The 57,671-nt window shown below is 48.0% G+C and carries 53 protein-coding genes and 2 pseudogenes (1 of these 55 running past the window's edge); 36 read left to right on the forward strand and 19 right to left on the reverse strand.

Annotated features, from left to right (window positions below):
• The 4 genes and pseudogenes from B5D35_RS02930 to B5D35_RS02945 form a co-directional block, all read left to right on the forward strand.
• Positions 1-280: pseudogene (locus B5D35_RS02930) on the forward strand (IS5/IS1182 family transposase); the annotation flags it as partial.
• A gap of 62 nt (positions 281-342) precedes the next feature.
• Positions 343-1,185 (forward strand): YjiH family protein, encoded by an 843-nt coding sequence (locus B5D35_RS02935; RefSeq protein WP_332870292.1) that lies wholly within the window; start codon positions 343-345, stop codon positions 1,183-1,185.
• A 585-nt stretch (positions 1,186-1,770) separates the two neighbouring features.
• Entirely contained in the window at positions 1,771-3,330 is a 1,560-nt protein-coding gene (locus B5D35_RS02940; RefSeq protein ID WP_078751117.1) for an AbgT family transporter, read from the forward strand.
• 439 nt (positions 3,331-3,769) lie between these two features.
• Complete coding sequence (locus B5D35_RS02945) at positions 3,770-5,326, forward strand: AbgT family transporter (protein WP_078751118.1); 1,557 nt, start codon at positions 3,770-3,772, stop codon at positions 5,324-5,326.
• Between the two features lie 75 nt (positions 5,327-5,401).
• Here the strand turns inward: B5D35_RS02945 and fghA are convergent, their stop codons facing one another.
• A complete protein-coding gene (gene fghA, locus B5D35_RS02950; RefSeq protein WP_078751119.1) occupies positions 5,402-6,247 on the reverse strand; it encodes an S-formylglutathione hydrolase in 846 nt (281 codons plus the stop codon).
• A gap of 62 nt (positions 6,248-6,309) precedes the next feature.
• Positions 6,310-7,440, reverse strand: coding sequence for an S-(hydroxymethyl)glutathione dehydrogenase/class III alcohol dehydrogenase (locus tag B5D35_RS02955; protein WP_078751120.1), 1,131 nt, complete (start codon positions 7,438-7,440; stop codon positions 6,310-6,312).
• A 181-nt stretch (positions 7,441-7,621) separates the two neighbouring features.
• Here B5D35_RS02955 and B5D35_RS02960 point away from each other — a divergent pair, with 181 nt between their 5' ends.
• Both B5D35_RS02960 and tadA read left to right on the forward strand, forming a co-directional pair.
• Positions 7,622-8,527: a LysR family transcriptional regulator gene (locus B5D35_RS02960; protein ID WP_078751121.1), complete on the forward strand. Its 906-nt coding sequence runs from the start codon at positions 7,622-7,624 to the stop codon at positions 8,525-8,527.
• Positions 8,528-8,578: 51 nt separating this feature from the next.
• A complete protein-coding gene (gene tadA, locus B5D35_RS02965; protein WP_078751122.1) occupies positions 8,579-9,103 on the forward strand; it encodes a tRNA adenosine(34) deaminase TadA in 525 nt (174 codons plus the stop codon).
• Here tadA and B5D35_RS24260 read toward each other — a convergent pair.
• Entirely contained in the window at positions 9,100-9,261 is a 162-nt protein-coding gene (locus tag B5D35_RS24260) for a hypothetical protein (RefSeq protein ID WP_170915118.1), read from the reverse strand. The genes tadA and B5D35_RS24260 overlap by 4 nt on opposite strands.
• Positions 9,262-9,365: 104 nt before the next feature.
• Positions 9,366-10,931, reverse strand: a complete 1,566-nt coding sequence (gene mltF / locus B5D35_RS02970; protein WP_078751123.1) for a membrane-bound lytic murein transglycosylase MltF — start codon at positions 10,929-10,931, stop codon at positions 9,366-9,368.
• Between the two features lie 301 nt (positions 10,932-11,232).
• Between mltF and purL the strand changes: the two genes are divergently transcribed.
• The 4 genes from purL to glnB all read left to right on the forward strand — a co-directional run bounded on the left by purL (position 11,233) and on the right by glnB (position 16,208).
• Positions 11,233-15,141 (forward strand): phosphoribosylformylglycinamidine synthase, encoded by a 3,909-nt coding sequence (gene purL / locus B5D35_RS02975; protein WP_078751124.1) that lies wholly within the window; start codon positions 11,233-11,235, stop codon positions 15,139-15,141.
• 197 nt (positions 15,142-15,338) lie between these two features.
• Positions 15,339-15,527, forward strand: a complete 189-nt coding sequence (locus B5D35_RS24745) for a hypothetical protein (RefSeq protein WP_244556491.1) — start codon at positions 15,339-15,341, stop codon at positions 15,525-15,527.
• Positions 15,494-15,772 carry a hypothetical protein gene (locus B5D35_RS24750; protein ID WP_244556492.1) on the forward strand — a complete coding sequence of 93 codons (279 nt, stop codon included), beginning with the start codon at positions 15,494-15,496 and terminating at the stop codon, positions 15,770-15,772. Before B5D35_RS24745 ends, B5D35_RS24750 begins: the two co-directional genes overlap by 34 nt.
• A gap of 97 nt (positions 15,773-15,869) precedes the next feature.
• Entirely contained in the window at positions 15,870-16,208 is a 339-nt protein-coding gene (gene glnB, locus B5D35_RS02985) for a nitrogen regulatory protein P-II (protein ID WP_078751125.1), read from the forward strand.
• A gap of 65 nt (positions 16,209-16,273) precedes the next feature.
• Here glnB and cra read toward each other — a convergent pair whose 3' ends face one another.
• On the reverse strand, positions 16,274-17,254 hold the full coding sequence (gene cra, locus B5D35_RS02990; RefSeq protein WP_078751126.1) for a catabolite repressor/activator: 981 nt from the start codon (positions 17,252-17,254) through the stop codon (positions 16,274-16,276).
• Positions 17,255-17,525: 271 nt separating this feature from the next.
• Between cra and fruB the strand changes: the two genes are divergently transcribed.
• The 3 genes from fruB to fruA are packed head-to-tail and all read left to right on the forward strand — an operon-like array spanning position 17,526 to position 21,340.
• On the forward strand, positions 17,526-18,644 hold the full coding sequence (gene fruB, locus B5D35_RS02995; protein WP_078751127.1) for a fused PTS fructose transporter subunit IIA/HPr protein: 1,119 nt from the start codon (positions 17,526-17,528) through the stop codon (positions 18,642-18,644).
• A complete protein-coding gene (pfkB, locus tag B5D35_RS03000) occupies positions 18,645-19,592 on the forward strand; it encodes a 1-phosphofructokinase (protein ID WP_078751128.1) in 948 nt (315 codons plus the stop codon).
• A 17-nt stretch (positions 19,593-19,609) separates the two neighbouring features.
• Complete coding sequence (gene fruA / locus B5D35_RS03005) at positions 19,610-21,340, forward strand: PTS fructose transporter subunit IIBC (protein ID WP_078751129.1); 1,731 nt, start codon at positions 19,610-19,612, stop codon at positions 21,338-21,340.
• Between the two features lie 114 nt (positions 21,341-21,454).
• Here the strand turns inward: fruA and B5D35_RS03010 are convergent, their stop codons facing one another.
• Entirely contained in the window at positions 21,455-22,060 is a 606-nt protein-coding gene (locus B5D35_RS03010) for a DUF6198 family protein (RefSeq protein ID WP_078751130.1), read from the reverse strand.
• A gap of 514 nt (positions 22,061-22,574) precedes the next feature.
• On the opposite strand from B5D35_RS03010, the gene glyA reads away from it, so the two are divergent.
• From glyA to pgpA, 10 genes are all read left to right on the forward strand, one after another.
• A complete protein-coding gene (gene glyA, locus B5D35_RS03015; RefSeq protein WP_078751131.1) occupies positions 22,575-23,825 on the forward strand; it encodes a serine hydroxymethyltransferase in 1,251 nt (416 codons plus the stop codon).
• Between the two features lie 120 nt (positions 23,826-23,945).
• Positions 23,946-24,395 carry a transcriptional regulator NrdR gene (gene nrdR / locus B5D35_RS03020; RefSeq protein WP_067420038.1) on the forward strand — a complete coding sequence of 150 codons (450 nt, stop codon included), beginning with the start codon at positions 23,946-23,948 and terminating at the stop codon, positions 24,393-24,395.
• A gap of 8 nt (positions 24,396-24,403) precedes the next feature.
• Positions 24,404-25,516, forward strand: coding sequence for a bifunctional diaminohydroxyphosphoribosylaminopyrimidine deaminase/5-amino-6-(5-phosphoribosylamino)uracil reductase RibD (ribD, locus tag B5D35_RS03025; protein ID WP_078751132.1), 1,113 nt, complete (start codon positions 24,404-24,406; stop codon positions 25,514-25,516).
• A gap of 16 nt (positions 25,517-25,532) precedes the next feature.
• Positions 25,533-26,204 carry a riboflavin synthase gene (locus B5D35_RS03030; protein WP_078751133.1) on the forward strand — a complete coding sequence of 224 codons (672 nt, stop codon included), beginning with the start codon at positions 25,533-25,535 and terminating at the stop codon, positions 26,202-26,204.
• Positions 26,205-26,419: 215 nt separating this feature from the next.
• Positions 26,420-27,928 (forward strand): Na+/H+ antiporter NhaC family protein, encoded by a 1,509-nt coding sequence (locus B5D35_RS03035; RefSeq protein WP_078751134.1) that lies wholly within the window; start codon positions 26,420-26,422, stop codon positions 27,926-27,928.
• A gap of 197 nt (positions 27,929-28,125) precedes the next feature.
• A complete protein-coding gene (ribBA, locus tag B5D35_RS03040) occupies positions 28,126-29,235 on the forward strand; it encodes a bifunctional 3,4-dihydroxy-2-butanone-4-phosphate synthase/GTP cyclohydrolase II (protein ID WP_078751135.1) in 1,110 nt (369 codons plus the stop codon).
• A gap of 163 nt (positions 29,236-29,398) precedes the next feature.
• Positions 29,399-29,869 (forward strand): 6,7-dimethyl-8-ribityllumazine synthase, encoded by a 471-nt coding sequence (gene ribH, locus B5D35_RS03045; protein WP_078751136.1) that lies wholly within the window; start codon positions 29,399-29,401, stop codon positions 29,867-29,869.
• Positions 29,863-30,336 (forward strand): transcription antitermination factor NusB, encoded by a 474-nt coding sequence (gene nusB, locus B5D35_RS03050; RefSeq protein ID WP_170915120.1) that lies wholly within the window; start codon positions 29,863-29,865, stop codon positions 30,334-30,336. The genes ribH and nusB overlap by 7 nt, the downstream gene beginning before the upstream one ends.
• Before the next feature lie 72 nt (positions 30,337-30,408).
• Positions 30,409-31,380, forward strand: a complete 972-nt coding sequence (gene thiL, locus B5D35_RS03055) for a thiamine-phosphate kinase (protein ID WP_078751138.1) — start codon at positions 30,409-30,411, stop codon at positions 31,378-31,380.
• Between the two features lie 6 nt (positions 31,381-31,386).
• The gene (pgpA, locus tag B5D35_RS03060; RefSeq protein ID WP_078751139.1) at positions 31,387-31,875 is read left to right on the forward strand and encodes a phosphatidylglycerophosphatase A; all 489 of its coding nucleotides are present in this window, start codon (positions 31,387-31,389) and stop codon (positions 31,873-31,875) included.
• 75 nt (positions 31,876-31,950) lie between these two features.
• On the opposite strand, the gene dxs is transcribed toward pgpA, so the two are convergent.
• From dxs to xseB, 3 genes are read right to left on the reverse strand one after another with little or no spacing between them, the layout of a single operon-like run.
• Complete coding sequence (dxs, locus tag B5D35_RS03065; protein ID WP_078751140.1) at positions 31,951-33,816, reverse strand: 1-deoxy-D-xylulose-5-phosphate synthase; 1,866 nt, start codon at positions 33,814-33,816, stop codon at positions 31,951-31,953.
• Positions 33,817-33,847: 31 nt separating this feature from the next.
• Complete coding sequence (ispA, locus tag B5D35_RS03070) at positions 33,848-34,747, reverse strand: (2E,6E)-farnesyl diphosphate synthase (RefSeq protein WP_078751141.1); 900 nt, start codon at positions 34,745-34,747, stop codon at positions 33,848-33,850.
• The gene (gene xseB, locus B5D35_RS03075) at positions 34,740-34,985 is read right to left on the reverse strand and encodes an exodeoxyribonuclease VII small subunit (protein ID WP_078751142.1); all 246 of its coding nucleotides are present in this window, start codon (positions 34,983-34,985) and stop codon (positions 34,740-34,742) included. Before xseB ends, ispA begins: the two co-directional genes overlap by 8 nt.
• A 408-nt stretch (positions 34,986-35,393) precedes the next feature.
• Here xseB and pomA point away from each other — a divergent pair, with 408 nt between their 5' ends.
• The 3 genes from pomA (at position 35,394) to thiI (ending at position 38,738) form a co-directional block, all read left to right on the forward strand.
• The gene (pomA, locus tag B5D35_RS03080) at positions 35,394-36,155 is read left to right on the forward strand and encodes a flagellar motor protein PomA (protein ID WP_078751143.1); all 762 of its coding nucleotides are present in this window, start codon (positions 35,394-35,396) and stop codon (positions 36,153-36,155) included.
• Between the two features lie 10 nt (positions 36,156-36,165).
• Positions 36,166-37,095 (forward strand): flagellar motor protein MotB, encoded by a 930-nt coding sequence (locus tag B5D35_RS03085; RefSeq protein ID WP_078751144.1) that lies wholly within the window; start codon positions 36,166-36,168, stop codon positions 37,093-37,095.
• Positions 37,096-37,289: 194 nt separating this feature from the next.
• Positions 37,290-38,738: a tRNA uracil 4-sulfurtransferase ThiI gene (gene thiI, locus B5D35_RS03090; RefSeq protein WP_078751145.1), complete on the forward strand. Its 1,449-nt coding sequence runs from the start codon at positions 37,290-37,292 to the stop codon at positions 38,736-38,738.
• A gap of 68 nt (positions 38,739-38,806) precedes the next feature.
• Here thiI and B5D35_RS03095 read toward each other — a convergent pair whose 3' ends face one another.
• The 8 genes from B5D35_RS03095 to B5D35_RS03130 all read right to left on the reverse strand — a co-directional run bounded on the left by B5D35_RS03095 (position 38,807) and on the right by B5D35_RS03130 (position 45,529).
• Positions 38,807-39,406, reverse strand: coding sequence for a DJ-1 family glyoxalase III (locus B5D35_RS03095; protein ID WP_078751146.1), 600 nt, complete (start codon positions 39,404-39,406; stop codon positions 38,807-38,809).
• Complete coding sequence (locus B5D35_RS03100) at positions 39,393-40,283, reverse strand: 2-dehydropantoate 2-reductase (protein ID WP_078751147.1); 891 nt, start codon at positions 40,281-40,283, stop codon at positions 39,393-39,395. The genes B5D35_RS03095 and B5D35_RS03100 overlap by 14 nt, the downstream gene beginning before the upstream one ends.
• Before the next feature lie 112 nt (positions 40,284-40,395).
• Positions 40,396-41,142 (reverse strand): outer membrane protein OmpK, encoded by a 747-nt coding sequence (locus B5D35_RS03105; RefSeq protein WP_078751148.1) that lies wholly within the window; start codon positions 41,140-41,142, stop codon positions 40,396-40,398.
• Between the two features lie 256 nt (positions 41,143-41,398).
• Positions 41,399-42,793, reverse strand: a complete 1,395-nt coding sequence (locus tag B5D35_RS03110; protein ID WP_078751149.1) for an AmpG family muropeptide MFS transporter — start codon at positions 42,791-42,793, stop codon at positions 41,399-41,401.
• Between the two features lie 49 nt (positions 42,794-42,842).
• On the reverse strand, positions 42,843-43,208 hold the full coding sequence (locus tag B5D35_RS03115; RefSeq protein ID WP_078751150.1) for a hypothetical protein: 366 nt from the start codon (positions 43,206-43,208) through the stop codon (positions 42,843-42,845).
• 14 nt (positions 43,209-43,222) lie between these two features.
• A complete protein-coding gene (locus B5D35_RS03120) occupies positions 43,223-43,795 on the reverse strand; it encodes a peptidylprolyl isomerase (protein ID WP_078751151.1) in 573 nt (190 codons plus the stop codon).
• Positions 43,796-44,368 (reverse strand): YajG family lipoprotein, encoded by a 573-nt coding sequence (locus B5D35_RS03125; protein ID WP_078751152.1) that lies wholly within the window; start codon positions 44,366-44,368, stop codon positions 43,796-43,798.
• A gap of 27 nt (positions 44,369-44,395) precedes the next feature.
• Entirely contained in the window at positions 44,396-45,529 is a 1,134-nt protein-coding gene (locus B5D35_RS03130) for a methyltransferase (protein ID WP_078751153.1), read from the reverse strand.
• A gap of 124 nt (positions 45,530-45,653) precedes the next feature.
• Here B5D35_RS03130 and bolA point away from each other — a divergent pair, with 124 nt between their 5' ends.
• From bolA to nqrM, 9 genes are all read left to right on the forward strand, one after another.
• A complete protein-coding gene (gene bolA / locus B5D35_RS03135; RefSeq protein ID WP_078751154.1) occupies positions 45,654-45,980 on the forward strand; it encodes a transcriptional regulator BolA in 327 nt (108 codons plus the stop codon).
• Between the two features lie 488 nt (positions 45,981-46,468).
• Positions 46,469-47,809 carry a Na(+)-translocating NADH-quinone reductase subunit A gene (locus B5D35_RS03140; protein ID WP_078751230.1) on the forward strand — a complete coding sequence of 447 codons (1,341 nt, stop codon included), beginning with the start codon at positions 46,469-46,471 and terminating at the stop codon, positions 47,807-47,809.
• A gap of 3 nt (positions 47,810-47,812) precedes the next feature.
• Positions 47,813-49,057, forward strand: coding sequence for an NADH:ubiquinone reductase (Na(+)-transporting) subunit B (locus B5D35_RS03145; RefSeq protein ID WP_078751155.1), 1,245 nt, complete (start codon positions 47,813-47,815; stop codon positions 49,055-49,057).
• Positions 49,044-49,826 carry a Na(+)-translocating NADH-quinone reductase subunit C gene (locus tag B5D35_RS03150; RefSeq protein ID WP_078751156.1) on the forward strand — a complete coding sequence of 261 codons (783 nt, stop codon included), beginning with the start codon at positions 49,044-49,046 and terminating at the stop codon, positions 49,824-49,826. Before B5D35_RS03145 ends, B5D35_RS03150 begins: the two co-directional genes overlap by 14 nt.
• The gene (locus B5D35_RS03155) at positions 49,819-50,451 is read left to right on the forward strand and encodes an NADH:ubiquinone reductase (Na(+)-transporting) subunit D (protein ID WP_078751157.1); all 633 of its coding nucleotides are present in this window, start codon (positions 49,819-49,821) and stop codon (positions 50,449-50,451) included. The genes B5D35_RS03150 and B5D35_RS03155 overlap by 8 nt, the downstream gene beginning before the upstream one ends.
• A gap of 7 nt (positions 50,452-50,458) precedes the next feature.
• Positions 50,459-51,055, forward strand: a complete 597-nt coding sequence (gene nqrE, locus B5D35_RS03160; protein WP_078751158.1) for an NADH:ubiquinone reductase (Na(+)-transporting) subunit E — start codon at positions 50,459-50,461, stop codon at positions 51,053-51,055.
• A gap of 31 nt (positions 51,056-51,086) precedes the next feature.
• The gene (gene nqrF, locus B5D35_RS03165; RefSeq protein ID WP_078751159.1) at positions 51,087-52,310 is read left to right on the forward strand and encodes an NADH:ubiquinone reductase (Na(+)-transporting) subunit F; all 1,224 of its coding nucleotides are present in this window, start codon (positions 51,087-51,089) and stop codon (positions 52,308-52,310) included.
• Positions 52,311-52,492: 182 nt separating this feature from the next.
• Entirely contained in the window at positions 52,493-53,512 is a 1,020-nt protein-coding gene (locus tag B5D35_RS03170; RefSeq protein ID WP_078751160.1) for an FAD:protein FMN transferase, read from the forward strand.
• A gap of 4 nt (positions 53,513-53,516) precedes the next feature.
• On the forward strand, positions 53,517-53,738 hold the full coding sequence (nqrM, locus tag B5D35_RS03175; protein ID WP_078751161.1) for a (Na+)-NQR maturation NqrM: 222 nt from the start codon (positions 53,517-53,519) through the stop codon (positions 53,736-53,738).
• Positions 53,739-53,782: 44 nt separating this feature from the next.
• Here the strand turns inward: nqrM and B5D35_RS03180 are convergent, their stop codons facing one another.
• Positions 53,783-55,003, reverse strand: coding sequence for a GGDEF domain-containing response regulator (locus B5D35_RS03180; RefSeq protein WP_078751162.1), 1,221 nt, complete (start codon positions 55,001-55,003; stop codon positions 53,783-53,785).
• A 130-nt stretch (positions 55,004-55,133) separates the two neighbouring features.
• Between B5D35_RS03180 and dinB the strand changes: the two genes are divergently transcribed.
• The gene (gene dinB / locus B5D35_RS03185) at positions 55,134-56,192 is read left to right on the forward strand and encodes a DNA polymerase IV (RefSeq protein WP_078751163.1); all 1,059 of its coding nucleotides are present in this window, start codon (positions 55,134-55,136) and stop codon (positions 56,190-56,192) included.
• Between the two features lie 62 nt (positions 56,193-56,254).
• Here the strand turns inward: dinB and B5D35_RS03190 are convergent.
• Positions 56,255-57,671, reverse strand: a pseudogene (locus B5D35_RS03190) (aminoacyl-histidine dipeptidase); it runs 48 nt beyond the window's last position.

Consider the following 57,671-nt stretch of genomic DNA (forward strand, 5'->3'; position numbering starts at 1 on the left):
CCCACCACGAGAAGGGGCTGCATTCTGGGAACAAGGACACCCTCGCAATTTAGCAGTAGGTTGTCAAAAGCTCTACGGCTCCAACAAGAAGTGGAAAAAGCGGTATGGCTATCACAAGCGCTCACTATCAGAGACAGCAATGTACCGAGTAAAACAGCTGCTAGGTGGGAAATTAAGCCTAAGAAATTACAATGCTCAGGTTGGCGAGACTTACGCTATGATCAAAGCGCTGAACAAGCTTACAGGACTGGGTATGCCTGAAACTCAGTATATTGCTTAAGAACCGAACAACTTTAGGCTGCCATGTCTTCCAACCGAATTAAGCAACAAAGCCGTGTTTTGATGCAACCAATCATGCAACCTATATGGAAGACCCCGGGTAGATCTGCAATTGATGCTGTCGCTTCGTTTGTTGGAAGTTACTCCTTAGGGATACTGATAACGAATCGTATGTTTGTTGCTGGGCATTACTCTCAAAGGGATGCGGCTATTATTGCGACGGGTTTCTCAACGGTATCCGTGACTTTTATGATTATCGTCGCTCGCACACTTGGCCTGATGGATATTTGGAATGTTTACTTTTTAACAACTATTTCTGTGACGTTTATTGTTACCGCTATCACTGTACGCCTTCCCCCATTAAGCAAGTTAAACCCTGGTGCTGATTTGCCTGAGCCTAAGATTGAGAATGGAAAACGCTTGGAAACAGCTTGTAAAGCAGGATTGACTACCGCCCGAGAAGCCCCAGGATTGATAAAGAACATACACTCTACCTTTGTCGATGGGCTGAAGATGGCAATGTCAATCCTACCTTCTATCATGTCCATTGGTGTAGCAGGTCTGCTGTTGGCTAAGTATACGCCAGTGTTTGAATGGATCGGCTGGGTCTTCTATCCGTTTATTGCTGTCTGGGGTATGGAAGATGCGTTAGCGTTGTCTCAAGCTTCTGCTGCAGGTTTGGCGGAGATGTTTCTGCCGGCATTACTTATGAAAGATGCACTGTTGGAAGCACGATTTGTTACTGGGATAATTTGCGTTTCTTCGATTTTGTTTTTCTCCGCATCAATTCCTTGTATTTTGTCTACAAAGATTCCTATTTCGATTGTTCAGATTGTCTCTATCTGGTTTGTACGCACAGCTCTGAGCCTGTTTATCTCTGTTCCTATCGTCAAACTCATACTTTGAAAATAGACTCGATTTTTGGGCATGACGACGGAGTGCTTCGTCCTAAAAAGCGAATGATCCTTCACGACGACATGAGGGAGCAAGTACCTTTGCTGCCAACAGGCAACGACCTTCGTTGAGGCCACTGCCATAAGTCTGCTGAGCGGAGGGAAAGGCATCCTGTGAAGAAATAGTAGTGAAGCAGTCCATTCGCTCATTTCTATATCTAAAGAGAATAATATCCAACTGATTGAATTAGAAAGGCACGCTTAGCGTGCTTTTTTCTTACCTGAATTAAATTCATCGCTTCTCTCAATAGCGTGACGCGGTTGTGGATAATCTTGGCGAATACTGTCCGGAAGCTTGAGGCGTGACAAAAATGTGCCTCATGTTATTTTCGTGAAATCATCTTGTTTGTTCCATGTTTTTATTGTGTGTTGATTTTGAATTTTTGCGCTGCTATACGTGTTTTGAATGTTATTTGTGACTACCAAATAAATTAAATCCGTGTATTTTGTTCTGCTGAATAATTATTACGTCGTTGTGACTTTTGTTCCTAAAAAGACATAAACGATGCAAACACACTTTAACCATGGAGCTTTTTTTATGAGTAACCATGCTATGGATAACATTCCAGACGCGCCAAAAAGCGCAATGGATAAATTTCTCAATGGGATTGAGAAAGCAGGGAACAAGATCCCTGATCCTGCGCTTCTGTTCTTTTACGGATTATTGATTGTTTGGGGCCTGTCCGCCGTTCTTTCTCAAGTCGATTTTGGCTTGATCCACCCTGTTACTGGCCAGGCTGTAGAAATCAATAACCTTCTGACGGGTGAAGCTCTTGCTCACTTTTTGGCGAACATGGTAACCACGTTTACCAGCTTTGCGCCAATGGGTATCGTACTGGTTGCGATGCTGGGTGTGGGTGTTGCTGATGCTTCAGGCTTCATCACCACTGGTCTGAAGAAAATGCTAAACGTGACGCCAAAGAAACTGCTGACACCAGCATTGATTCTTGTCGCGATCGTTTCTCACACTGCGGCTGACGCAGGCTACGTTCTGGTTATCCCTCTTGGTGGTATCATCTTCCACGCGGCAGGTCGTCATCCTCTAGTAGGTATTGCGGCGGCGTTTGCGGGCGTATCAGGTGGTTTCTCAGCAAACTTCATCCCTGCGGGTATTGACCCACTGTTGGCGGGCTTCACGCAGTCAGCTGCACAGGTTCTGGACAAAGACTACGTGGTTAACCCACTGGCGAACCTGTACTTCACAGGCCTGTCTTCATTCCTGATTGTGGCAATCGGCTGGTATGTTACCGAGAAAATCATCGAACCTCGTTTGAGCAAACTGCCAATCGACGAAGATGCAGAGAAAGCACCAGATTTAGGTAGCTTTACGGCGACTGAAAGTAAGGCATTTAGCCGCGCAAGTCTGGCTATGCTGGCGGGTATTGCGGTTCTGATTGTTGCACTGATCCCTGAGTCGTCTGCTCTGCGTTCTCCTGAAGGTGAACTGACCGCATTCTCTGCACCACTGATGAAGTCTATCGTTCCGTTGATTTTCATCCTGTTCGTGATTCCAGGTGTGGTATACGGCCGCGTAGCGGGCACGTTTGCAAGCCAAAGCGACATCATTAAAGCGATGAGCACCACCATGTCTACCATGGGTAGCTACTTGGTGATGTCTTTCTTCTGTGCGCAGTTCCTTGTGGCATTCAGCCAGTCGAACATCGGTACACTGCTGGCACTGGAAGGCGCGGCGTTCCTGAAAGCACTGAACATGCCGGGTCAGCTGACCATCATCGGTATGATTCTGCTGACAGCGTGTGTGAACCTGTTGATCGGTTCTGCATCTGCGAAGTGGGCACTGATTGGTCCTATCCTTGTACCAATGCTGATGGCTCTGGGTATTTCTCCAGAACTGTCTCAAGCGGCTTACCGTGTAGGTGACTCTGTTTCTAACATCATTTCACCTCTGATGGTGTTCTTCCCACTGGTTGTTGTTTACTGTCAACGCTACGTGAAGAGCACGGGTATCGGTACTCTGGCGTCTATGATGATGCCGTACTCGATTGCGATGTTGATCGGCTGGAGCTTGTTCCTGCTGGCGTACTGGGCATTGGGCATTCCACTAGGTATCCAAGCACCGTACACTTACGGCATGTAATTTCAGCACTGTATATTCTCAAGCCCTGCCATGTGCAGGGCTTTTTTTTGCCTGTCTATCCATCGCCCCCACGAGATCTCTCTAGCTTAGTTGTACATCTGTGCCCAGAGAGGTGGATTTGCCGTGCTACATATTCATAACACTAATAAAACGAAGTTATATACAATAAAATATCGCCAAAAAATATTACTAAGTTTTATCATCTGCTTTATTTGTAATCAGTCGTATATAACGCTGAAAACCTCACCATTCATGAATATTCCACTATTTTCATGGTTGTTTGTTGATATTTAATGCCGCCAGCTGCGTTTTTTAGTGTTTTACACTGGATTAATCATTTGCTACTTTCGAGTCGAAAAATTACGGATACACCCGAAAACACACGTGATTTAACACCGTGTGGTGATTTCGGAAACACTCATCGAATAGGTGGTACGAAATGAGTCAAGTTTCACAAGGAGCGCCTCAACAGAGCGGCGCGATTGCGTTCATTGAACGTGTAGGTAAAAAGATCCCCGATCCCGTTATCATTTTTATGTTCCTTTTTGTTGGTGCACTGGCACTAACGGGTTTGATCGGTGGCATGGAATTCCAAACAACAGGTGCAGATGGTCAACCTGTTAGTCATACCGTTAAGAGCATGCTGGCAACTGAAAACGTTCGCTGGATGTTCGACAATGCGATTCTGGAAAACTGGTTGAAGTTCGGCCACGGTGTTCTGGGCGTTATCCTAGTTGTTATGCTGGGTGTGGGTATCGCAGAAAACTCAGGTCTACTGGGTGCAGTGATTAAGCGTGTTGGTTTGAAGCTGAACGAAAAATGGCTGCCAATGCTGCTGATTTTCCTCGGTATCATGAGCTCTATCGCGACGGATGCAGGCTACCTCGTACTGATCCCATTGGCGGGTATGCTTTATGCGGGCGTGGGTAAAAACCCATTGATCGGTATGGCAGCAGCATTCGCAGGTGTATCAGCGGGCTTTAGTGCAAACCTTATCCCTGCAACGCCAATCGACGTTATCGTTGGTTTGAATGCGCGTGTATTCGCTGAAGCGCAGGGCGTACCGTTCACTACCGCAGACGGTGTTGAGCTGAACCCAGCGACCATGCACTACTTCTTCATCGCTGTTTCAACCTTTATGCTGGCGATTCTGGGTGCATGGGTGACCAAGCGTTTCGTTGCGCCGCGCCTTGAGAAAATGTCTTACGTGATTCCAGAAGATCTGGAGCAAAAAGACTTTGCAGTGAGCAATGAAGAACAAAAAGGTCTGCGTGCTGCAGGTCTAGGTTTGGTGGCATCACTGGCAGCGATTGTTGCGTTGGCGATGGGTCCATTAGCACCGTATACCGATGCGGCTGGCCGCACTGTTACACCATACATGAACAACGTGATTCTGCTGATCGCCATGGTGTTTGCGGTAACGGGTATTTGTTTTGGTTACAGCACCGGTAAATTCAAATCACTGCAAGACGTGGTTAACGCCATGGTTAAGCAGATGAACACCTTCGGTTACGTTCTGGTTCTGACTTTCTTCAGCCACAACTTCCTGGCGGTACTGAGCTACTCGGGTCTGGGTGTGTACATCACGTACTTGGGTGCGACATCATTGTCAGCATTGGGCTTAGAAAACTACCCAACGCTGTTGATCATTGGCTTTATTATTACGACGGCGATCATCAACCTGTTTGTCGGTGGTTTGACGTCGAAGTGGATGCTATTGGGCCCAATCTTTATCCCAATGCTTTACCAAGTTAACCCGAACATGACACCAGATGTAGTTTCTGCAGCATTCCGTGTTGCTGACTCATCAACGAATATCATCACACCGATGATGACTTACGCGGGTGTTATTCTGGCATTCATGCGTAAGTACAAGCCTGAGCTGACGTTCGGTGATGTGATTGCGATGATGGTGCCATACTCGGCAGCGTTCCTGACGGTTTGGACAGGTCTGTTGATTGCATTCTTTACCTTCAATATTCCACTGGGCTTCTAAGTTTCCTCAGTGATATTGAAATGAAAAACCCGGCTTAGCCGGGTTTTTTTATGCCAATTGGAAAGTTATCAATCGTTATTTCTTCAGGTGTTCAGCGTGGAATCGAAGGTGATCGTCGATAAAGCTAGAAATGAAGTAATAGCTGTGGTCGTAACCTTCTTGCATACGAAGTTCCAATGCGTAGCCTGCATCTTCTGCAGCACTGACCAGATTCTCCGGTTTTAACTGTTCATGCAAGAATTGGTCTGCATCACCCTGATCAATCAACATTGGCACATGGTGTTCTGCCGATTTGATCAGTGCACAGGCGTCATATTCAAGCCAGCTCGATCTGTCTTCACCTAAATAGTTGGTAAAGGCTTTTTCTCCCCAAGGCACTGCCGCAGGATTGGCGATCGGGCTAAATGCCGACACTGAGCGGTATGCGTCGCTATTTTTTAGCGCGATGGTCAGTGCGCCATGGCCGCCCATGCTGTGGCCCGAAATCGCTTTGACATCACTGACAGGAAAATGGCCTTCAACGATAGATGGCAATTCCTTTACGACATAATCGTACATTTGATAGTAGCGATTCCACGGTGCCTCGGTCGCGTTCAGATAAAATCCTGCACCAATACCAAAATCGTATGCACCGTCTGGGTCATCAGGGATACTGTCGCCACGAGGGCTTGTATCGGGGGCGACAATGGCAATACCGAGTTCCGCTGCAACGCGATGAGCCCCTGCTTTTTGCATGAAGTTTTCATCTGTACACGTCAGTCCCGACAACCAATAAAGCACAGGAACCTTGTTTGACTCCGACGCTTGTGGGGGCAGGAAAATCGCAAAGCGCATCGGACAATGAACAGTGCGTGACGTATGCGTGTACTGTTTATGCCAACCACCAAAACTGCGGTTGCTGCTGCTGTTTTCTAGGCTCATATTGGGCTCCAAAGCAGGCTCGCGTGAGAGAGCCTGCACCGGGTTACTTTTCTTAAGGAAGATTATTTATCGTAGTGGATCACTGAACGAATACTCTTACCTTCGTGCATCAGATCAAATGCTTCGTTGATGCTATCAAGCCCCATGGTGTGTGTGATGAAGTCATCCAGTTTGAATTCACCTGCCATGTAACGCTCAACAATTTCTGGCAACTCTGAGCGGCCTTTTACACCACCGAATGCTGAACCGCGCCATACTCGGCCCGTCACCAATTGGAATGGACGGGTCGAAATTTCCTGACCTGCGCCAGCAACACCGATGATGACGGATTCACCCCAGCCTTTATGACAACACTCAAGTGCTGAACGCATAACGTTCACATTACCGATACACTCGAAAGAGTAATCCACACCACCGTCAGTCATTTCAACGATGACATCCTGAATAGGCTTGTCGAATTTGGTCGGATTGATGCAATCTGTTGCGCCCAATTTCTTCGCAAGTTCATATTTACTTTCATTGATATCGACACCAATGATGCGGCTTGCGCCTGCCATTGCAGCACCGATGATCGCAGATAGACCAATGCCACCTAAGCCGAAAACAGCAACTGTATCGCCTTTTTGTACTTTCGCCGTGTTCAACACAGCGCCCATACCGGTCGTTACACCACAACCCAGAAGACACACTTCTTCAAGCGGTGCTTCTTTGTTCACTTTTGCCAATGAAATTTCTGGCAGTACGGTGTATTCAGAAAACGTTGAGCAACCCATGTAGTGATAAATAGGCTGGCCATCTTTATAGAAGCGGGTGGTGCCGTCAGGCATCAGGCCTTTGCCCTGTGTTTCACGAATTTTCTGACACAGGTTAGTTTTGCCTGATTTACAGAACTTACACTCGCCACATTCAGGGGTATAAAGTGGGATGACATGATCACCGACCTGAACACTGGTAACACCTTCACCAATTTGTTCAACAATACCGCCACCTTCATGGCCAAGGATTGCAGGGAAGATCCCTTCAGGATCATCGCCAGACAGCGTAAATGCGTCAGTGTGGCAAACCCCAGTCGCGATGATACGGACCAGCACTTCACCCGCTTTTGGCAACATTACGTCGACTTCTTCAATGCTCAGTGGTTTGCCTGCTTCCCAAGCAATCGCTGCACGAGATTTAATAAATTGTTCCGCCATTGGATCTTTCCTCTTTGCGTTGGGTCAGCCCTTCAAAAACTAACCGTAGGAGAAATCGCAACCCTAAGTGTGTCCACTTCTGTGACAACTGGGTATTGCTTATCTATGGGGCCTAGTTTATTTGTTTCTCGCTCAGTGATAATCCATAATCCCAATAATTGACTTTTACTGGTGTGTAATAATGACGAGTTGGCAGGGCATTTCTGAGTTTTTGGCCGTAGTGGAGACCGCCAGTTTTACCAAAGCGGCGCAGCGTTTGGGGACATCAACTGCACATGTCAGTCGGCAGGTTGCTATTTTGGAAGACCGGTTGAATACGCGGCTTTTTTTCAGAACGACCCGTCGTGTTTCCGTGACGGAAGAAGGCGATATTTACTATCAACATTGCCGAATGCTGGCGGACGGGATCAAAGAAGCGGAAAGCGCAGTGACCCAACTGCGTGAGACACCAAGCGGACATATCAAGTTAACAGCCCCGGTGACGTACGGCGAGAAGATGATCATGCCCTTGGTCCTCGACTTCATGCAAATGCATCCTGATATCCAAGTGGATGTTGATCTCACTAATACTCCGTTGGATTTAATTAATTCGGGCTGTGATTTTGCGATTCGACTCGGGCGACTGAATGATTCCTCGATGGTGTGCAAGCGTCTGGCGACGAGAAAGCTGATTGTTTGCGGATCGCCAGATTATCTGTCCATTAATGGCACCCCGCATACTTTGTCTGAGTTACCCCAGTTTAACTGTTTGTTAGGACAGCATGATTACTGGCGATTCAGAGAGAATGGCAAAGAGCGGTCTGTACGTGTTCGGGGGAGCCTTCGCTGTAACAGCGGTTTGGCGTTATTGGAGGCCGCTGTCAGAGACATAGGGCTTATACAGCTCCCTGATTATTATCTTGATGAAGCGTTAGCATCTGGTGCATTGGTGAAAGTGCTCAATGCGTATCAGGATATGGAAGAGGGGATTTGGGCGCTGTTTCCTCACCGTCGACTGCAACCGCTTCGCGTTAAATTGCTGGTGGATTTTTTGGCTGATAATTTGACGGAAAAAAGTGCAAATACGGTGAAGCTGGTGTCAGCGTAACTTCAAATAGGTATATACTCCGCAGCGTTTATGCAAGTTCGGGAAAATTCAGTGACACAGAGCGATACAGATTTGCAATTCATGCAACGTGCCATGGAACTCGCTTCACGTGCAGAGGCGGAAGGTGAGGTACCTGTGGGTGCTGTCGTGGTACACGATGGTGTAGTGATTGGTGAAGGTTGGAACCGTCTAATTGGTCAACATGATGCAACGGCACACGCAGAATTAATGGCGTTGCGACAAGCGGGAAAGGTGTTGCAGAATTATCGGCTGCTGGATGCCACCTTGTATGTCACGTTAGAGCCTTGTCCTATGTGCGCATCAGCCATGGTGCATAGCCGTATCGGCAAAGTGGTTTATGGTGCGCCAGATCTGAAAACGGGCGCGGCAGGCAGTGTCATGAACTTGCTGAGCTATGACGGTGTTAACCATCATGTCCAATATCAAGGTGGCGTGATGGAAACGGAATGCCGCGAACAACTGCAGGCGTTTTTCCGTCGTCGTCGCGCTGAGAAAAAAGCGGACAGAGATGCACGCAGAGTGGCTGATGCCGGCGACTCAACGCAATCCAGCTAGAAGTTCTCATCCATCATCGCAAATTCACGAATAGCGAACGTACGCTGACGCCAGAGTACTTTCTTCAGATTGACATTTCTCATGCGTTTACGGCGGTTGGACGCTGCGCTTGAGTTGCGTGAGAAATTCGCTTGTACTTTTCGTTTGTTGGCAAACATCGATTTCTTTTCCTTTTTAAAGAAAAAGCGCAGCCAGTGCTGCGCTTCTCGAAGACCTGACTTAACAGGTTATAACTTGCGAGTGTGAACACACTATGACAAGTCTAGTTGCCTTGGTTATTTTCAGTGTGGCTGTCAGCGTCCTTTTCTGCTCCAGATTTCCCGTCTGCGGGCTTCTGCGTTTCGCTTTCAACAGTGTCTGTCACCAAAACGTTGCCATTTTCTGTTGGTTGCTCGACAACGATGGTTTGAAGGCTATCCAGATTGTCACTTAAATCCGCTTGAATCGCCTGCGCTTTTTCTTGTTCATAACCAACAATGCTTTGGTAATAACGACGAATATTCTCTACATAGCTCAATGCTTCGTAGCCGCGAGCATAACCGTAACGTGTTTGCTTGTAGTACTGACGTTTAGCCAATAGTGGAAGGCGTTGTTTTACGTCAGCCCAGGCATCAGGGTTACCACCTTGTGCTTTAGTTAAGCGCCTAGCATCCATCATGTGGCCAAAACCAATATTGTATGAGGCAAGGGCAAACCAGATTTTTTCGTGTTCATTCACACTGTCAGGTACGCGACGTAGCATTTGGCTGAGATATGCCGCACCACCACGAATGCTTTGCTCTGGGTCGAGGCGGTTCTTCACACCCACAGATTTAGCCGTTGGCAATGTCAGCATCATCATGCCACGCACACCTGTTGGTGAGACAGCACGAGGGTTCCAATGTGACTCTTGATAGGAAAGGGCTGCTAACAAACGCCAGTCGAATTCGTTCGCATATTTCTTAAACAGTGGTTCCCATTTCGGCAAGCGGTTGTCAATAGCACGCAGGAAAGCACGGGTGTCAACAAAATCGAAACTGTCAACGTGACCGAAGTATTTCTCTTCCATCGCCGCCAGCTCTCCGCTTTGCGTTTTCTTGCCAAAAAATTCAATCAGCAAGGCATAAACACTGTCATCCTGTGCCTTTTTCATAAACCAGGCGACAGGTTCATCTTCGGTGAGTTCCATCGCGACTGTAATTTCAGGATGGGTACGCTGAACCAGCGCAATATCGACAGAATCGGCAATGGTGAAATCCAAGACACCATCGGCGACTTGTTTTAGCAGTTCATCATCGTCAGTGTCTTTGACACTCTCCCACACCAAATCTGGGTATTGGCGTTGGATGCCGTTCAGAGTAAGCGCATGGCTTGAATCTTCAACAACCGCTACGCGGGCACCGTCTTTGTTCAATTCGGTCAGGTTTCGTGGGCGCCAGTGGCCGTTTTTGTACACCAACTGTTGGCTTACGTAATAATACGCGGGGCCAGGTCGAAAATGTTCAAGTCTGTCTTCTGTGATCGTGAGACCTGCCGCAATGATGTCGACATCACCACGCTCCAAGGCGGGAAAAAGCCCTGAAAGGGTATACGCAGGTTGCATCTCAAGCTTCACGCCCAGACTTTGTGCAAATTGAGTGGCTAACTCATAGTCCAATCCGGTAGGACCATTGGGGCCAATATAGTAAGAAAGCTGGTTATTGAGCGTGCCGACACGAAGGACACCGCGATCTCGGATTTTTTCCACGGCGGTTCGGTCGTCATACTTCCATTCACAACCTGCAATCATGAGCACCATTACGGTGCCAGCAAGCAGTTGAAAAAGTCGTTTTACAGCGTTAGCGTTCAAAAAGTTATGCTCACTTGTTATCGTTAGAACTCTGTTATATCAAAGCTAGGTCGCAGCGAAAAGTTGTGGCGCAGTGTTCTTGCTTTACGCCCTTTACAATATGGGTCGCTAACGGACGCAAAAAAAAGTTACGCAAACGGTTGCGTCAGGTGTTACGTCGATCACTTTTTTCCCCTATAATACCGCCCCGAAGCAAGTGAAAGTGGTATTGACGTGGCTTTGCGTCTGATTTTATCAAATTAAAATCAGGAGGTTAGGCCAATGCTACTTTAATTCACCGCTAACCGAGAGACGTACGCACATGGAAATTTTGCGTGGTTCCCCCGCTCTGTCCGAATTTCGAGTCAATAAACTACTGGAAAGCTGTCAGGCATTTGATTTACCCGTTATCAGCCTTTATGCAGAGTTTGTTCACTTTGCAGATGTCAGCGTTTCGCTGAACACTGTAGAACAACAAAAACTGGATCGCCTGCTTACCTACGGGCCAACCATTGCAGAACATACACCGACGGGTAAACTTTTTCTCGTTACTCCTCGCCCTGGTACCATTTCTCCATGGTCTTCAAAAGCAACGGATATTGCTCACAACTGCGGCCTAAACCAAATCAAACGCCTTGAGCGTGGTACCGCATATTACGTTGAGTTTTCCAGCGATTTGACGGAAGACCAAGGTAAACAACTCGCCAGCCTCTTGCATGACCGCATGATGGAAGTCGTATTTAGCCAGTTGGATGACGCGTCTGCTTTGTTCAAAGCGGCAACACCTGCGCCAATGACGGCAGTAGATGTGCTAATTGGTGGCCGCCAAGCGTTGGAAAAAGCCAACGTTGAGTTGGGTCTTGCGTTAGCTGATGATGAAATTGACTATTTGGTTGAAAGCTTCATCAAGTTAGGACGTAACCCAAATGACATCGAGTTGATGATGTTCGCACAGGCTAACTCTGAACATTGCCGTCATAAAATATTCAATGCAGATTGGACGATTGATGGTGTTGATCAGGACAAGAGCCTGTTCAAAATGATCAAGAATACCTTTGAGCACAACAGTAAATACGTACTGTCTGCCTATAAAGATAATGCAGCGGTCATGATGGGTTCTGACGTAGGTCGTTTCTTCCCGAACCCCGAGTCACGTCAATATGACTACCATCAGGAAGCGGCTCATATCCTGATGAAAGTCGAAACGCATAACCACCCAACGGCAATTTCTCCATGGCCGGGCGCATCAACAGGCTCTGGCGGTGAAATCCGTGATGAAGGCGCAACCGGGATTGGCGGTAAACCAAAAGCAGGTTTGGTTGGCTTCACGGTATCGAACCTCCGCATTCCTGGCTTCGAACAGCCTTGGGAAACAGATTTTGGCAAACCTGACCGCATTGTGAATGCGTTGGACATCATGCTGGAAGGCCCTCTGGGTGGCGCGGCATTTAACAATGAATTTGGTCGTCCTAACCTGCTGGGTTATTTCCGTACTTACGAAGAAAAAGTGACTTCGCATAACGGTGAAGAAGTACGTGGCTACCACAAGCCAATCATGATTGCGGGCGGTATGGGTAACATTCGCGAGCAGCACGTACAGAAAAAAGAAATTCCTGTTGGCGCAAAGCTTATCGTGCTTGGCGGTCCAGCCATGAACATCGGCCTTGGCGGCGGCGCAGCCTCGTCAATGGCGTCGGGTCAATCAGCAGAAGATCTTGATTTCGCATCCGTACAGCGTGAAAACCCAGAAATGGAACGCCGCTGTCAGGAAGTGATCGACCGTTGTTGGCAGTTGGGTGAAAACAACCCTATAGCCTTTATCCACGACGTGGGCGCGGGCGGCATTTCTAACGCATTGCCAGAATTGGTTGATGACGGTGAGCGCGGCGGTAAATTCCAGCTTCGTAACGTACCGAATGACGAGCCAGGCATGAGCCCGTTAGAAATCTGGTGTAATGAATCACAAGAACGTTATGTCATGGCGGTTGCGCCAGAAAATATGGATGTGTTCGATGCGATTTGTAAGCGCGAGCGTGCACCTTATGCGGTAGTCGGTGAAGCAACGGAAGAGCGTCATTTGACCCTTGAAGATGCGCATTTTGAGAACACGCCAATCGACATGCCTTTAGATGTGTTACTCGGCAAGCCACCAAAAATGCACCGCGACGTACAAACACAGAAAGTCGAAGGCAAAGCGATTGATCGCACCGCGATTTCTGTGGAAGACGCTTCGCTTCGCGTATTGCGTTTACCTTCTGTGGCAGAGAAAACCTTCCTTATCACCATTGGTGATCGCACGGTAACGGGCTTGGTTGCGCGTGACCAAATGGTAGGCCCTTGGCAAGTGCCAGTGGCGAACTGTGCGGTAACGGCAGCAAGCTATGACACTTACCACGGCGAAGCAATGTCGATGGGTGAGCGCACGCCAGTTGCTCTGCTTGATTTCGCCGCGTCGGCACGTTTGGCCGTGGCAGAGTCACTGACGAACATCGCGTGTTCTGACATCGGTGACCTGAAGCGCATCAACCTGTCAGCGAACTGGATGGCTGCAGCGGGTCACCCGGGTGAAGATGCGGGTCTTTACGAGGCGGTTAAGGCCATCGGTGAAGAGCTGTGTCCTGCGCTTGATTTGACGATTCCAGTGGGTAAAGACTCGATGTCGATGAAAACCCGTTGGGAACAAGATGGCGAGCAGAAAGAAAATACGTCACCGCTTTCCTTGGTGATCACAGCCTTTGGTCGTGTTGAGGATGTGCGTAAAACCGTTACGCCACAGCTTCGTACAGATAAAGGCGACAGCGCGCTGGTATTGGTTGACCTTGGTCAAGGGCAAAACCGCCTTGGCGCAACAGCGTTGAGCCAAGTTTACAAGCAGTTAGGTGATAAGCCAGCGGACGTTGATAGCCCTGAATTGCTGAAGGGCTTCTTCAACGCGATGCAAACCTTGGTGCGTGACGAGAAGCTATTGGCCTACCACGACCGTGGTGACGGTGGCCTTTACGTCACATTGGCAGAAATGGCGTTTGCGGGTCACACCGGTGTGGAAGTGGACATCAATACCTTGTCTGCAGACAGCGAGTGCACAGACGAACTGGCTGCCCTGTTTAACGAAGAGCTGGGTGCGGTGATTCAGGTGCGTTCAGATGAGCTGGATGCTGTGCTGTCAACACTGTCAGCTCACGGTTTGGAGGCATGCAGCCATGTGATTGGCACGCTGAGCGATGACGATGCGGTTCGTATCTGGAATGGTGATGCGCTGGTGCTGGATCAGAATGCGACAGAGCTTCGCACTATCTGGGCAGAAACCACCTACCAAATGCAGGCAATGCGTGACAATCCTGCGTGTGCAGAGCAAGAGTTTGACGCCAAGAAAGACGTGACCAACCCAGGCCTGTCGACCCTTCTGACGTTTGATGTTCAGGAAGACGTCGCGGCACCGTTTATTGCAATGGGTGCACGTCCTCAAATGGCCATTCTGCGTGAGCAGGGTGTGAACTCGCACGTTGAAATGGCTGCAGCGTTCGACCGCGCAGGCTTTGACGCAAAAGACGTTCACATGAGCGACGTATTGGCGGGTAACGTTTCGCTGGAAGAGTTCAACGGCCTAGTCGCCTGTGGTGGCTTCTCTTACGGTGACGTATTGGGTGCCGGTGAAGGTTGGGCGAAATCGATTCTGTTCAATGAGCAAGCGCGCGAGCAGTTTGAGCTTTTCTTCCACCGTGGTGACTCTTTTGCCTTGGGTGTGTGTAATGGTTGTCAGATGCTATCGAACCTGCACGAGCTTATCCCAGGTGCTGATTTGTGGCCGCGATTTGTTCGCAATGAGTCTGAGCGCTTTGAAGCGCGCTTTAGCTTGGTTCAAGTGCAAGAAAGCCCATCTCTATTCCTGAGCGGTATGGCGGGCTCTCACATGCCAATCGCGGTATCTCACGGTGAAGGGCGTGTAGAAGTGCGAAATGCTGAGCATTTGGCGGCGATTGAGCAATCAGGCACGGTTGCACTTCGTTACCTCGATAACTTCGGTAAGGTGACGGAGTCCTATCCGGCGAACCCGAATGGCTCACCAAACGGTATCACTGGCCTGACGACGACTGACGGTCGCGTCACCATTATGATGCCGCACCCAGAGCGTGTATTCCGTACTGTTGCTAACTCATGGCACCCAGATAACTGGGGCGAGGACAGCGCGTGGATGCGCATGTTCCGCAATGCGCGAGTGAAATTGGGTTAATTCGGCAAGCCTGAAAGACCAAACTTGTGACACAAGCCGCTACCTTTGGGTAGCGGCTTTTTAATGCCATTGCCTCTGGTTATTGCGACAGGGTAAAGTGTGCCAGCTGTAGATTTTCCAATTGGATACGTTTCATAAAGACGAAGAGTTTTTTCTATGGGACGTGATTGTTGCCAATTGGCTTTAGGAGAAATGCAATGGATGCGATCAGCTTTACGCTCATTCCGAGTGGTCAGGTGCCTGAAGCACTTTACGCTCAATTCCCTTCAATCAACCAAGTTGCTGATGCGTCACAAGAGGGTGAGATACCTATGCTGGTGGCGGAAAAAACGGTCAAGCTGTTGCTGTCGCGATGTTGCAGCACCCAAAGCGCCACAATGGTGTGATGGTTGAGCTGGCAACTTTGACGCTGCTAGAAGTCGACGAAGCTTTACGATTGCAAGGGATTGGGAAGTCACTGCTTAACGCACTGGAGGCGTATGCGGCGACCATTACCTATGAGTTAAAGGTGGACTGTGGTGCTGTTATTGGACGTAAACCGATGCAGGCTCTGCTCACTAATTCAGGTTATGAACCCCCTTTTGCAAGCGGTGACGTGAAACCTGCACAATGGCGAAAATCATTGGTATAACGACGAATTTGTGCAGAGAAACAGCGCATACCGAATCTCATCGGGTTACAATTAAGGTATTGAGCTGACAGCTTAAAAAATTTAAAGGGAAGACGATATGAAAAAAATCGAAGCGATTATCAAGCCATTCAAACTTGACGATGTTCGCGAAGCACTGGCAGAAGTTGGCATCACTGGTATGACAGTGTCTGAGGTAAAAGGCTTTGGTCGTCAAAAAGGCCACACTGAACTGTACCGTGGTGCAGAGTACATGGTGGACTTCCTGCCTAAAGTGAAACTCGAAATTGTTGTTGCCGATGACGTTGCCGAGCAGTGCATTGATTCTATCGTAGAAACGGCGCAAACCGGAAAAATCGGTGATGGTAAGATTTTTGTTACCAATGTAGAGCGCGTTATTCGAATTCGTACTGGCGAAGAAGACGAAGAAGCGATCTGATTCGTTTTAGTCTTTTCTAAAAAATGCCTCCTGATTGGGAGGCATTTTTGTTTCTAAGCGAAAATTTAGAGGCGCCAGCTTGGTTTGCGAGGAACAACCTCGACACCACTATGGTAGCGACCTGCAATGGCGTTGAGTGTTAACTCAAGGGCGTGTTCGCTGATAAGCTCAAACTGTTGTGGCAGGGACTGAACCTTCATGGGAATAAAATCGAGCGTTCGGTTATTCCCGAACGTCGCAAATTTCACTTTCCTGCCTATCTCGGGATATTCGAGGATGGCGTCCAATACACCTTCGAACAACGCGTATGATGTCGTGACAATCGCATCTGGCAAGGTGCCCTGTTTTACCCACTCAACCATGATGCGTCGGCCTTCTTTCTGACTGAAATGATCGCCGTAAGCTATTAGGGTATTGGCATTGCATTTCCGAGCAGCGGACAGAAAACCTTGTTCGCGTTCGCGCGAAATCCCAAGTTCTGGGACAGCACCGATAAGCCCGAGAGATGTTGCTCCGAGTTGGATGAGCTTATCTGTCAGCGAATATGCCCCTTCCAAGTCTTCGCTAATCACACTGGCAAAATGCTCATCATCCAATGCGCGGTCAATAGCGATAACCGGAGTGCCGGATGCTTGGATTACAGGGTAAAAATCGTTGTCGATGGGTAAGGACGAAGCCACGATCAGCGCATCAATCTTACGGCTGACCAGAAGGTTTACGACTTGCTTTTCGGTGTCGGGATTATCATCAGAGCAACTGATAATGAGCTGGTATCCTGCCTGTCGTGCATCGCGCTCCAATAGCTTGGCGATTTTGGCGTAACTGGTGTTTTCAAGATCCGGGATCACCAGACCGAAAGAGCGACTGGTGCCGGCACGAAGCGCACTGGCGGCGTGGTCAGGACGGTAATTGTATTTATCCACCACAGCCATGACCTTCTGCTGAGTACGCTCACTGATCCGGTACTTGGCTGACTTGCCATTAATCACATAGCTTGCCGTGGTGCGTGAGACACCCGCTAAACGCGCGATTTCATCCAGTTTCATTTCCTGCCGTTCCTTTACTCTGTGCGCGTGATCAAAAAAAGCGCAAAAGATCTTATCGATTCTTTGCATTATAAGCTGAATGGATTCAGCATCGGTAGCTGAAAGGTTTCAGCAAAGAGTAAAACTGTGCGTGAGACCTGTTTTTTGGATTTAAAGCTGAAACGATTCAGTTTCATTCAATCTTGGATTGATGAGTCGGTTTAGAAAATGAATGCATGATGGCGCGATTCGATTAACGACAAATTACGCGCGACGAGTAGAGGTAAGCAACATGTTGGAACTTACGCAACGCGACATTCTTCTGGGTAAGAAGGCATCAAATAAACAAGATGCGATTCGCCATATCGCAGAAGACTTGGTTCAGAAAGGCTTGGTCGCAGAAGGTTATGGCGAAGGTATGCTTGAGCGCGAAGCGCAGAACTCGACATATCTGGGTAACGGTATTGCGATTCCACATGGCACCACAACCACGCGTCACCTCGTGAACCAAACGGGTGTGCAAATTCACCACTTTGCGGAAGGCGTTGATTGGGGTGATGGCAACACGGTTTACCTAGCAATAGGTATCGCGGCGAAATCTGATGAACACCTCGGTATTTTAAAGCAACTGACTCACGTGCTATCTGCTGATGGCATTGATGACGCTCTGAAGAGTGCAAGCAGTGAACAAGACATTCTGGCCGTGCTGAACGGCGAGAGCCGAAAGGGCCTGCTGTTTGACGAATCAGTGATCATGCTGAGCTTCCCTGCCTCAGACTTGATTTCTCTGACGGCAGTCTGTGCTGGGAAATTGAAAAACGCAGGTGCTGTTGGCGAAGCCTTTGTTGCCGATCTTGTTGCGAAAATACCAACAAATTTGGGGCAGGGCCTTTGGGTGGTCTCGTCTTCCAAAGCCGTCTCTCAAACCGCAATCGCGTTTATTAGTGCACAGTCTGCATTTAGCAACAATGGTGCTGAGGTGAAAGGCCTTATCGCTGTCGCTGCGTCGACTGCTGAGCATATAGAGGTGCTCAATAACCTGAGTGGCTTGGTGTTTGATGGTAAAACGTCTGAACTTTTCACTGACTCACCAGAGTCTGTGGTTAAAGCGCTGACTGAGGTGCGTCAGGCGGGTTTGTCTCAAGTGTTCAAGATTAAAAATGCACACGGACTGCACGCGCGTCCGGGCGCGATGTTGGTGAATGTGGCGAAGAAATTTGACTCAAAAATCTGGGTAGCCAACGTGAGTGCGGATGGTGCGCAGGTGAATGCGAAGAGCTTAATGAAAGTGATTTCTTTGGGTGTGAAACGTGACCATGAGTTGGAGTTTACAGCTGATGGCGCAGACGCACAGCAAGCGTTGGATGCGATTGGAGAAGCCATCGCAGACGGTCTAGGCGAGGGCAGGTAAATGAATACTCGTGGTGTTGTAACTGTCACTTTAAACCCAGCTCTGGATATGACGGGGGCGTTGGGTGAATTAAAGCCGGGCTTGGTGAATTTGATTGGCTCTTCAAATCTTAATCCTGGCGGTAAAGGTGTCAATGTGGCCAAGGTACTGGCCGAACTCGGTGCAAAAGTGACAGTGACAGGTTTTCTGGGGGATGAAAACCAAGACCCCTTTGCCCACCTGTTTGAGCAAAAAGGCATTGCAGATCGCTTTGTGCGTGTCGCTGGCGCATCGCGCATCAACGTCAAATTGGTTGAAGAGTCAGGTCGCGTTACCGACCTTAACTTTCCGGGCGTCACCGTGAGTGATGAAGACTTGGATGCCTTTGAAGCGACCTTGAATGAGCTCGCGGAAGAGAACGACCTTTTCGTGATTGCGGGCAGCCTACCGGGCGGCGTCAGCCCAGCCATGTTGGCATCGTGGATTGAGATGCTGCGTGCGAAAGGCAAGAAAGTGCTGTTCGACAGCAGCAATGCTGCACTGACAGCAGGCCTGAAAGCCTCGCCTTGGTTAGTAAAGCCAAATGATGAAGAGCTTTCTCAATGGGTCGGTAAGGCTCTGGAAAGTGAAGATGAGCTGTTGGCGACCGGTGAGAGTTTGTCTGAAACAGGCATTGATAACGTCGTGATTTCTCGCGGTGCCGAAGGCGTACTTTGGCTTCGCGATGGCAAGTGGCTTCAAAGCCAGCCGCCACGCATGAAAGTGGTGAGCACGGTCGGTGCTGGCGACACGCTGGTAGCGGGTATGTGTTGGGCCGAGTTGAATCAATGGGACCGCGAAGTGTCGCTGAGCTTTGCAACCGCGTTGTCAGCACTGGCGGTGACGCAAGTTAATGTTGGCGTTGAAGACATTGCACATGTCGAAGCACTTCAACGCGAAATTATCGTGAAACAACTAAAACAAGATTAAAGGAACAGGGTAGAGAGATGAAAGCGATCATTGTTACATCATGCCCAAGTGGTATTGCGAACACCATTATTGCGGCTGGGGTGCTGGAAAAAGCAGCGTCAGCCTTGAATTGGCAAGCGACAATCGAATGTCAAAACACGGTGAAAACCGTCGAAAAAGCATCTCAGGCAGACATTGATGCTGCTGACGTTATTGTGGTCGTCGGTGCTGCGAATGACATGGCACGCTTTAACGGTAAGTCAGTTTATCTCGCGTCATTGAACGCGTGTTTTACTGATCCGAAGCAGTTTTTGACAGACGCAGCAGCCAATGCGAAAACCTATGCGCATGTTGAAGAAACGTCGGCAGACGCTCCGGCTACATCATCACAAAAACGTATTGTCGGTATCACAGCATGCCCGACAGGTGTTGCGCACACTTTCATGGCGGCTGAAGCGGTGGAAGAAGAAGCGAAAACACAAGGCATGTGGGTGAAAATCGAAACCCGTGGCTCGGTCGGTGCAAAGAACCAACTGACAGCAGAAGAGATTGCGGCGGCGGATTTGGTGTTTATCGGCGCAGATATCGAAGTGGACATGTCTCGCTTTGATGGTAAGCGCGTATACCGCACCAGCACGGGGGCGGCGCTCAAAAAGACAAAAGAAGAGCTGGCAAAAGCCTTTGCTGAAGCCGAAGTTTACAAGCATGGCGGTGCTAAAGCAGATAGCAACAAGCAAGAGCGTTCAGGCGCCTACAAGCACTTGATGACGGGCGTGTCTCACATGCTGCCGCTGGTTGTGGCGGGTGGTTTGTGTATTGCACTGTCGTTTGTCTTCGGTATTGAAGCGTTTAAAGAGTCTGGCACTTTGGCCGCAGCGCTGATGGAAATTGGTGGCGGCAGCGCGTTTGCACTGATGGTTCCCGTGCTTGCTGGCTTCATTGCCTTCTCGATTGCGGACCGTCCGGGTCTGGCTCCGGGTCTTATCGGCGGTATGCTGGCAAGCTCAACGGGTGCGGGCTTCTTAGGTGGTATCGTGGCAGGTTTTCTGGCGGGTTACACCGCGAAATTCATCGCCGATAAAGTGCAACTGCCAGATTCCATGGCAGCACTGAAGCCCATCCTGATCATTCCATTGGTCGCGAGCTTGATCACCGGTCTAATCATGATTTTCGTGGTGGGCGGCCCTGTTGCTGGCGTGATGAACAGCCTGACTGAGTTCCTAAACAGTATGGGTTCAACCAACGCGGTTCTGCTGGGTGTGATTCTGGGGGCCATGATGTGTTTCGACTTGGGTGGTCCAGTGAACAAAGCGGCGTACACCTTTGGCGTGGGTCTGCTGGCTTCTCAAACTTACACCCCAATGGCGGCCGTCATGGCCGCAGGTATGGTGCCTGCGATGGGTATGGGTTTGGCGACCATGTTGGCGCGTAGCAAATTCAATGCGCAAGAGCGTGAAGCGGGCAAAGCATCGTTCGTACTGGGTCTGTGCTTTATCTCAGAAGGTGCCATCCCATTCGCTGCACGTGACCCAATGCGTGTTATCCCGGCATGTATGGCTGGTGGTGCGCTGACAGGTGCGCTATCAATGCTGGTAGGCGCAAAACTGATGGCACCACACGGCGGTATCTTTGTACTGTTCATTCCAAATGCCATTACGCCAGTGTTCCTGTACTTGGCAGCGATAGCAGCAGGTACCGCAGTGACAGGTATCTTGTATGCCGTGCTGAAACAGCGTGAAACCGTACAAGCCGTTCCTCAACAAGCGTAATTTAATGTAATGACTCGTTCAGATATGGACTGATCGTCCCCGCATGCAAAGCAGCTTGATACAAAAAGACCGCCATTGGCGGTCTTTTTCGTTATCTGTAGATTCTTAAATGAATCAGTAACACACGACATAGCGGTCAGGACGATGGTTCATGGTCAGCACCAAGTTCAGCACAAATGCCCCCAGTACGGAGCACGCCAGCAGCCATGGCGAGACAAAGAAGAACGACGCCAGCAAAATGCCCACATCAACCGCCATTTGGACGTTGCCCGCACGAATACCGAACTTGTCCTGACAGAACAACGCCAATACGTTGAAACCGCCCAAGCTCGCGTTGTGGCGGAAAATCATCAGCATACCCACGCCCATCAACAAACCGCCGATGAAGCCACAGTAAACCGGCGATAACCAACTGATCGTAAATACGTGTGAAATGTGGTCAACAATCAAAGAGACCATACCCCCCGCGAAAATGCTGCGAAGGGCAAACTGTTTGCCAAAACGTACCCAGCCCATCATGTAGAAAGGAATATTAAACATGAAATACAAGGTACCGAAAGACAGGTCGACAAATTGTGTCGTCAAAAGTGCAAGGCCTGTGGTTCCGCCGGTCAGCAAGCCTGCTTGCTGAAGGAAAAAGACACCTTGTGCCACGATAAATGTGCCAGAAAGAATGGCAATCAAATCTTCAACCGTGGTGTGTTTGGGTTTGAGGTTCAACGGAACAGCTCCTGAAAGATGCACGCTTGCGTGTCGTTTTTGAATGCGATGGGGGCGCAAGTGGGTGCAGCGATTAACTGAAAACAGGGCATCTTAATGAGGTTTGTTTTCAGAGAAAAGACAGCGTATAAAAGTGTTTACGCGAGGTTGTCAGCAAACGATTACGCACTGTAAACAATTCGGGTTTACAGCCTGTGGCTATGGCGATAAAAGCGGCATTTTTTCTGACAATAACGACTAACGTGAATTCAATTCATGCTAGGAATGAAAAATGACCATGTTCGTCACAACAAAAAAAATGTGATTGCTACTACCTGTTGCGCAACAAATTTTGTAGAATCGCAGCAAATAGGATGGTCATGACGAAAACGTTTGCGTCCGCATGGACTCTGGGGTTTTTGGTATGACAAGAAGTAACCATATCTGAGGTTAAACCAGGTTGACCTGATAGCTTGAATACCGAGTTATCAGGTCAACTTGGTACCTAGGGAACAATCTGAGTCAGGAGATACAGATGCTAAAGCGTGACATGAACATCGCTGATTATGATCCGGAGCTGTTTGCAGCCATCCAGGAAGAAACTGCGCGTCAAGAAGAGCACATTGAGCTTATCGCGTCAGAAAACTACACCAGCCCGCGCGTAATGGAAGCGCAAGGTTCCCAGCTAACCAACAAATATGCAGAAGGTTACCCAGGTAAGCGTTACTACGGTGGCTGTGAGTATGTCGACAAAGCGGAAGCGTTGGCGATTGATCGCGCATGTGAACTGTTTGGTTGTGAGTACGCGAACGTTCAGCCTCACTCTGGTTCTCAAGCAAACAGCGCAGTGTACATGGCACTGTTGAACCCAGGCGATACCGTTCTGGGCATGAGCCTGGCGCACGGTGGTCACCTGACTCACGGCTCTCCAGTAAACTTCTCGGGTAAGCACTACAACGTTATTCCTTACGGTATCGACGAAGCAGGTCAAATCAACTACGACGAGATGGAAGCACTGGCGCTTGAGCACAAGCCTAAGATGATCATCGGTGGTTTCTCTGCGTACTCTCAAATTGTTGATTGGGCACGTATGCGTGAAATCGCGGACAAAGCAGGTGCTTATCTGTTCGTTGATATGGCACACGTTGCGGGTCTGATTGCAGCGGGTGTATACCCAACGCCAATCCCACATGCTCACGTAGTGTCAACGACCACGCATAAAACATTGGCAGGTCCGCGCGGCGGTCTGATCCTGTCAAACGCTGGCGAAGACATGTACAAAAAACTGAATTCAGCGGTATTCCCTGGTGGTCAGGGTGGTCCTCTGATGCACGTTATCGCGGCGAAAGCTGTTGCTTTCAAAGAAGCGATGGAGCCAGAGTTCAAAGCGTACCAGCAGCGCGTTGTCGATAACGCAAAAGCAATGGTTGCTCAGTTCCAAGAGCGTGGTTACAAAGTCGTATCGAACGGTACTGAAAACCACCTGTTCCTGGTTGACTTGATTGACAAGAACATCACGGGTAAAGAAGCAGACGCTGCCCTAGGTGCTGCGAACATTACCGTGAACAAGAACAGCGTACCCAACGACCCTCGTAGTCCGTTTGTGACCTCGGGCATCCGTGTCGGTTCTCCTGCAATTACTCGCCGTGGTTTCACGCAAGATGATGCAAAAGAACTGGCCAATTGGATGTGTGATGTTCTTGATAACATCGAAAGCCAAGACGTGATTGACGCGACAAAAGCGAAAGTACTGGAAATCTGTAAGCGTCTTCCTGTTTACGCATAAGTTGTGTTTCGTTGAAAAAAGCACCTTCGGGTGCTTTTTTTGTATCTAAAACGCACATCTAACCACTTACCCTTATGGCTAAATCGGTTACACTGTTCGGCAATTATCTAAGGAGGCGAGATGCACTGTCCATTTTGTGGTGCGAATGACACCAAAGTCATTGATTCACGGTTGGTCGCTGACGGCCATCAGGTGCGTCGTCGTCGTCAGTGTTTAGCGTGTAGCGAACGATATACAACGTTTGAAACTGCAGAGCTGGTGATGCCGCGTATCATCAAAACGAATGGCAACAGAGAGCCATTTAACGAAGATAAATTGCGCGGTGGTATTCAGCGGGCGCTGGAAAAACGTCCAGTCAGTACCGATGACATCGAAAAAGCCATCAATGTCATCAAGTCTACGATTCGTGCCACCGGCGAACGAGAAGTATCATCTACCATGGTAGGTAATCTGGTAATGGACGCGCTGAAAGAGTTGGATAAAGTGGCATATATTCGATTTGCTTCTGTTTACCACAGCTTCGAAGATATTCGCGACTTCGGCGAAGAAATTGCCCGCCTGGAAAAATAAGCGGTTACATGTTTTCTATTTTTGATTCCCAAATGATGCTGCGCGCCATTGAACTGGCTGAACGTGGCATCTATACCACAGCCCCCAATCCGAATGTCGGCTGCGTCATTACTCAGGGTGATGACATTATTGGCGAAGGTTTTCATTTTCGTGCGGGTGAACCTCATGCCGAAGTGCATGCGCTTCGTGCTGCTGGGGGCAATACCAAAAATGCCACCGCATATGTGACCCTTGAACCTTGCTCTCACTATGGTCGAACACCTCCTTGCGCGGATGCCCTCATCAATGCCGGTGTTTCACGCGTCGTCTGTACCATGGTTGACCCGAATCCGAAAGTGGCGGGACGCGGTATTCAACGTTTAAGAGATGCTGGTATTCAAGTCGATGTTGGCCTGATGCAAACCCAAGCAGAAGCGTTAAACCCGGGTTTTATCAAAGTGATGAAAACTGGCTTGCCGTATGTTCAACTTAAACTTGCTGCGAGTATTGATGGTAGAACTGCGCTTGCTAACGGCCAAAGTAAGTGGATAACCGGAGCCGAAGCAAGGGCTGATGTGCAGCGTTTTCGAGCCCAAACGGGCGCTATTTTATCGACCAGTCAAACCGTTATTGATGATAATCCATCACTCAATGTTCGTTGGGCTCAACTGCCAGAAGACGTGCAGTGTGAATATGATCAGACCCGCTTACGCCAGCCAGTTAGGGTGATATTGGATACCACGGGTAAAGTTTCATCTGATGCTGGCTTGTTTTCGTTAGAGGGTAACGTTGTCGTATTGACGGCAAACAAAGACCTTGGTTATATACATGAAAACGTCGAGGTCATTTTGGTTCCCAAAGCACAACATGGTCTAGATCTTAATGCGGCTTTGCGATTGCTTGCATCTAAAGGTATCAACCACATTTGGGTTGAAACCGGAGCAACACTTGCAGGGGGGCTGTTAGCGGCAGAGTTGGTTGACGAGCTGATTGTTTATCAAGCACCTAAGCTAATGGGGGCGGACAGTCGGGCATTGGTCAATTTGACGGGCCTGACATCAATGAACAATGTCCCAACCTTTGAACTGACGGATGTCTGCCAAATTGGCAATGACGTACGTCTTCGAATGCAAAAGCAGTAAATCGAAGCGAATAAGTATGTTTACAGGAATTATTGAAGCAGTTGGCCGTATTCAGAAAATCACCCCTAAAGGTAATGACATCGCGCTGACCGTAGAAAGTGGAAAACTGGATCTGGCGGATGTGAAGCTGGGAGACAGTATTGCGACCAACGGTGTGTGTTTGACCGTGGTTGCGTTGACAGGTAACGGTTATGTGGCAGACCTTTCAACGGAAACGCTAAAACGCACTGCGTTTACTCATTATCAGGCGGGCCAGAAGGTGAACCTAGAAAAAGCCATGTTGCCGACCACACGTTTTGGTGGTCACATGGTCTCGGGTCACGTAGACGGTGTCGTAACGGTGGTTTCGCGTTCGCAGACAGGCCGAGCCATTGAATTTTGGCTTGAAGCCCCCGCGAATCTGGCCAAGTACTTGGCAGAAAAAGGGTCAGTGACCGTTGATGGAATCAGCCTGACGATCAACGATGTTGACGGTAACCGTTTTAAGTTAACCATCGTGCCTCATACCGCACTTGAAACAACGATCGAAGATTTTAAGGTTGGTCATCAGGTGAATCTGGAAGTGGATGTGATTGCCCGCTACCTGGAAAGACTGATGATGGGTGACCGCGCTGCACATCAAGCGGGCAAAAGTGGTTTAACCATGGAAAAGCTTGCCGAATCCGGCTTCCTTGGCTCTCTGCGCTAAGACGATTATCCGCTAGCAAATAAACAGTTCCCCCAGAATGGCGCAACGTTAACGTTAGTCTGGGGAATTGTGATCACTTCTCTAGTATTTTCTTCTAACTTATATCCAACTATCATTTCAACTCACTGTGATTATTGAGTGAGTGTAATCGCTTTACCTACAAGGCACCTTTTCTCACGGGCTATGTACTGTCCGTGATGGTGGAGAGACACTTTATGGATGCGAGTTTGCTGGCATTTATTCCTTTGATTTTGACCATTGTATTGGCGTTGGTATTGCGTCATACGCTGGTGGCGTTAGGGGCTGGGATCATTGCTGGCGCATTGGTGTTGAGTCACTTTCAGCCGATAGCATCACTAAGCTATTTGGCGGATATCGCAACGTCCCAATTCTATAAGCAGGGGGAGTGGCAAGGCTGGCATCTTGATGTTATCGCGACCATGGTCCTGCTGGGTGTGATGACCCAACTTCTCGCCAGAGGTGGTGCTGTTATGGCATTTGGTGATTGGCTTTATAGCTATGTTCGCTCTCAGCGTCATGCACGGCTGGTGACTATCCTTCTCGGTTGGCTGGTGTTTATCGACGGTATCTTTAGCTGTCTAGCGGTTGGCAACGTTTGTCAGCCATTGAGTGATCGCTACCAAATGCGTCGTGAGCAGTTGGCTTACTTTGTCGATTCCAATGCGTCACCGCTATGTGCCTTGTTGCTGTTTTCAAGTTGGGGACCCTACCTACTTTCTTTGCTGGCTGGTGTCTCTTTTCTTCCTATGCCTCCTGTGGCTGCTTTCTTTGAACTAGCGCAAACCAATTTTTACGCCATTCTGACCATCGGCGTATCAGTTTTTGTGGCGTGGAAAGGTTTTGGGTTCGATGCCGCCGTTCCAGTCCAGACCACGGTTCCGTCTCCAGAGATTGGCAAAGGTAACCCTTGGCTGTTACTGGTGCCAATGGTAACGCTGTTGTCTGCCTCGGTCGGTCTCACGCTATATTCTGGTGCAACCCACACTCACCAATCCGGCCTTGCAGCTTGGTTGGCTGCGGCTGACATTGGTACGGCGATGCGAAATGCAGCGTTGCTGGCGGTAGTGATGTCACTGTTGATGATGCTGAAATCAGGAAGGCGTGTGCCGACCTTGCTATCAGACTTGTACCACGGCGTGATCAGCATGAGGCTCGCAATCGGGATTCTGCTTTGCACTTGGATGATTGGTGCCGTTATCAAAGACCTCCAAATTGCAGCCATACTTGCGACGTGGGCCGAAGCGCATTTGAATCCGTCGTTTTTGGTGTCAGGGTTGTTTTTGTTATGTGCCACCATGGCGTTTGCCACGGGATCGAGTTGGGGAACTTTTGCCATTATGATCCCCATTGGCGCAGAAATTACAGGCCATGTTTCACCTGAACTGTTGCTTCCTGCGTTGAGTGCTGTCGTTGCTGGATCGGTGTTTGGGGACCACTGTTCGCCCATATCAGACACCAGCGTGTTAAGTGCCACGTCCAGTGGGTGTGAACCAAGGGCGCATGTACTCACACAATTGCCATTTGCACTGACGGTGGCACTCAGTGCGTTGGTGGGTTTCCAAATGCTAAACATAGGGATGAGTAAACTGGAAAGTTGGCTCATTGCGATTGTCGCACTCTGCGTTTTATTGAGTGTGTTGCAGGGATGGTTTCGATACAAAGATGCCAAAGCAATAGCAGTAAAAACACTTCCGAAGGTTTAGTTAACATCGGGCTCGCCCTGGCTTTTGAAAGCGCATCATCGTGGTTTTTCCACTTCACACCTTTGAAGAGAATGTGGTGATGAAGCTTGTGATAGAGAGATATCTGGCTAAAAATAGCCGCAGGTTCTTGTGGGTGGTCATGAGAGTACACCGCTAGACGATAGAACAATCGCAAAAGACGTTATAGGGATAGCACCATGCCGATCAGCAGCGCAGCAGAAATCATTGAAGATATTCGTCAAGGCAGAATGGTCATCTTGATGGATGACGAAGACCGTGAAAACGAGGGTGATTTGATTATCGCCGCCGAGAAAGTTTCGCCGGAAGCCATTAATTTTATGGCGACGCATGGACGAGGCTTAATCTGTCTAACAATGACGAAAGAGCGCTGCCAACGACTCGGCTTGCCATTGATGGTTCGTGATAACAACGCACAGTTTTCTACCGCTTTTACTGTTTCCATCGAAGCGGCAGAAGGGGTGACAACCGGTATTTCTGCGGCTGACAGAGCACGTACTGTTGAAGCTGCAGTTGCACCTAATGCAGTCGCGGCTGATTTGGTTCAACCGGGTCATATCTTCCCTTTGATGGCGCAAGATGGTGGGGTGCTTACTCGCGCCGGTCATACGGAAGCGGGTTGTGATTTAGCCCGTTTAGCAGGTTTTTCGCCTGCTGGTGTTATCGTTGAAATACTTAACGAAGATGGCACCATGGCGCGTCGCCCCGATCTTGAAGTGTTCGGTGAAAAGCACGGTATCAAACTGGGCACTATTGCGGATCTGATTGAATACCGCAATAACAATGAAACGACCATCGAGCGCGTGGCAGAGTGTAAACTGCCGACCGAGTTTGGTGAGTTTGACCTGATCACCTACCGTGACACTATCGATAATCAAGTGCACTATGCGCTGCGAAAAGGCGAAGTGAACAACCAGCCAACCTTGGTGCGTGTACATCTTCAAGACACCTTTACGGATTTACTGCATTCTGACCGCTCAGCAGCGCGAAGCTGGACGTTGACCGATGCAATGAAACGCATCAACGCTGATGGCGGTGTGTTAGTTATTCTTGGCAAAGAAGAGTCCTCGGCCTCTATCATCAATAAAGTAAGAACGTTCGAAGCACAGGACAAAGGCGAGAAACCCGCGTCTGCGAAGTGGCAGGGTACGAGTCGTCGTGTTGGTGTGGGTTCTCAAATCTTGGCGGATTTGGGCGTGACGGATATGCGCTTGCTGTCTTCAACCAGCAAGCGTTATCACGCTTTGTCAGGGTTTGGCTTGAAAGTTGTTGAATACGTTTGCGACTAATTGTCGCTATCGGTCTAAAACGCAGCTATTGCTGCGTTTTTTTATCGGAACTTGCGCCAGAATACGCGCTTAGTTTACAGGTATAACCGCTGGATGATTTGCAGAAAAGTGTGATAGAATCCGGCGGTTTTCTCAATCCGGATAAAAAGTCACAGGAAGGCCCATGAAGGTAATCGAAGGTGCACTTGCCGCACCTAACGCGAAAGTTGCAATTGTTATCTCCCGCTTCAACAGCTTCATTAATGAAAGCTTGCTGGATGGTGCCATTGACGCACTGAAGCGTACGGGTCAGGTAAGTGAAGACAATATCACTGTAGTACGTTGCCCTGGTGCTTACGAGTTGCCATTGGTTGCACAACATGTTGCAAAAAGCGGACGTTACGACGCTATTATCGCTCTGGGATCAGTGATCCGAGGCGGTACTCCACACTTTGACTATGTGGCTGGAGAATGTAACAAAGGTCTGGCACAAGTTGCTCTGGAGTTTGATACTCCGGTTGCTTTTGGTGTTCTGACTGTAGATACCATCGAACAAGCCATTGAACGCGCGGGAACCAAGGCTGGTAATAAAGGGGCAGAGGCTGCACTGAGCGCGCTTGAAATGGTAAACGTACTGTCCCAAATCGAATCCTAACGGGGGTTACCGTGAAACCAGCCGCACGACGCAACGCGCGTCATTTTGCACTACAAGCCATTTACTCGTGGCAACTGACTAAAGGCAATGTTGCTGATATCGAAGCGCAATTCCTTTCTGCAGATAACTACGAAGAAGAAGAGCATCAAGCAGAAGAGCCACGTTTGCGCCAGCCAGAAACTGACGTAGATTACTTCCGTGACTTGTTCGCGGGTGTGGTTCTGAACCATCAGGAACTGGACAGCAAAATGCGTCCTTACCTGTCTCGTCCAATCCAAGATCTGGATGAAATGGAACACGCTCTTCTACGTCTGGCGATGTATGAAATGTGCAAGCGCGAGGACGTGCCTTTCAAAGTGGTAATCAACGAGGCGATTGAACTGGCGAAGCGTTTTGGCGCGGAAGACAGTCACAAGTTCGTGAACGGTGTGCTTGATAAAGCAGTACCGACCCTAAGAAAGAAATAATAGAAATCTTCACAGATTTTAAGGCCAGCCTCGCTGGCCTTTTTCTTATCAAATTTAGCTTGGATGGAAACAATGGCTGGCAATGAATTTGACCTGATCAACCATTATTTCAAAACGCAGCCTGTGTCGCGCAAAGACGTGGAGTTGGGGATTGGCGACGATGCAGCAATCATCTCTGTGCCGGCAAACAGCCAATTGGTTGTAACAACAGACACACTTGTCGCGGGTAATCACTTCTTGCCTGAAGCCGACCCTGTCAAAGTGGCACATAAAGCCTTGGCATCAAACTTAAGCGATCTCGCAGCAATGGGGGCGATTCCTGCTTGGTGTTCTCTCGCTCTCACATTGCCGTCACCGGATGAAGCATGGCTTAAAGGGTTTTGTGACGGTTTTTATAAGCTTGCAGAGTACTTTCAGGTGCAGTTGGTTGGAGGAGACACCACCAAAGGCCCGCTCAGTATTACCATTACCCTGCAGGGCTTCATTCCAGAAGGTAAAGCGATCCGCCGCGACGGGGCAAAAGCCGGTGATTGGCTTTATGTCACAGGAAACCTTGGCGACAGCGCCGCTGGCCTAGATGTGATTTTGAAAGGAAATCAGCCTTCGTCAGAGGTGGAAAATACCCTGCTTAACCGCCATTACTATTCCACCCCGCGAGTATTGGCCGGGCAAGTGCTTCGTGATTTGGTATCATCAGCGCTCGATATCTCTGATGGCTTGGTGGCAGATCTTAAACACATCCTCAAAGCCAGTCAGGTGAGTGCCGTGATTAATGCTGAAAACTTGCCGATGTCAAAAGAGCTTGTGGCATATGCGGGAACGGCGGAAAACGCTGCGCGAATGGCGTTATGCAGTGGTGAAGAGTATGAGCTTTGCTTTACTGTGCCAGAGTCACACCGTGGCGCATTGGACACTGCACTCGCGCATACCAATACACCGGTAACCTGTATTGGGCAAATTCGTCATGGTGATGGTCTGCAGGTACTGTGGGAGCAAAAGCCAGTCGATTGGACGCTGTCCGGCTGGGACCATTTTTCGGAGTAAAGAAGTATGAATAATCCGATCAGTAAAATACGTTTGTCCAACCCTATTCACCTTTTGGCTACAGGATTTGGCTCTGGCCTTTCCCCTATCGTACCTGGAACGATGGGAACGTTGGCAGCGGTGCCGTTTTATCTCCTTATCGTGGCGCTATCGCCGACGCTGCTTCCAGTTGCCATTATTGTTGGTGCCGCTGTTGGTATATATCTGTGTGGTCGCACCTCAGAAGACATGGGGGTTCACGACCATGGCAGTATTGTCTGGGATGAGTTTGTTGGTTTTTGGATCACCATGTTGCTGGTGCCAGTTATGGAGTGGCAGACTGTTCTTGCGGGCTTCGTGATTTTCCGCTTTTTTGACATGGTAAAGCCATGGCCAATCAGTTGGCTCGACAAAAAGGTTCATGGTGGTCTTGGTATTATGCTGGACGATATCGTGGCAGGTTTGATGTCGATGATTGTGCTTTGGGCTGGACATCACTACCTGAGTTGGTGGTAGGCCATTGGGTCAAACGAATCAGACAAAACAAAAACGGCACCGAATGGTGCCGTTTTTGTTTAAATCATAGAGTGATTAGTCTGCCAGGTATTTGCGGATTTGTGCCTCAATACCTTGGCCATCAATTTCCAGTTCCGCGTGCAATTCTTCTTGGGTACCTTGGTGTACAAAAAAATCAGGTAAGCCAATTTGCAGTAAGGGTTTTGGTTGACGAGTTTTCATCAGGTATTCAATCACACCTGAGCCCGCGCCACCTGCGATCGCATTTTCTTCCACTGTAACCAGTACATCGTGGTTAGCTGCCAGTTCATCGATCAGTGATTCATCAAGCGGTTTTACAAAGCGCATGTCTGCAACGGTCGCATTTAATGCTTCGGCCGCTTCCAAAGCGGCTGGCAGCATGGTGCCAAAGCTGAGGATCGCCACGTTTTCACCTTCACGACGAACCTGCCCTTTTCCGATTTCCAGTGCAGTCATTTCTTGCTGAATGTCGGCGCCACAACCCGTGCCACGTGGGTAACGTACAGCGGATGGACCATTGTGCTTGTGGCCAGTGTAGAGCATCTGGCGACATTCGTTTTCGTCACTGGGTGCCATGATAAGCATGTTTGGAATACAGCGCATAAAGCTGAGATCAAAAGCTCCTTGGTGCGTTTGACCGTCTGCACCAACCAAACCGCCCCGGTCAATAGCAAACATCACAGGAAGATCCATGATAGCGACATCATGGATTAACTGATCGTAGCCGCGCTGCAGGAACGTAGAGTAGATTGCAACGACTGGATTATAGCCACCAATGGCCATGCCGCTTGCAAGTGTCACGGCGTGTTGTTCTGCAATCGCAACGTCAAAATACTGGCTTGGGAATTCTTTCGAGAATCTCACCATGCCCGAACCTTCACGCATTGCGGGTGTGATTGCCATCAGTTTGTCGTCTTCGGCGGCCATATCGCACAGCCAATCACCAAAGATTTTTGAGAAAGTTGGGCCTTTGGATACCGCTTTGGGCAACGTATCTTCCGCGGGGTTGAACTTAGGCACGGCGTGATAACCTATCGGATCTTTCTCCGCAGGTGCATAGCCTTTGCCTTTCTTCGTCATAACGTGGAGGAACTGCGGGCCTTTCAGGTTACGCATGTTCTTGATGGTTTTAACCAATTCTGCCACATCGTGACCGTCTACCGGACCGATATAATTGAAACCCAGCTCTTCAAACAGAGTTCCGGGGACCACCATGCCTTTAAGGTGCTCTTCTGCGCGGCGTACCAACTCTTTGATAGGTGGCGCACCCGATAGCACTTTCTTGCCGCCTTCACGGATGGAGGTGTAGAAATTGCCGGAAAGAAGTTGAGCAAGGTGATTATTCAATGCACCGACGTTTTCAGAGATAGACATCTCGTTGTCGTTGAGGATCACCAACATGTCAGCGTGAACATCACCTGCGTGATTCATGGCCTCGAATGCCATACCCGCGGTAATCGCACCATCACCAATCACGCTGACGACTTTTCTGCCGTTGCCTTCTTTGGCTTCCGCTATCGCAAGACCTAATGCCGCACTGATTGACGTGGAACTGTGGCCGACTGAAAGCACGTCATACTCGCTTTCTTCTCGCCAAGGAAAAGGGTGCAAGCCGTCTTTTTGGCGGATCGTTGGTAATTGTTCACGACGGCCGGTCAAAATCTTGTGTGGGTATGCCTGATGGCCCACATCCCAGATAAGATGATCAAGCGGCGTGTTGTACACATAGTGCAGTGCTACTGTCAGCTCGACTGTGCCTAATCCTGATGCAAAATGGCCACTCGAATGGCTAACTGAATTCAGAAGATACGTGCGTAGCTCATCACATAGCGTCGGCAGAACCTCCCGCGGCAGAGAGCGCAGTTCGTCGGGGGTGTTCGCCAGAGCGAGCGTTGGATATTTAGCGATATCGAGAGTCATATAATTTGTTTTTGGCGCGACGTGATTAATTTTAGTTATTGCGCTCGATAATATACCGGGCGAATTGTTCCAGCTGTTCTGTATTGTAAGGGATTGCGTCTAGTGCTTGTAGTGCTTCTTTATAAAGAAGCTCTGCTTTTTCTTTCGCCCCTTCCAGCCCGAGCAATGCTGGGTACGTGCTTTTTTCCGCTGCAAGGTCTGAACCTTGTGGTTTTCCAAGCGTTTCAGTGTCACTGATAATATCTAAAATGTCATCATGTACTTGGAAAGCAAGGCCAATTGCATTGGCGAATTTATCGAGCTGAGGTAGCCATTCAATGCCATTGCTACCCGCACCCAGTGCGCCTAAACGTACTGCGCAGCGAATTAGTGCGCCTGTTTTTTTGCGATGAATAGTTTCAAGGGTTTGGAGGTTGACAAGCTTTCCTTCCGCTGCCAAATCCATCGCTTGACCTAAGCACATACCCTGCGCGCCAGATGCCGATGCCAATTCTTTTACCATATGAATGCGATATGCATTGGCGTCATCAGAAAGATAACCTTCCGCCAAAATAGTAAACGCAAGGGTTTGAAGGGCATCACCAGCGAGAATAGCGGTCGCTTCATTGAAAGCAATGTGACAGGTAGGTTGGCCCCGACGCAATGCGTCATCGTCCATGGCTGGCAAGTCATCATGGATAAGTGAATAGGCATGAATGCATTCAACAGCTGCAGCTGGCGTGTCTAATTCGTGCTCTTGAGCACCGAACATTTGACCAGTCACATACGTTAAGAATGGTCGAACGCGTTTACCACCCAGTAGCGCACCGTGTTTCATCGCAAGAACCAGGGAATGCTCAGCGTGTTCAAGGCTGTCAATCCAGCGGGTTAGCTGGTCATTATTGCGGTGCTGATACGCTTGAATCGTTGATTTTAAAGAGTGGTTACTCATCACGCGTATCTTCAAAAGGTTCCAAAGATGCGTTGTCATCTTGTGCCAGAAGAATTTCTACGCGTTGTTCTGCATCGGTAAGTGTTTTCTGCCCTTGTCTCGCAAGAGCAATTCCACGTTCAAACTGTTTGAGGGCAGCATCCAAAGGAAGGTCGCCATTTTCGAGTCCATTAACAATGGTATCTAACTCTTTAAGCGTTTCCTCGAACGCCATGTTCTCGGGTTTTTTAGCAGCCATGGTAATCCTACTTTTAGCGTTCTGTTGGCGTTGAAAGAGGCATTACGTGCAACCCAGCGAATAACAGAACAATGAGCATGGCGGAGAAATTAACTCAGGCCTGTTTTGGGGTCAAACGCTTGAGCTGATTTATGCGTTACTTGGGGACTTTTCTATCGGGTGGGAGGATTAATTCACCGTGACTGCTGGAAATTTCGGCAGTATGGCAATCTCAATCTTGTATCTTTGCTTAAATCAGCACATGGTGTCTCAACTTGTAAATGAATTCTGCATCTTGCGACGAGTTAGGTATAAAATTCAGGAGACGCGCTAAATCAATTTGCTCTGCTGCCGCTAACTAGGTTAGCGCAATGCGCTGCCTGATAATCTTTACTCATTTTTAGCTCTACGTTTTAAGGGGATCGTTCTGTGGATCTGGCGACACTCATAGGAATCTTAGGTGCCTTTGCATTTATCGTCATGGCGATGTTGCTGGGTGGCACCATCAGTATGTTTGTTGATACGCCCTCCTTGCTGATCGTATTTGGTGGTAGTTTGTTCGTAACCTTGATGAACTACACCATGGGACAATTTTTTGCTGCGTTTAAAATCGCAGGTAAGGCGTTCATGTTCAAGTCTGACGATCCTGAAGATTTGATCGCCAAAATCGTTGAGATGGCAGACGCGGCGCGTAAAGGGGGTTTTCTGGCCCTTGAAGAAATGGAAGTACCAAATACTTTCATGAAGAAAGGCGTCGACATGTTGGTGGATGGTCATGATGCAGAAGTTGTTAAAATGACCCTCGCGAAAGACATCACCATGACAGAAGAGCGACACGACAACGGCGCACAGTTCTATAGTGCGATTGCTGATGTGGCCCCTGCGATGGGTATGATCGGTACACTTATTGGTCTGGTAGCCATGCTTTCAAACATGGATGACCCAAAGGCTATCGGTCCTGCGATGGCGGTAGCACTGCTTACAACGCTATACGGCGCAATGCTCGCAAACATGGTTGCAATCCCTATCGCGGCAAAACTACGCCTTCGTAAAGACCAGGAGAAACTCAACCGTCGATTGATTATGGATGGTCTGCTTGCCATTCAGGATGGACAGAATCCTCGTGTTATCGATGGCTACCTGAAAAACTATCTCAACGAGAAAAAACGCGCAGTTGACGTCGACGGGTAAGGAGTAGGGTATGGATGAAGAATGCAAATGTCCCCCCCCCGGGCTACCTGCTTGGATGGGGACATTCGCGGATTTGATGTCACTGCTGATGTGTTTTTTCGTACTCCTGTTGTCATTTTCTGAGATGGACGTACTGAAATTTAAGCAGATCGCGGGATCGATGAAATTCGCGTTTGGTGTACAGAACCTTTTGGAAGTGAAAGATATTCCAAAAGGTACCAGTGTTATCGCGCAGGAGTTTCGTCCTGGGCGTCCTGAGCCAACGCCCATCGAAGTGATCATGCAACAGACCATTGACATGACACAACGTACGCTCGATTTTCAGGATGGGGAGTCAGATCGTGCTGGTGGATCGCAGCGTGATTCCGCGCAGCTAGACGGAGGCTCAACCGCAACAGACGCGTCGATGCAAGAACAAGAGCAAGACACGGAAAAAATGTCGAGCACGGCCCAAATGGTTGTGCAGGCTCTGGAAAGGGAAGTGCAAGAAGGGGCGGTGGAAGTTGAAAACCTTGGTCAGCAACTGATTATTCGTATTCGAGAGAACGGGTCATTCCCCGCAGGCTCTGCTTTCTTGCAACCCAAGTTCAGGCCTTTGGTCAGGCAAATTGCAGACTTGGTGAAAGACGTACCGGGTGAAATTCGTATTTCTGGACATACTGACGATACGCCGTTGGACTCTGAGTTATACCGTTCCAACTGGGATTTATCTGCACAACGTGCGGTCTCAGTGGCTCAGGAAATGGAAAAAGTGAAAGGCTTTGATGCTGAACGCATGCGTGTTGAAGGACTAGCTGGTACATCGCCGAGATACCCGAACGATTCCCCGACAAATCGGATGAAAAACCGTCGCGTTGAAATCGCCATCATGCAAGGCAAACCAAGAGAGTCGGACTCCATTTCAGCTTCAGATCCAATAGAGCCTATTCAGGAAAATTAAGTCCAAAGACAAGATGATTGAAGGCAGCGTATCAACGCTGCCTTTTTTATCGCGGGTGCATCTGCAACATAAGAGAACGAACGAATTCATTGACGCCTGTTAAGCTCTCTGATCCCGCTCCTTCAGGTTACTTGGGTATAAAGTATGCTTGATGTATAATCCGCGCCTTTATTAATGCTGTTGCGAAACCTGTTATGAAATTTATCGTAAAAATTCACCCAGAGGTGATGGTCAAAAGTGAATCTGTACGGAAGCGCTTCACGAAAATTCTGGAAACTAACATCCGAAATATTCTTAAGCGAAAATCAGATTCAACGTCGGTTTTCAACCGTCGCGATCATATCGAGGTTTCGCTAAAAGATGAGTCTCAGCGCCAAATGGCACTGGATGTATTGACTCGTACACCAGGTATTCATCACGTTCTGGAAGTTGAACAAACGCCATTTACCGATTTGCACAATATCTATGAAATCGTCACGGCGACAGTTGCTCATCAGTTGGAAGGTAAATCGTTCTGTGTACGTGCTAAGCGTCGTGGTAATCACGAATTTACGTCTATTGATGTAGAGCGTTATGTTGGTGGTGGTTTGAACCAAGATGTAGCGACAGCGCGTGTTCAGCTGAAAAACCCTGATACCGTTGTTCACCTCGAAGTGGACAAAGAAAACGTAAACGTTGTTCGCGAACGCTTTAAAGGTCTGGGTGGCTTCCCTCTTGGCACGCAAGAAGACGTGTTGAGCTTGATCTCTGGTGGTTTCGACTCGGGTGTTTCTAGCTATCTGCACATCAAGCGCGGGAGTAAGGTGCATTACTGCTTCTTCAATCTCGGTGGTGCGGCACACGAAATCGGTGTTCAGCAAACAGCTTACTACCTGTGGGAGAAGTTTGGCTCTTCTGCAAAAGTGAAATTTGTCTCTATCGATTTTGAACCAGTAGTTGCTGAGATCCTAGAGAACGTTGAAGACGGTCAAATGGGCGTTGTTCTTAAGCGTATGTTTATGCGCGCAGCATCTAAGATTGCCGAAAAATACAATATCCAAGCATTGGTGACGGGTGAAGCACTGGGTCAGGTTTCCAGCCAGACGCTGACAAACCTTCGTATGATTGACAACGTGTCTGATTCGTTGATTCTGCGTCCTCTTATTAACTGGGACAAAGAAGACATCATCAATCTGGCGCGTGAAATTGGCACCGAAGATTTTGCGAAGACCATGCCAGAATATTGTGGTGTGATCTCTCGTAAGCCAACCATCAAAGCAGAAAAAGAAAAGTTAGAAGCAGAAGAAGCGAAGTTCAATTTCGATATTCTGGACAAAGTGGTGTATGACGCACGCATCATTGATATCCGTGATATCGAAAAAATCAGCAAAGAGAAAGCACCAGAAGTCGAGTTGGTGGATGAAATTGCTAACGGTGCGGTTGTACTGGATATTCGTAGCCCGGAAGAAGAAGACAATTGTCCATTGGAGATCGAGGGTGCAGATGTAGTGCACATCCCGTTCTTCAAGTTGGCGACCAAGTTTGGTGATCTTGACCAGACTAAGACTTACTTATTGTACTGTGATCGCGGTGTAATGAGCCGTCTGCAGGCGCTTTACCTGCAAGAAAATGGTTTCAGTAACGTGAAAGTTTACCGTCCGTAAGTGGCAGTATTTAAAATAAAAAAACCGACCTCATGGTCGTTTTTTTTATTTGGGTGCAGAGAAAAATTTCAGGCAAATTTTTTGTCGTAATGCAGACTCGGGATTGCCACCATAGGATCGACGACCTCTTTGGCTTTTTCCTTACCTGCCAGCATGTAAACAATCTCTACGGCGAATTCGAGTGCCGTGCCCGGCCCCTGACTGGTGATCAGCTTGTGGTCATGTTCTGTGAATACGCGGCGAGTATTCTTTTTGTCTTCTGCTATGTGATCAATAAAGGCAGGATGGCAGGTTTTATGGGCCTCTGGATACAGCCCATTTTTCTCCAGTACCAATGCAGGTGCTGCGCAAATGGCCGCAACCCATTTTTGGTCGCATTGTTGTTGGCGGATCATCTCCACAACCAATGCACTTTCACCGAGATGCGTTGCTCCCTCTACGCCGCCGGGAAGGACGATGCAGTCAAACTCTTCGTCGGCCACTTTCACCAAGGGTACATCGGCCATTAGTTTAACGCCACGTGAGCAAGTAAGCGTCAATTCACCATTCTCTTCCGCACTGGCTGTCGTCACATTAAAACCAGCTCGTACCATAATATCAATGACGGTTACGGCTTCCATTTCTTCTGTGCCAGGGGCTAGACAGACAAGTACACTAGGTGTGGTCATAGGATTGCTCCAGTTTTTTTATTGCGTGATACAGCCTCTCGTTTTCGGGAACGGCAATACCATGGATAGTTGCTCGATGGATAAGATATCCAGTAATTGCATCGATTTCTGAAAAGCGGAGATAGAAGACATCGCGATTCATCGAAGAATAGTTTTCTGCGGTTGCAGTAGCAACCGTAAGCGCGTTATTCAAAACCTCTTTAGGCGTCATCACGAGTCCTTCAGCCATCATCACTTCACTGATCTCTTCACTTAACGCGGTGAGTTGTGTGAGATGTTCGGGTTGAGTGAGAACGCCATTTTGCACCTGAAGGGTAGCAGTCAAGGGGTTAATCATGCAGTTCACAGCCAGCTTTTTCCATAGTGCAGTTTCGATCGCCTCTTCCCAGTAACAGGAAGGTAAGGCGTGTTGAAAAACATCGGATAAAAAATCACATTGCTTACCGTTGGCATTTATACCACCGAGTCGGGTTTCGCCGAATCCTGTATGTCTAATCGTCTCTGTGCTTACTTTCAGGCTGCCGTGAGAGGTTGTAGCCAAAAGAACAGGGTTATCTGGCAACGCGTTTAAAGCAACGTCTGCGGAGCCCATACCATTATGCATTAGCACGACTGGCGTATCAGGGTGAAGGTACGGTTTGATGGCATGGATAGCATCACGTATTTGAAAGGCTTTAACGCAAACAATGATGCAGTCACTGTCTTGTATATTTTCAACGTTGTTTGCTGAAAATAAGAGTGACGGCATGTTAACGAAGTGCCTTGTAACTTGGGTGTCCGGCTGGCGCGTTGTGAAGTGAACATGATGCCCTGCTTTATAGAGCGCTATTGCCCACAAGGAGCCAACGGCACCTGCTCCTACAATGGTGAAACGCATTGATTTTCCCAGTATCGATAGTTCGCCAAAAGCATAACATCAATCACGAAAGTGGCGGAAATCAAAAACAAAAAAGGCACCAGAAGGTGCCTTTTCTTTTATAACCTTGCGATTACAGGTGCATACCGATGCGGAAGATCGCTGCGTCGCCGTAACCGTCAACACCAAGCTTGTTCGCGAAGTAGCGGTAAGTCAGGCTGGTGTATACGCGGTCTGTGATGTCGTAAGACAGAACCACTGCACCGTTCAGGCCAGCAGACTTAGTGCCTACTTGTGCTTGGTATTCTTCAGAACGAGCAAATTCTACTTCGTTCCAGTTTACCAGTTGTAGCGGCTGACCTGCGATTTCAAAGCTGTAACCTGCTGACCAACCAGCCATACCGCCGTTTAGGCCACTTGCAGTGCCTTTAGATGCGTCGTGAACACCAACCCAAGGCTTGAACCAGTAGTTGTCGCCAGTCAGGCCAACATAACCTAGACCCAGAACGCGGTTTTGCTCACCACCGAACTTGTTGTCAACCAGGTCGTAAATTTGACCATATGCAGTTACGTTGCCAGCAATTTTATAGTGGATAGAAAACTTTGCTGCTTGGCCGCGCTCGTCAGAACCTTTGTTCAGTTTCTCGTACTCGTAGAAACCGTAGATCTCACCCCAAGTGAAGCCTGCGCCACCTTCAGCACCGATAGTGATGTGGTCGTCACGCATGTCGCTTACATCTTTACCATCAAAGCCTTGAGTACCGTTGGTCCAAGTCAGGTAGTCAGTGTATACGTTACCGAAACCGTACAGATATTCAGCTTGAGCAGGTACAGCAGCAGTTGCTGCCAGAATGCTAAGTGCTACTACAGATTTACGCATCTTTAGTTCTCATTACATCGTCTGGGTTGAGTGGCAAAGACACCGTTGTGGTTGGACCTCCGCCGTTGCGAGCGCCATTCTAGGGGAAAGTTCAAAAAAGAAAATGCAATGAAATAGCAAACGTTTGCTAGATGTGATCTTGATCTCGTTGCAATGGATTACATTTGCTATAAGTGTTTCAGAATATGACGAGCGTAAATGTTTTATGGGGAGAAATGAGGTAGGCCCGCGACATATGTCGCGGGATCAACAGATTTTAGTGGGTGCTTTGAGCGTCTGAGAGGCGTTTAAAGTGCTTTCTCAAGCCGACGATCATGGCGAGGCTGGGTAATACCATCAAGGTGGTTAAAATAAAGAACAGTGACCACGGATTGAGCCAAGTGATGTGATGCAACCATTCAAATTGTTCAATCCAGTCGACGAGCGAACCACTAAATGACGAAAGCGTGGTCCGACTGAGGTTACCCAAGGATGCCAACAATGCATATTGGGTCGCTGAAAAAGCGCGGCCAGTTAAGAACGTCAAGAAGGTCACGAATGCGATGGTGGCAAATGCACTGGTGAAGTTGTCTACGAGGATAGTCGCGAGAAATAGGTCTTCGTTTGGCCCTATTTGTGCCATTAGTGCGAACATCAAATTGCTTCCCGCCATGGCTAAGCCGCCAATCAGTAGTCCTCTTACAACCCCAAAGCGAACGTTGATGGCACTACCTAATAAGGTGAAAGCAACCGTTGCTCCCCAACCGATAAGCTTGGAATAGTAACCGATCTGTTCGTTGCTAAATCCGACTTCTTTGTAAAATACGATCGACATACGGCCAAGAAAAGCCTCACCAATCTTGAACAGAAAAACGAACAATAACAACGTCATAGCGACTTTTACGCCATTGCGGCGGAAGAATTCTGCAAAAGGTTCAACAATGGTGACGGAGAACCAAACGAGCAGGCTGCTTTCCCCTTTATTTAGCTGTTTTGCGTACCGAGATTCCGCATCGGCCTGCAAGGTATCTCGTTGCGACTCTGGCTCTCTGACAAATAGCGTAAACAGGATCAAAAGACCAATAAACCCGGCCATGCCGTAATAAACGCCATTCCAACCGATCGTGTCTGCATTGATAAACGCGAAATAGCCTGGAAGGCTGTATCCCGTCCACCAACCAATCACAGCCATGGCGGCCGCTTGAGGCATCTTCGATTTCTCATGCTCTTCAAAACTGTCAATACGGAAAGCATCTATCGCAATGTCTTGCGTAGCAGATACGATGGCGATCAATAACGCTAACACTGACGTTAGCCAAAGATTGAAGGACGGATCGGTTTGGGTGATTGCTAGCGTACAAGCGAGCATGATTACTTGCATCAGGAAAATCCAGCTACGACGCTGTCCCAGCCATGCATGTAGATAGGGGAGTTTAATTCGATCGATTAACGGGGCCCACACCCAGTTGAACGCATAAACAACAAAGACAGAGCCGAATAACCCTATGGCAGTTCGTGTAAGTCCAGCATCTTTGAGCCAACCGGACATGTTTGAGCCAATGAGTAACCACGGGAAGCCACTGGCACACCCGAGCATAAAAACCCATAAAAGTCGGCGGTCGAGATAGCTTTCTAACGTTTCTCGCCAAGAGAGAGCGGAGGCTTTGGACACGAGTTGTAGTCCCTGTTGCGCTTGAATGATAGAACCATGCTACCGTGCTTCAAGGACGAATGCCATGCGCGAAGTTTGGGATTTTTCCTTTGTTGATCAAATAACAAGCGCATTCTTGGATGCGTTGTTTCACAAAGCGGTTACCTCGAAGCTCATCTTCACGGCGAGCGTCGATAAGATAGAGAAGGTACCAGTACACTGACTCGTACGTGTTTTCTGGCGTGCCGCCGGGAATGGCAAGTTGCCACCAATCTTTGAACTGCTTTTGGCTAGATGCTCTTAATTCGTCATAGTCAGATTGTCTAATGATGAAGCGAATAACATCAGCCGCAAACGCCGGGGCATATTGTCGTATATGCTCCTCGGCGAAGTGTTCATTATTAGGTTCGGGATTGTTTGTGATCAGTTCCAGCATTCCCTAACTACCTGTTACTTATTGGAGATGATAATTTTCTCAATAAGTATAGGTTGCTGGGGAACATCACGCATGCGGGTTTCTGGGATTGTGACAGTTTTAACGGTTGTCATTTTTTCAACCGTGTTAAACCCTTCGATTACTTTTCCAAACACTGTGTAGCCGTGTTTGTATGCGCTGCCATCTAAGTTACTGTTGTTTTGCAGATTAATATAGAACTGACGCGTTGCAGAATCGGGTTGCTGTTTACGTGCCATCGCAATCGTGCCACGGCTGTTACTCAGACCATTTTTTGATTCGTTGACGACTTCACCATAGGTGTTTGGCATTGGCATGAAGGATTTGTCATAGCCACCACCCTGTGCAACAAAGCCGGGTATGACACGGTGAAATTGCGTGCCAACATAGCTGCCGTCGTCCACATACTTCAGGAAGTTTTCTACAGTTTTTGGGGCTTTCTCTGGGAACAGTTCCAACTTGAAGTCACCTAAGTTAGTCTCGACTTCAACGATTGGGTTTGCCGCCAATGCTGGTAAAGCAAACAGTATCGACGTGGCGATGACTGCGCTTTTCAGAATTGATTTCATTTAAAAGTTCTCGTTCATAAAGGTATTGAGTTGCTTGTCTTGCGCAATGTCTTGCAAAACAGCTTCTAACAGGCTGTTCAAAGCCACTTCCATTTCTTCTACAGAAACGCTGCTTGCGCCCTCTGATGTTGCTTTGCCAGAGTAACGTTTTACAAATTTAGTGTTGTCAGTTTCAGCAACCAATTGGATTTGAACATTGGTGACCATGTTGTGAGACAACATTGAATGCTCAACTTTTACCAGTGCGTCTAACAGATCGAGTCGTACCTTGTTTGGGCTGTCAGTACCGACTTTATAACCTTGAGAGCTTAGCTGGCGTGACAGGGCATTTTCCAACACAACACGTACATTTGACGTGGCTTGAATAGGCTGCACATTCTTTCTGCCGTTATCGACAACGGCAACAAACTGAGCCGTTCTAAGGTCTCGGCTTTCTACTGACAGCGATTTGCCTTGTGCAATTGGTACGTTAGAGATTGTCGGATTCGGTGCAATCGTCAACTGCGGTTCTCTCGGTGTAGAGCAAGCACTCAAACCAAGAACGAGGCCAGTAATTAGCAGTAGTTTTTTCATGTGTTAACGCATCCCTTAAGTGTCTTGCTACTTTTGAGCTTCGACAATAACAAACTTTTGGTTAGAAGCAATGACTTGAGCATTGCCAAAAAGACGTTTCAATTTAGCATGATAGCCGAGGTGTCTGTTTCCAATAACAACAATACGTCCCTTAGGCTCTAGAACCCGCCTAGCGTCACAAAACATCTGCCATGCAATGTGGTCTGTCACCGCATGGAGTTGATGAAACGGAGGATTACAAAGCACCAAATCAGCGGTGTTGTTTTCAAAGTTATCCAGACAGTTATTTGCTAGGCAGCGGGTACGACTTTCATCAATACCATGGTTTTTCAGGTTCAACGTTGCTGAGGCTACTGCCATGTGGCTTTCGTCTACCGCAGTAATTGACGCTTGAGGGTTCAAGCGAGCAGCTTGGATAGACAAAACGCCATTACCACAGCCTAAGTCAATAATGTGCTTGATGTCGCTCGACTGCGGAATGTGTTCTAACATCAAATAGGCTGCAATATCGAGGCTCTCAGAAGAGAATACATTCGCATGGTTTGCCAATGATAGTTTGTATTCAGGCACATCAAACGACGTGGTCGCTACAGATAAATGGTCTAGCTGTTTTTCTTTTTGCGTATAGATGATTCGGGCTTTCTTCTTCGCCAATGAGGTTGTGGTTGTACCTAGGTGTTTTTCAAATAATTTAAGCGTAGACGTATGAATGTCTTTGGCTTTTGCACCAGTAATCAAGGTTAGTTTGTTGTTTTTCAGCGTTGAAATCTGCTGCAATTGCCAAATCAGTAGCCGATTATTTTTCGGCAATTTCATGATGGCGATGTCGACGTCGGATGGCAGGGGATCGACAGAAGTTAGCAGCGTGGTATTTTTGCCGTCGAGCATATTATCAGTCAGGTTCTGTTCAACGCTTAGCTGCGATAATAAGGAGTCGTTAACGACGGTGACACGCATTCCCTTCAACGACGCCCAACACGTTATTGCGCCAAAGCCTTCGTTTAGCACGAGTAAGTGAGTATTCTCAGCAAGCTCCATGCTCTCAAGGTGTTCAATAAGATACTCGTCAGCAGCATCCCATGCTTGTAAGGTCTCATTTTTCTGTATTGGGTATCGGCGCAGCGAAAGCGCAATCCCAGAAATTTCTAATGTGGTTTTCATGGACGGAGTCAGCGAAGCTCTTTGAATAATGCGTTATATTGTCGCAAATGAGAGGAATACTGCAATTATCTTGATCGAAACCAAGGATAATTTTGCAGATAGATAAGCATGACGTGAGGAAGTAATGGTCATTCAGCAGCGAATTGAAGAAAAACTAAACACCGCTTTTTCGCCTATACATATAGAAGTTAAAAACGAAAGTTATATGCACAATGTTCCAGAAGGGGCCGAAAGCCATTTCAAGGTAACCATAGTGAGTGCAGACTTTGATGGACTTAGGCTAATAGCAAGGCATCGTGCGGTAAATACGACGCTCGCTGACGAATTAAAAAATGATATTCATGCGTTAGCCATCCATACTTATACTGAAAAAGAATGGTTAGAGTCGAAAGGAGATGTGCCCGTTTCGCCAGCATGTCGAGGTGGTTCTCTGTTTGACAGTAAAGACTAAAACGCCACATTTTCACTCATGAATAAATGTGGTGATAAAAACGAAAACGATAACGAGCAGTTAACAAGCGAGGCTGAAATGAGGCTTGTTGGGTAGTGATTTTGAGCAAATGTAGACCTTCTTAGTGTATTAACATCCTTGGAAATAGGGATGATGACTTTTACGTTTTGTTACCGTTTTAACACTTTGGAAACATGGTATTTACGCGTAAATTTGTGCACTTGCTCATATTAATCACCAACAACTGGCGATACTTTGCCCAGTTGCCGAAAATTCAGTGTGTATCACGGTGATTGCCGTGGAATAGCGACTTTGGTTGATGGTAGAATCCATCGCTTGAATACTAACCCTACGTGACAAGTTGTTGCGGGTTGGTGATGAGGAAGTTGCGAAGGTAAGGCCGGAGAACTGGCCCGCCAGACAGTGGAAAGTCGTGTATTAACTGCGCAATAACAGAATTTTTTCCCGTTAATGTAGTGCAAGTGCGTATGATTACAATAAAAAAGGGTTTGGATATCCCAATTTCAGGGACTCCTGCTCAGGTGATAAATGATGGCCCAGCCATCACAAAAGTCGCCTTGCTTGGCGAAGAGTACGTTGGCATGCGTCCAACGATGCATGTTCGTGTTGGGGATGTAGTGAAGAAAGGTCAGATTCTTTTTGAAGACAAAAAGAATCCAGGCGTTAAATTCACTGCTCCTGCAGCAGGTACTGTGGTTGAAATAAACCGCGGTGCTAAGCGTGTTCTTCAGTCTGTTGTCATCGAGATCGACGGCGACGAGCAAGTCACTTTCAATAAATATGAAGCTTCAGAAATTGCAGGCTTGGAGCGACAAGTTGTTGTAGAGCAACTTGTTGAATCAGGTATGTGGACTGCGCTTCGTACTCGCCCATTCAGCAAATCTCCAGCGGTAGACGCAAGTCCTGCAGCGGTATTTGTTACAGCAATGGACACAAATCCACTGGCAGCAAACGCTGAGCTGATCATCAATGAGCAGCAAGACGCTTTTGTGGCAGGTTTGGATGTTGTTTCTCGTCTGACTGACGGCAAAGTATTTGTGTGTAAAGGCGAATCAAGCCTGCCGCGCAGCAAGCAGTCAAGCGTAGAGGAACATGTGTTTGCTGGTCCGCATCCATCAGGTTTGGTTGGTACACACATCCATTTCCTACGTCCTGTAGGCACGAATGTGCAGGTATGGCACCTGAACTATCAAGATGTTATCGCTTTCGGTAAGCTTTTCCTGACGGGTGAGCTTTATACTGATCGTGTTATCTCTCTGGCCGGTCCGGTTGTAAATAACCCTCGCCTGATTCGCACTCAAATTGGTGCGTCAGTTGCTGAACTGACTGACAAAGAGTTGATGCCTGGTGAAGTTCGTCTCATTTCTGGCTCGGTACTAAGCGGTACACAAGCTGGCGGTGTTCACGGTTACCTAGGTCGCTTCCATCTTCAGGTTAGTGCTCTGCGTGAAGGTCGTGAGAAAGAACTGTTTGGCTGGATAGTTCCAGGCAAAAACAAGTTCTCTGTAACCCGTGCTTTCCTTAGCCAGTTCTTTAAAGGTCAGCTGTTCAATATGACAACTACCACTAACGGTAGTGAGCGTTCAATGGTGCCAATTGGCAGCTATGAGCGTGTTATGCCATTGGACATTGAGCCAACTCTGTTGCTTCGTGATATCTGTGCAGGTGACCTGGACAGCATGGCGCAATTGGGCGCACTAGAACTAGATGCTGAAGATCTTGCTCTGTGTACGTTTGTTTGCCCTGGCAAATACGATTTTGGTCCTATGCTACGCGAGTGCCTAGATCAAATTGAGAAGGAAGGGTAAGCAATGAGCCTGAAGAATTTCCTTGAAGATATCGAGCATCACTTTGAACCAGGTGGTAAACACGAGAAATGGTTTGCGCTGTATGAAGCAGTAGCAACACTTCTCTATACCCCAGGTCAAGTGACGAAACGTGGTGCGCACATCCGTGACAGCATCGACCTGAAGCGCATCATGATCATGGTGTGGATGGCGGTTTTCCCAGCAATGTTCTGGGGCATGTATAACACAGGTCACCAAGCTATTTCTGCGTTAAACGTCATGTACAGTGGCGAGCAGCTTGCCACTATTATCGGCGGTAACTGGCATTATTGGCTAACAGAAATGTTGGGCGGTTCGCTCTCAGCTGAAGCCGGCTGGGGCAGCATGATGTTGCTGGGCGCAACATACTTCCTACCTATCTACGCAACGGTATTCCTCGTTGGTGGTTTCTGGGAAGTGCTGTTCTGTATGGTGCGTAAGCACGAAGTTAACGAAGGTTTCTTTGTTACTTCAATCCTGTTTGCACTGATTGTCCCACCTACACTTCCTTTGTGGCAAGCGGCCTTGGGTATTACCTTTGGTGTTGTCGTTGCGAAAGAAATCTTCGGTGGTACAGGTCGTAACTTCCTGAACCCGGCACTTGCTGGCCGTGCTTTCCTGTTCTTTGCATACCCTGCACAGATTTCAGGTGACCTGGTTTGGACCGCTGCGGATGGCTTCTCTGGTGCAACTGCTCTTAGCCAATGGGCTGTGGGTGGTCAGGGTGCTTTGCTGAACAATGTTACGGGCGCTCCTATCTCTTGGATGGACGCATTCATTGGTAACATCCCTGGTTCTATCGGTGAAGTATCTACGCTGGCAATCTTGATTGGTGGCGCAATGATCGTCGCAATGCGAATTGCATCTTGGCGCATCATTGTGGGTACCATGATTGGTTTGGTTGCAACCGCTACGTTGTTTAACATTATCGGTTCAAGCACCAACCCAATGTTCAGCATGCCTTGGCATTGGCACCTGGTTCTGGGTGGTTTTGCATTCGGTATGATGTTCATGGCAACCGACCCAGTTTCAGCGTCATTCACCAATAAAGCAAAATGGTGGTACGGCATCCTGATCGGTGCGATGGCAGTGATGATTCGTGTGGTTAACCCAGCTTACCCTGAGGGTATGATGCTGGCTATCCTGTTCGCGAACCTGTTTGCACCGCTGTTCGACAACCTGGTAGTTCAGGGCAACATCAAACGGAGACTGGCTCGTGTCAAGCAATAACGATAGCATTAAAAAAACGCTGACCGTAGTTATCGCACTGAGCTTAGTTTGTTCAGTTGTGGTTTCTTTCGCGGCTGTTTCTCTGCGTCCACTGCAAGAGAAAAATGCCGTATTGGACGTGCAGCGTAACATCCTTTCTGTTGCTGGCATTGATGCACAAGGCAACATCACGGGTACCTTCGACAAATTCATCGAACCACGTTTGGTTGACCTGAAAACAGGTGACTTTGTGGGTACGGTTGACGAAGCGAAGAACTTTGACCTACGGATTGCGTCTTCAGACCCTTCTCAGTCAGAGAAGCTGACTGCTGAGCAGGACGTTGCGAAAATTGGTCGTCTAGCTGAAGTTGCTAAAGTGTACCTTGTGAAAAACAGCGAAGGTCAAACTGAGAAGCTGATCCTGCCAGTTCATGGTAGTGGTCTGTGGGGCATGATGTATGCGTTTGTCGCTTTGAATACAGACGGCAACACCATCGCTGACATCGCTTACTACCAACACGGTGAAACACCGGGGCTAGGTGGCGAGGTCGAAAACCCTCAATGGCGTGCTAAGTTCCACGACAAGTTGCTGTTTGATGACAAAGGTTATCCAGCTCTGAAAGTGGTTAAAGGCGGTGCACGACCTGGTGACGTTCATGGCGTAGACGGCCTGTCTGGTGCAACTTTGACGTCTAACGGTGTTCAGCACACGTTTGACTTCTGGTTCGGCGACAGCGCGTTTGGCCCATTCCTGAAGAAAGTTCAACAGGGAGAGCTGATCAATGGCTGATACTAAAGAACTGAAAAAGAATCTGTGGGGCCCACTGTTAGACAACAACCCGATTGCCCTACAGGTACTGGGTGTGTGTTCTGCTCTAGCGGTAACCACCAAGCTGGAAACAGCATTTGTAATGACCATTGCGGTAGTGTTCGTAACGGCATTCTCAAACTTGTTTGTTTCTGCGATTCGTAACCACATACCTAACTCTGTACGTATCATCGTTCAAATGGCGATTATCGCGTCGCTGGTAATCGTGGTTGACCAGATCCTGAAAGCTTATGTTTACGACATTTCTAAGCAATTGTCTGTATTCGTTGGCTTGATTATTACTAACTGTATCGTTATGGGTCGTGCAGAAGCATACGCAATGAAATCTGCGCCGCTGCCTTCTTTCATCGATGGTATCGGTAATGGTCTGGGCTACGGCTTCGTACTGATCTCCGTTGGTTTCTTCCGTGAACTGCTGGGCTCTGGCAAGCTGTTTGGTGTATCTATCCTACCTCTGACTTCAGAAGGTGGTTGGTACCAGCCAAACGGTCTGATGCTGCTGGCTCCGTCAGCGTTCTTCCTGATCGGCTTCCTGATCTGGATTGTACGTACGTTCAAACCTGAACAAATAGAAGCGAAGGAGTAAGGACGTAATGGAACATTACATCAGCCTGCTGGTTCGTTCGATTTTCATCGAAAACCTGGCACTGTCTTTCTTCCTAGGTATGTGTACTTTCTTGGCTGTGTCTAAGAAAGTAAAAACCTCTTTCGGTCTTGGTGTTGCGGTTATCGTAGTACTGTCTGTGGCCGTTCCGGTTAACAACCTGATTTACACTTATGTACTGAAAAACGGTGCAATTGTTGAGGGCGTGGATTTAACCTTCCTGAACTTCATCACTTTCATCGGTGTTATCGCGGCATTGGTACAGATCCTGGAAATGGTTCTGGATCGCTTCTTCCCGCCGCTGTACAACGCACTGGGTATCTTCCTGCCGCTGATCACAGTTAACTGTGCGATCTTCGGTGGCGTATCTTTCATGGTTCAACGTGACTACAACTTCGTAGAGTCTGTGGTTTACGGTTTCGGCTCGGGTGTGGGCTGGATGCTGGCGATTGTTGCGCTGGCAGGTATTCGTGAAAAAATGAAGTACTCTGATGTACCTCCTGCATTGCGTGGTTTGGGTATTACCTTTATCACTGTAGGTTTGATGGCGTTGGGCTTTATGTCTTTCTCCGGTGTTCAACTGTAAGTCGGGTAAACCGCGAATTAAGGAATAGTCAATGGACATTATTCTTGGTGTAGTGATGTTTACTCTTATCGTATTGGCTTTGGTATTGGTGATTTTGTTCGCCAAATCCAAGCTGGTACCATCAGGTGACATCATCATCTCTGTAAATGGCGATCCAAATCTTGCGATCACCACACAGCCAGGTGGCAAACTGCTGGGTGCACTGGCAGGCGCGGGTGTATTCGTATCATCTGCGTGTGGTGGCGGTGGCTCTTGTGGTCAGTGCCGAGTGAAAATTAAGTCTGGTGGCGGCGATATTCTGCCAACAGAGCTTGATCACATCAGCAAAGGTGAAGCGCGTGAAGGCGAGCGTCTGGCCTGTCAGGTAGCAATGAAAACTGACATGGACATTGAGCTGCCAGAAGAAATTTTCGGCGTGAAGAAGTGGGAATGTTCTGTTATCTCTAATGATAACAAAGCTACCTTCATCAAAGAGCTGAAGTTGCAAATTCCTGATGGCGAGTCAGTACCGTTCCGTGCGGGTGGTTACATCCAGATCGAAGCACCTGCTCACCATATTAAGTATTCAGACTTTGATGTACCTGAAGAGTATCGTGAGGATTGGGACAAGTTTAACCTGTTCCGTTTCGAGTCTAAGGTTAACGAAGACACGATCCGAGCTTACTCGATGGCGAACTACCCTGAAGAGTTCGGCATCATTATGCTTAACGTGCGTATTGCTACGCCGCCACCTAACAATCCAGATGCGCCTCCAGGCATTATGTCTTCGTTCATCTGGTCTTTGAAAGAAGGTGACAAGTGTACTATCTCTGGCCCATTCGGTGAGTTCTTCGCGAAAGACACCGATGCAGAAATGGTATTCGTTGGTGGTGGTGCTGGTATGGCGCCAATGCGCTCGCATATCTTTGACCAACTGAAGCGTCTGAAGTCTACGCGTAAGATGTCATTCTGGTACGGTGCGCGTTCGAAACGAGAAATGTTTTACGTGGAAGATTTCGACGGTCTGCAGGCTGAGAATGAAAACTTCGTATGGCACTGTGCACTGTCAGATCCTCTGCCAGAAGATAATTGGGAAGGCCACACTGGCTTTATCCATAATGTTCTGTATGAGAACTATTTGCGCGATCACGATGCACCAGAAGATTGTGAGTTCTACATGTGTGGACCTCCAATGATGAATGCGGCTGTTATCGGCATGCTGAAAGATTTGGGTGTTGAAGATGAAAACATCCTGCTGGATGACTTCGGTGGCTAATCGCGCCTGAGTCGGAAAGAAAAAATGGCTGGCCTTTGGGTCAGCCATTTTATATTCAAAGTACAGAAATCTGTGGTTTGAACATTTGGTCAGACAGAATCACTGTTTTCTCAAAGAGTTACTGCTTCTTTGTGGTCGAAAGTGATTCTCTCTGATCCCTGAACAATCAACCGGATGAAGTAATGAAAAAATTCCTGTTGTCAGTCGGTCTTCTAATGAGCAGCGTTTTGCTGTTGGCTGGCTGTGATAAATCCCCAGAGCAAGTGCATTTAACTGGCTCAACAATGGGTACCTATTATTCAATCAAATACATGCCTGATGGGAACACGCCCTCATCCAAAGACGTGCAGGCGGAAATCGACAAGCGATTGGAACTTGTGAATGATCAAATGTCGACGTATCGCAAAGACTCCGAATTGAGTCAGTTTAATCAACACAAAGGCAATGATCCTGTGTCTGTCTCGGCCGATACAGCGAAGGTTGTAGCTGAAGCCATCCGCATTAATAAGTTGTCCGATGGAGCATTGGACGTAACAGTAGGTCCTCTGGTCAATTTATGGGGTTTTGGCCCAGAAGGTCGACCTAACCGTGTTCCTTCTGAGGATAAGATAGCCGCCCGTCGCGCGATGACAGGTATTGAGTACCTGAGTGTCGACGGTAATAACCTGATCAAGACCAACCCAGATTTGTATGTCGATTTGTCTTCGATAGCAAAAGGGTTTGGGGTGGATGTTGTTGCCAATTATCTGTCTGAACTTGGCCTTCATAATTATTTGGTTGAGATTGGCGGAGAGCTACAGCTGAAAGGCGTAAATGCAGAGGGCCAGCCTTGGCGTATCGCCATTGAAAAACCGACCAACGAACAACAAACGGTTCAGGAAATTATTGCACCGGGTAATATGGCAATTGCAACGTCAGGCGATTACAGAAACTATTTTGAAGAGAATGGCGTACGCTACTCGCACACCATTGACCCTAAAACGGCTAAACCGATTAACCATCGTCTGGTGTCGGTAACTGTGCTGGATCCGTCATGTATGACAGCAGATGGTCTTTCTACGTCATTTATGGTGTTGGGAGCAGACAAGGCTCTAAAGGTTGCTAACCGTGAAAATATCCCAGCATTTTTCATCGTAAAAACGGATAATGGTTTTAAAGAAGTCGCATCGGATGCGTTTAAACAATATCTCTCGGTAAGGTAAAAAGATGTCTGTATATCTGATAACGTTTTCAGTCTTCCTGCTTGTTATCGCAGGAATGGCTATCGGCTTCATTATTCAGCGTAAAACCATCAGCGGTAGCTGTGGCGGTCTGGGGGCTGTCGGCATAGAAAAGGAATGTGATTGTCCTGAGCCATGTGATGCACGTAAGAAGCGAGAAGCAAGGGCTGCTAAAACCGAGGAATGGAAAAAGAATCAAATTCTTTAAAAGAAAAAGACCGCTATTCAGCGGTCTTTTTTTGCTTGTATTGCTTATATAACTAATGCGTTTCTGCCATTTCTTTTTGCTTGATATAGTTTATCGTCGGCTTCTTTTAACAGTAAGGAGAGTGAGCGGTCGCCTCTGGATACGCCTATGCTCACTGTGAACGTAATGCTATTCCCATCGAATTCAGTTTGAAAGTGCTCAACAGACGTTTTGAACGCGATAAGTTCTTGCTCAAAGACCGTTTCGTTTCCTGTGCAGATGACAACAAACTCCTCTCCTCCAAGCCTTGCTGGCAATGCTGAGGAGAAAGAGAGCTTCAGTAGGTTACCAAGTTCCTTTAAAACATGATCGCCACCTTCATGACCAACGCTATCGTTGATCTTTTTAAAGTGGTCAACATCAATCATGGCCAGCATTTTGTTTGGACTAGGGTTTTCAGCGGCAAAATTGAAAAAATATCGACGGTTCCACAGCCCGGTTAATTCATCTCGATTCGCCAAATAGAAAAGTTGTTCACTGGCATCTTGTATATCAAGAAGAGTATGGATGCGGCAGTACAGCTCTTCTTGGCAAAAAGGCTTGTTTAAATAATCATTGGCTCCGGCTTTGAGAAAATGAGACGTTAACTCGGGATTTGAGGATGCGGAAAGACCAATGATCGACAATTTGTCTCTACTGTTTTCAAGCCTGAGATGCTGAACGAGCTCTATGCCGTTCATAAAGGGCATATCATTGTCTGTAATGATCAAATTAATATCATCAACATGATCACAGACTTCTAGTGCTTCTAATCCATTTTCCGCTGAGAGCACTGTTAAATACTGGCGCTCCAACAAATCGACTAACCTAGCCCGCATCGACGCCGAATCTTCAACGACTAAGGCTTTCTTGTTGGTATTTTGAACCAGTCGATTAAGTAAAGGGGCGAGAAAAGCCACAGATACGGCGCTGTCTTTGAGGATGAAGTCGACGATGCCTTTGTCAAACAGGGTCTTCCTCATGTTTGGATCATCGTTACTGGTTAAAACGACAACGCGATGATCGTGAGTGAGTACATAGTCAATGACTTCGCCTCTAGGGGCATCAGGTAAACAGAAGTCGAGAACAGCACAAAGAAACGTAGGCTCTTTTTCTAAGTACACTTTTGTTTCAGCAAGGGTGCTAAAAATGACAGGCTCAAAGCCTGCATCTTCAAGAAGAGAGGAGACATAGCTTTGGAATGTCGGACTATCTTCTACGACTAAGACCTGGCGAGTTTTTGTCATAAGAAAGCCTTATGCTTTGTTGCATTTAGCGTCTCAATTATAGGACATGCTAGGGTGAATATTGTGAAGTTTGACTTTTTCAACTCATACTGTTTTTATATACAGTGCATTTGTATTTATTTGTGACCCAATGAGAAAGATTATCCACGTTGACATGGATTGTTTTTATGCTGCTGTAGAGATGAGAGATAATGCGGAGCTTCGAAACATCCCCCTCGCTATTGGCGGATCTGAAAAACGCCGTGGTGTTATTTCGACATGTAATTACATTGCTAGAAAGTTTGGTGTTCGCTCTGCCATGGCGACAGCTCATGCACTAAAACTGTGTCCAAACTTGACGGTAGTGCGTGGTGACATGGATAAATACAAGGAAGTTTCGCGCCAAATTCGAGCCATTTTTGAACGCTATACCGATAAGATAGAACCGCTGTCTCTTGATGAAGCCTATCTGGATGTAAGTGACTGCTTACGTTACCGTGGTTCTGCAACCATGATTGCTGAAGATATTCGCTTGGCCATAAAAACCGAGCTGGGGCTGACTGCATCTGCAGGGGTGGCTCCCGTAAAGTTTATTGCAAAGGTAGCGTCTGATATCAATAAGCCTGACGGTATACATGTTGTCACGCCACAAGATGTCGATGACTTCGTCAAAGCTTTGGCCTTGGAAAAAATTCCGGGGGTAGGCAAAGTCACCTTGGGCAAGCTCCACGAAATGGGTTTATATGTTGGTGAGGACGTCCAGAACTTTGAAAAAAACACCTTGCTGCAACGTTTTGGCAAGTTCGGTCAGTCTCTATGGAATCGATGCCACGGGATTGATGACAGGAACGTAGAAACCGATCGGGTACGAAAATCTGTGGGTGTTGAGCGCACGTTACCTGAAGACATTCAGTCCGAGGCGCAATGCCTTGAAGTGATGGCGTCGCTGTATGAGGAAATGGAGCGACGACTCAAACGAGTTTGCCCTGAAATGGAAATTGCCAGACAAGGCGTGAAGCTAAAGTTCTCAGACTTTCAGCAAACGACGGTTGAGCATCGCCAATGGCGTTATGAAGAGAGCATGTTTCCCGAATTATTGAGGGAAGCATTGGAAAGACAGCAAGGTAGAGGCGTTCGCTTGATAGGGTTGAACGTAGGCCTGAAAACCGAAGACAAACATGGACCGTCTCAGCTGAGCTTTAATTGGTAAGGTGATGGTAGCGGAAACAAAAAGAGCACCCTAAGGTGCTCTTTGTCTTTGGTACAGCGTAATTATGCTTTTTCTGGGATCGCTTTTAGAATCGCGATCATTTGTTCCCAGAACAAGCCCACGGTTTCAATGTTTACTTTCTCATCGGGTGAGTGGGGGAACTTGATCGTTGGGCCGAAAGAAATCATATCCATGTTTGGATACGGTTCTTTGAACAGACCACATTCAAGGCCTGCGTGGATCACCATGATGTTTGGAATGCGACCATAGATGTCTTCGTACGTTTTGCGGAAAACATGCATGATTTCTGAGTCTGCGTTCGGTTTCCAGCCAGGATAAGCACCCGCGAATGCCACTTGCGCACCTGCAAGCTCACCAAGTGAAGACAGCATGCTTTCCACGTAGCTACGACCACTGTCTGCGAGAGAGCGGATCAGGCACAGCAGTGTCATGGTATTTTCTTCGGTTGTGATAACACCAAGGTTTAGCGATGTCTCGACGACACCGACAATGTCGTCACTCATGCGAATCACGCCGTTAGGGCAGGTGTTAATCGTTGCAATGATGCGCGCTTGGGTTGACGCGGTAAGTGCTTGCTCACTGATTGCTACGTCTGCTACTGATAGCGCAATAGACGTTTCAATCGCCCCCAACTCTTCGGTCAGCAGGTTTTGGTAGTAGCTGAACAATGATGCCAGCTTATCTGCATTTTCCGCAGGCAGTGCAATATCTGCAAATGCTTCACGAGGAATTGCATTACGTAGCGAACCACCACGAATAGAAAGTACACGGATACCGAGTTCTTCAGCATGACCAGCGAGGAAACGACCAAGTAGCTTGTTTGCGTTTGCACGACCGGTATGAATATCGCAGCCAGAGTGACCACCTTTCAGTCCTTTGATTTGCAGAGTCTTACCGACCAAACCCTCTGGTAACGTTTCACGTTCAAGGGCGAAAGTCAGCGATGAATCTACGCCGCCTGCGCAGCCCATGTAGATTTCGCCTTCTTGCTCAGAGTCAGTATTCAGCAGGATGTCGCCTTCCAACCAACCAACCTTCTTGAAGACCAAACGCGCCGGTCATACCCGCTTCTTCATCGATAGTCAGTAGCACTTCCAAAGGACCGTGTTCGATATCTTTTGATGCCAGTACTGCGAGACATGCGGCCATGCCCATGCCGTTGTCTGCACCTAAGGTAGTGCCATCAGCGGTCACCCATTCTCCGTCGATGTAGGGACGAATAGGATCTGTCGCAAAGTCATGGTCGGTGTTTTCGTTTTTCTGAGGAACCATGTCGATATGAGCCTGCAGCACGACACCTTTACGGTTTTCCATGCCTGCAGTGGCTGGCTTTTTGATGATCACGTTGCCGACATCATCACGTTTAATGGCTAACCCTTCGTTGGTTGCCCAATCAATAATGTATTGCGCCAATGCTTCTTCATGCTTAGAAGGATGAGGAATCGAACAAATCTTATC

Origin of the sequence: Enterovibrio nigricans DSM 22720 (genome assembly GCF_900167155.1) — a bacterium.
GTDB lineage: Bacteria > Pseudomonadota > Gammaproteobacteria > Enterobacterales > Vibrionaceae > Enterovibrio > Enterovibrio nigricans.

What these genes read in the sequence shown, in the direction of transcription:
- B5D35_RS02935 (WP_332870292.1), top strand. Translation starts at nt 343, where the DNA reads ATGCAACCAATCATGCAACCTATATGGAAGACCCCGGGTAGATCTGCA.
- B5D35_RS02940 (WP_078751117.1), top strand. Translation starts at nt 1,771, where the DNA reads ATGAGTAACCATGCTATGGATAACATTCCAGACGCGCCAAAAAGCGCA.
- B5D35_RS02945 (WP_078751118.1), top strand. Translation starts at nt 3,770, where the DNA reads ATGAGTCAAGTTTCACAAGGAGCGCCTCAACAGAGCGGCGCGATTGCG.
- fghA (WP_078751119.1), bottom strand. Translation starts at nt 6,247, where the DNA reads ATGAGCCTAGAAAACAGCAGCAGCAACCGCAGTTTTGGTGGTTGGCAT.
- B5D35_RS02955 (WP_078751120.1), bottom strand. Translation starts at nt 7,440, where the DNA reads ATGGCGGAACAATTTATTAAATCTCGTGCAGCGATTGCTTGGGAAGCA.
- B5D35_RS02960 (WP_078751121.1), top strand. Translation starts at nt 7,622, where the DNA reads ATGACGAGTTGGCAGGGCATTTCTGAGTTTTTGGCCGTAGTGGAGACC.
- B5D35_RS24260 (WP_170915118.1), bottom strand. Translation starts at nt 9,261, where the DNA reads ATGTTTGCCAACAAACGAAAAGTACAAGCGAATTTCTCACGCAACTCA.
- purL (WP_078751124.1), top strand. Translation starts at nt 11,233, where the DNA reads ATGGAAATTTTGCGTGGTTCCCCCGCTCTGTCCGAATTTCGAGTCAAT.
- B5D35_RS24745 (WP_244556491.1), top strand. Translation starts at nt 15,339, where the DNA reads ATGGATGCGATCAGCTTTACGCTCATTCCGAGTGGTCAGGTGCCTGAA.
- B5D35_RS24750 (WP_244556492.1), top strand. Translation starts at nt 15,494, where the DNA reads ATGTTGCAGCACCCAAAGCGCCACAATGGTGTGATGGTTGAGCTGGCA.
- glnB (WP_078751125.1), top strand. Translation starts at nt 15,870, where the DNA reads ATGAAAAAAATCGAAGCGATTATCAAGCCATTCAAACTTGACGATGTT.
- cra (WP_078751126.1), bottom strand. Translation starts at nt 17,254, where the DNA reads ATGAAACTGGATGAAATCGCGCGTTTAGCGGGTGTCTCACGCACCACG.
- fruB (WP_078751127.1), top strand. Translation starts at nt 17,526, where the DNA reads ATGTTGGAACTTACGCAACGCGACATTCTTCTGGGTAAGAAGGCATCA.
- pfkB (WP_078751128.1), top strand. Translation starts at nt 18,645, where the DNA reads ATGAATACTCGTGGTGTTGTAACTGTCACTTTAAACCCAGCTCTGGAT.
- fruA (WP_078751129.1), top strand. Translation starts at nt 19,610, where the DNA reads ATGAAAGCGATCATTGTTACATCATGCCCAAGTGGTATTGCGAACACC.
- glyA (WP_078751131.1), top strand. Translation starts at nt 22,575, where the DNA reads ATGCTAAAGCGTGACATGAACATCGCTGATTATGATCCGGAGCTGTTT.
- nrdR (WP_067420038.1), top strand. Translation starts at nt 23,946, where the DNA reads ATGCACTGTCCATTTTGTGGTGCGAATGACACCAAAGTCATTGATTCA.
- ribD (WP_078751132.1), top strand. Translation starts at nt 24,404, where the DNA reads ATGTTTTCTATTTTTGATTCCCAAATGATGCTGCGCGCCATTGAACTG.
- B5D35_RS03030 (WP_078751133.1), top strand. Translation starts at nt 25,533, where the DNA reads ATGTTTACAGGAATTATTGAAGCAGTTGGCCGTATTCAGAAAATCACC.
- B5D35_RS03035 (WP_078751134.1), top strand. Translation starts at nt 26,420, where the DNA reads ATGGATGCGAGTTTGCTGGCATTTATTCCTTTGATTTTGACCATTGTA.
- ribBA (WP_078751135.1), top strand. Translation starts at nt 28,126, where the DNA reads ATGCCGATCAGCAGCGCAGCAGAAATCATTGAAGATATTCGTCAAGGC.
- ribH (WP_078751136.1), top strand. Translation starts at nt 29,399, where the DNA reads ATGAAGGTAATCGAAGGTGCACTTGCCGCACCTAACGCGAAAGTTGCA.
- thiL (WP_078751138.1), top strand. Translation starts at nt 30,409, where the DNA reads ATGGCTGGCAATGAATTTGACCTGATCAACCATTATTTCAAAACGCAG.
- pgpA (WP_078751139.1), top strand. Translation starts at nt 31,387, where the DNA reads ATGAATAATCCGATCAGTAAAATACGTTTGTCCAACCCTATTCACCTT.
- dxs (WP_078751140.1), bottom strand. Translation starts at nt 33,816, where the DNA reads ATGACTCTCGATATCGCTAAATATCCAACGCTCGCTCTGGCGAACACC.
- ispA (WP_078751141.1), bottom strand. Translation starts at nt 34,747, where the DNA reads ATGAGTAACCACTCTTTAAAATCAACGATTCAAGCGTATCAGCACCGC.
- xseB (WP_078751142.1), bottom strand. Translation starts at nt 34,985, where the DNA reads ATGGCTGCTAAAAAACCCGAGAACATGGCGTTCGAGGAAACGCTTAAA.
- B5D35_RS03085 (WP_078751144.1), top strand. Translation starts at nt 36,166, where the DNA reads ATGGATGAAGAATGCAAATGTCCCCCCCCCGGGCTACCTGCTTGGATG.
- thiI (WP_078751145.1), top strand. Translation starts at nt 37,290, where the DNA reads ATGAAATTTATCGTAAAAATTCACCCAGAGGTGATGGTCAAAAGTGAA.
- B5D35_RS03095 (WP_078751146.1), bottom strand. Translation starts at nt 39,406, where the DNA reads ATGACCACACCTAGTGTACTTGTCTGTCTAGCCCCTGGCACAGAAGAA.
- B5D35_RS03100 (WP_078751147.1), bottom strand. Translation starts at nt 40,283, where the DNA reads ATGCGTTTCACCATTGTAGGAGCAGGTGCCGTTGGCTCCTTGTGGGCA.
- B5D35_RS03105 (WP_078751148.1), bottom strand. Translation starts at nt 41,142, where the DNA reads ATGCGTAAATCTGTAGTAGCACTTAGCATTCTGGCAGCAACTGCTGCT.
- B5D35_RS03115 (WP_078751150.1), bottom strand. Translation starts at nt 43,208, where the DNA reads ATGCTGGAACTGATCACAAACAATCCCGAACCTAATAATGAACACTTC.
- B5D35_RS03120 (WP_078751151.1), bottom strand. Translation starts at nt 43,795, where the DNA reads ATGAAATCAATTCTGAAAAGCGCAGTCATCGCCACGTCGATACTGTTT.
- B5D35_RS03125 (WP_078751152.1), bottom strand. Translation starts at nt 44,368, where the DNA reads ATGAAAAAACTACTGCTAATTACTGGCCTCGTTCTTGGTTTGAGTGCT.
- B5D35_RS03130 (WP_078751153.1), bottom strand. Translation starts at nt 45,529, where the DNA reads ATGAAAACCACATTAGAAATTTCTGGGATTGCGCTTTCGCTGCGCCGA.
- bolA (WP_078751154.1), top strand. Translation starts at nt 45,654, where the DNA reads ATGGTCATTCAGCAGCGAATTGAAGAAAAACTAAACACCGCTTTTTCG.
- B5D35_RS03140 (WP_078751230.1), top strand. Translation starts at nt 46,469, where the DNA reads ATGATTACAATAAAAAAGGGTTTGGATATCCCAATTTCAGGGACTCCT.
- B5D35_RS03145 (WP_078751155.1), top strand. Translation starts at nt 47,813, where the DNA reads ATGAGCCTGAAGAATTTCCTTGAAGATATCGAGCATCACTTTGAACCA.
- B5D35_RS03155 (WP_078751157.1), top strand. Translation starts at nt 49,819, where the DNA reads ATGGCTGATACTAAAGAACTGAAAAAGAATCTGTGGGGCCCACTGTTA.
- nqrE (WP_078751158.1), top strand. Translation starts at nt 50,459, where the DNA reads ATGGAACATTACATCAGCCTGCTGGTTCGTTCGATTTTCATCGAAAAC.
- nqrF (WP_078751159.1), top strand. Translation starts at nt 51,087, where the DNA reads ATGGACATTATTCTTGGTGTAGTGATGTTTACTCTTATCGTATTGGCT.
- B5D35_RS03170 (WP_078751160.1), top strand. Translation starts at nt 52,493, where the DNA reads ATGAAAAAATTCCTGTTGTCAGTCGGTCTTCTAATGAGCAGCGTTTTG.
- nqrM (WP_078751161.1), top strand. Translation starts at nt 53,517, where the DNA reads ATGTCTGTATATCTGATAACGTTTTCAGTCTTCCTGCTTGTTATCGCA.
- B5D35_RS03180 (WP_078751162.1), bottom strand. Translation starts at nt 55,003, where the DNA reads ATGACAAAAACTCGCCAGGTCTTAGTCGTAGAAGATAGTCCGACATTC.
- dinB (WP_078751163.1), top strand. Translation starts at nt 55,134, where the DNA reads ATGAGAAAGATTATCCACGTTGACATGGATTGTTTTTATGCTGCTGTA.